Source organism: Pseudomonadota bacterium (genome assembly GCA_039028155.1).
GTDB lineage: Bacteria > Pseudomonadota > Alphaproteobacteria > SP197 > SP197 > JANQGO01.
The window spans coordinates 1-57,671 of sequence record JBCCIS010000031.1 but is presented as its reverse complement, the minus strand read 5'-3'; the positions used below and the strand labels follow the sequence as shown (position 1 = coordinate 57,671).

Below are 57,671 nucleotides of genomic sequence, written 5' to 3'. Positions count from 1 at the left end.
CGGTGCTTGAGCGGCTAACCAATGTCAGCCAGCAGACCGGCGCGCTCGACGAAGCCAGCCGCGCCCATCTGCGCAACATGGACGTCCTGATGAGCCGCCTGCTTGAAGAGACGGTCGCCAGCCGCAACCAGCTTGCCGATGAAATTCGCAGCGAGATCAAGCTGTTGGCGCGCACCATCGCGGCCGCCGGCAACCAGCAGAGAAGTTAGTACATCATGCGGCAAGGTCGTCGCCAAAATCCTCAACGCTCTCCCTCGCCCCTTGAGGGAGAGGGATGCGAAGGCGTAGGCGCGCGGCGCCCCAGCCGAAGCTGGGTGAGCCGGGTGAGAGGTAGCGGCGGATGAAACGGCGATGCCTGTCTATCGTGCACGCTTGGGCGCGTACCCCCTCACGCCGGCCCTCTCCCTTCAGGGGAGAGGGAGACCTGGGCGGTTAGACGATGGCCATGCGAACCCGGCGTGGCGGCACCGCGGCCAGCGATATCTGGCCCGGCTTCGTCGATGCGCTCTCAGCGCTGTTGATGGTGCTGATCTTCGTTCTCGTCGCCTTCATGCTTGCCCAGTTCTTCCTGAACGTCGCGATCACCGGACGCGACGAAGCCCTGGCGCGCCTGGAATCAGAGATCGCCCAACTCTCGGACATGCTCGCGCTGGAGCGCCAGTCCAACGCGGATCTGAGACTGAGTGTCGCCCAGCTTTCGGCCGAACTGCAGACGGCCAACAGCGCGCGCGACCAGTCGGACGCCGCCCTGGCGGCGCTCTACCTGGAACGCGACGGCCTTCTGGCGAGCCTGTCACGCGTTACCGAGCGCGCCGAGCTTGCCGAAGCGGAACTGGCGGACGCGCTGACCGAGATCACGGTCGGCGAAGAAACCCTGGAACTCAAGCTCGCCGAAATCGCCAGCCTGCAGCGCGACATCGCAGCCTTGTCGGAGACTCGTGACAGCCTGGAAGACGAGGTCGCGAAGATGGTCTTGCTGCTGGAGGAGGCGCGTGAGGATCAGGCGCGGACCGCCGAAGCCTTGGAGGAGACCGAAGCCGAGGCCGCGGCCAGCCGCGAACGCATCGAGGCCCTGCTCGCGGAGCTGACCGCCGAACGCGACCGTTCGTCGGCCCTGGAGGCCGATGTCGTCTCGGCCGAGGAACGGACGATCCTGGCGCAGCGAAATCTGGAGGAGCGCGACATCCGTCTCGCTGAACTGACCGCCGCCGTCACCATGACGGAGGAGGAACTGAAGCAGGCCGAATCCATCTCCGAACGGCGCCTCAACCAGATCAGCTTGTTGAACCAGCAGCTCCAGGCGCTGCGCCAGCAGATCGCGGCGCTGAACGAAGCGCTCGACGCTGCCGAGAGCCAAGCCGAGGCGGACGCCGTGCAGATCGCCGACCTGGGCCAGCGGCTGAATGCCGCGCTCGCCGCCAAGGTTCAGGAACTCTCGCAATACCGCAGCGAGTTCTTCGAGAAGCTGATCAACGCGCTCGGCAACCGGCCGGACATCCGTGTCGTCGGCGACCGCTTTGTGCTGCAGTCCGAACTGTTGTTCGACAGCGGCAGCGCGGAGATCGCGCCGGAGGGCGAGGCCGAGCTCGACAAGATCGCCAACCTGATCATCGAGTTGACGCAAGACATCCCCGACGACGTCAAATGGATCCTGCGCGTCGACGGCCACACCGACCGGGTGCCGATTTCGACGGCGCTCTATCCGTCGAACTGGGAACTTTCGACAGCGCGGGCGACTGCCGTCGTGCGTTACCTGATAAGCCGCGGCGTTCCGTCAAACCGGCTCGCCGCGGCCGGCTTCGGTGAGTTCCAGCCGATCGACCCGTCAGACGACGAAATCGCGCTGCGGCGCAACCGCCGCATCGAGTTCAAGCTGACTGAACAGTAGATCTGGTCCGAGTCTATTAAGTAGAGCAGATTCACCTGCCCTGACGAAATCGCGAAGCGATCCCCTCAAGACAGGATCTGCTCTAGGCTTTCGCCGTCACGATCCAGGTGGCCGCGCTCAAATGCAGCGCCTGACCGTCGTGATGGGAGGCCAGCGCGTCGCGGACCTCGTCGATCGCGCGCTCGCGCACCTCGCCCTCGACCTCGTCCAGCAGCCGCGAAACCGGCCCCATGGTCGCGACGAACTCGGTCACGTCGTCCAGGCTGCCGATGTTGCGCACCTTGGTGTCGAACCGCTCGAGGACGATGCCGTTGAAACCGGCGTCGCGCAGAATGTCGGTAACCTTCTCCGCATCGGCGAAAGCAAACGGCCCGGGCTCATCCGGACTCACCGGCTCGGGGGGCGGCAAATGCTTCAGCGCGGCATCGCGCGGTACGCTGACCCACATGTTCTGGTCAAGGCTGCGCCAGCACACGAAACCGAGGCGTCCGCCGGGACGTAAGGCCGCCTTCAGATTGGCGAAGGCATCGACGGGATTGCGGAAGAACATGACACCGAAACGCGAGAACACGACATCCGTCGCTTCCGGCTCAAAGCCGAAGGCCGACGCGTCGGCCATGGCGAAACGCAGATTCCCGAGCGCGGCATCGCCAAGTCGTTCGCCGGCACGCTGCAGCATGGGCGCGGACACGTCGATTGCCAACACGCTGCCCATGGGTCCGACGCGCGAAGCCAGCTCGAACGAGGTATCGCCGCAACCGCAACCGACGTCGACGACGTGGTCGCCGGGCTGGAGCGCAACCGCTTCGATGGCCGCTTTGCCGAACGGCGCCAGCATGGTGTCCAGTTCGTCCTGGCCGGCGGCCCACTTCTCACCGGTTTCACCGCTCCAGTAGTCGACCTGGTCGGCGTTGATATCCGCAACGGTAACCTGCTGATCCATTATCTTCCCCAACATCACGACGTTCGCATTGGCACGGTTGATATGGTGATGCTTCGACCGAAATCATGTCCTTAAAATGACCGCGCGGATACCGGTCGTTTCCGGGGCCCGTTGACCGATGTCAAGATCAAGACAGTTCCGTGACAATTCGGTTTTCTTTGCGCACCGCCGATGCCTTTTGTCGTTGGCGTCCATACATGTCTCGTAGAAGCAGACGGCGCTGCGCGTTCCGCCAGCGCGCGGGTTTGCCATCGCGTGATCCAGGAATGCGTCAATGAAAGCCGAAGAGAAGATTCGCGGCATAGAAGCCGAGATCGAGATGATCCAAAACGAGATCGACCGCAGGCACGCGCGACGGGACTCCGGCACCGACCCCCTGCGCAATCAGGAGAAAATCGACGCCTTGCGCGAAAAGCGGGCCAAACTCAAGGAGCGGGTCGAAAAGCTCAGGAAATAGGCCCGCGATTGCCTCCCGGCGCGCCCGGTGATACCGCTGTTCCGGCGGTCGGCACTTGACCGCTTAGTGGCCGATCAACCGAAACGAGTGACCTGAAATTGCGTATCTTCGCGGCCGGACTAGGCACCGAAACCAACACCTTTGCGCCCTTCCCGACCTCTCGCCAGGGCTTTGAGGCTGGCGAGTACTTCCCACCCGGCGCCCATCCCGACGAGCCCAGTTTCATCGGCGCGCCGCTTTGGGCCGCGCGCCGGCGCGCCACAGAGAACAACTGGGTCGTGATCGAGGGTCTTTGCACGATGGCCGAGCCCGCCGGCATCACCGTTCGCTCGGCCTACGAATCCCTGCGCGATGAGATCCTCGACCAGTTGAAGGCCGCCCTGCCCGTCGACGTGGTCGCCTTTGGCATGCACGGCGCGATGATTGCCGAGGGTTACGACGATTGCGAAGGCGACCTGCTGGCGCGGGCGCGCGCCCTGGCGGGACCGGACGCCGCAATCGGCGCGGAGCTCGATCTTCATTGCCATATCACCGATCAGATGATCGCGGCGGCCGATATCCTGGTCACCTACAAGGAATACCCGCACACCGACAGCACCGCGCGCGCCGAAGAACTGATCGAGCTGCTGACACGGACCGCCAGCGGCGATGTGCGCCCGCACATGTCGCTCCACGACTGCGGCATGATCGGTATCATGCACACGCCGCGCGAACCCATGCGGTCATACGTCGACCGCGCCGCGGCGCTCGAAGGCAAGGACGGCGTCCTCTCCGTCTCCATCGGCCACGGCTTTCCCTGGGGCGATGTCGCCGACATGGGAAGCCGCGTGCTCGTCATTACCGACGACGACGCGGAGAAGGGTGACAATCTCGCCCGCGCGCTGGGTGAGGAACTCTTCGCGATGCGCGACAACACGGCGCCGCGACCGCTTGCCATCGACGATGCCTTGGATGCCGCGCTCAGCGGTGCGGAGAAACCCGTCGTGCTGGCCGACGTATCGGACAACGCAGGAGGCGGCGCGCCGGGCGATTCAACGTTTCTGGTCGATGCGTTGCGCAAGCGAAAAATCGGCAATGCGGCCGTCGGTCCGCTATGGGATCCCATCGCCGTCGCCACCTGTTTCGATGCCGGTGAGGGCGCCACGCTCCCGCTCCGCTTCGGCGGTAAGATGTGCCCGCTATCTGGGCAGCCGGTCGACGCCGACGTCACGATCGGCAAACTGACGCGACAGGCCGTTCAGCACCTGGGCGACACGCCATCGCCGCTGGGCGACTGCGCCGCGATTCACTTCGACGGCATCGCGGTCGTCTTGACCAGCGTGCGGACCCAGGGCTACAGCCCCGAACTCTTTACCCAGGTCGGCATCGATCCGGCGGCCTTAGACATCGTCGTCGTCAAGTCGACCCAGCACTTCTATACGGCTTTCGCGCCGCTTGCCGCCGACGTCATCTATGTCGCGGCACCCGGTGTCGTCGCGCCCGACTTCACCGCCCTCACCTATCACAAGATCGCGCGGCCCAAGTGGCCGTTCGACAATGGTGGCGGTTGATCCCGGCCTACCAGTCGACGCTTGAGAAGTCGGCGGCCTCGGTGAAGAGCCGGCAGTCCGGCGTCGGAAGCGCCGCCGGATCGGGGTCGTCGAAGAATGCCGCGACCAGATCGCTGGCGCAACGGTTGGCTGCGCTCGGCACATGGCCAGCGCCCAGAAACTCGAAGTGGCGGCTGTTTGACAGGTAACCGGCGGTGTCCTCACCCCAATCGGGCGGTGTCACCGGGTCATAGGCGCCACTGATGAGGAGCGCGGGCACGTCGGATTCAACGGGTTCCCATTCCACGGGATCCGACGGCGGCACCGGCCAGTTGTCGCAGATGTCGTTGGTCATGATCGTGCTGCCGGCCATGGCATAAACGCCGTACTTCGCTATCTCCCGCGCGACGACATCGGCGCGGATGCGCGGCCGTTCCTCCCGGCATGTCACCGACAGGAAGGTCCCCTCGTCAAGTGACCAGTCGGCAAAGAACGGATACCAGTAGAACCAACCGAGGCCGGAAAGATCGTACTTGAGCGCGTCGTCGACCAGCGCCGGGACATAGGGGATGGCATCGCCGTAATAGAGGGCGTCATACATATGGAAAATCAAGAGGTCGCCGTCCACGACGGCTTCGGAACCGATAGGCCAACGCGGGTCGTCGACCGCAATGGCCTGTGGTTTGTCGTTCAGTGATTCCAAAAGGTCGGCAAACCGGTCGCCGATGTCGCCATAGGCCTTGGCGCACCAGCTATCGCGCGCGCAATCATCGAAGATGCGCGTGAAGGCGCGGTGGGTCGCCCACGGCGCCTGTTCGTCGGCGCGCACATGGGGCGGATAGACACCGTCCAGGACAACCGAGCGGATGAGATCGCCGTGCCGGCGCAGCATGACCAGCGCCACCCGCGTGCCATAGGACATGCCCCACAGATTAACCTTGTCATAGCCGAGCGCGTCGATGATGACGGCCAGATCATCGGCGTTCGCCGGGGTCGAGAAGCTCGACAGATCGATGCCGTCGGCAATCAGGCGATCGTAGCAACCGGCAATTTCCGCTCGGTCGCGATCAAAGAACGGCACCTCGACTCCGGGCGGCGATGCCGCCGATGCGGCCAGCTGATCCGCCTCGAAACAGTTCAATGCCGGTTCGGCCAGGCCGACGCCACGCTGGTCGTAGAAGATGACGTCGCGGGTTTCGCGCACTGGCTCCGTCATCCCCCACAGATACTCTGTGCTGACCTGCTCTGGATAAGCACTGTGGAAGAACGAGGCACCCGGCCCGCCTTGAATGACGATGACCGGGTCGCCGGCCGGCTCGCTGGCGCGGGCCTTCAAGACGGCGACCGGCAGGTGATAGAAGTGCGCCGGCGCGCCATCGTCGCTGTAGACGGGGACACGAACACGGTAACACGCCGCCGCCTCGCCAGCCGGCACAACAATCCAGCAGGGCACCTTGGTCGCCGTAGCAGCAGCCCCGTTTCCGGCAACGCCGGCCACGAACACCATCACGGCAACGGAAAATGCAAGAACCCAACGCACCATAGTCCACCTTTCGTCGCGCTCACGTGCTATGAGAAAGAAGCACTAACACTAACACCGGACGGGGTGCTTCGACATGCAAAGGGTTGCCTTGGTCACAGGCGGGTCGCGTGGCATCGGTCGCGGCATCGCCATCGCGCTAGACCAGGCGGGCTACAAGGTCGCCGCCAACTATCGCAGCAACGAAGAAGCGGCGGCCTCGCTGGCCGCCGAGACGGGCGTTGCGACCTATGCCTGGGATGTCGCCGACTACGACGCCTGCCAGAAAGGCGTCGAACAGGTCGTCGCCGATCTCGGCCCGGTCGAGATCCTGGTCAACAACGCCGGCATCTCGCCGGACAAGTTCATGCACAAGATGGCACCGGACGTCTGGCGCAAGGTGATCGACACCAATCTGAACGCCGCCTTCAACATGACCCATCAGGTCATCAAGCCGATGCGCGACGCCGGCTTCGGCCGCATCATCAACGTCGCCTCGCTGTCGGCCTTCGCGCCTAACTATGGCGAGACTGCCTATGGCGCCGCCAAGGGTGCCATGGTCAGTTTCACCAAGGCGCTGGCCAAGGAGAGCGCGGCCAAGGGCGTGACGGTCAACGCCATCGCGCCCGGTTACGTCGATACCGACATGATCCGCGTCGCGCCCCAGGAATTCCTGGATGATCTCGTCGAGAACCACATCCTGGTCGGCCGGCTCGGCCGGGTTGAAGACGTCGCCCGCTGCGTGCTGTTCCTGGCCGCTGATGACGCCGACTTCATCACCGGCGCCACCATCGACGTGAACGGCGGTCAGGTGATGCGCTAGCTGCCGACGTCAACCCTGGACTTCGTGAAACCTGGTCGGCTCCTTCGTCTTTGAGAGTGAGCTTAAGAAGATCGAGAAGAGCTCGGATTGCGAGATAATGCCGAGTTTGGCGTAGATGTTCTTGCGGTGGACTTTGACGGTGCCGGGCGAGATGCCCAGGATCTTAGAGATTGAGTCCGAAGAGTGACCACGCAACACAAGGCCGACGACTTCCCGTTCCCTGGGCGAGAGCAGCGAGCGTCCGAAGTTGCGGAACGTGTAGTCGATGTAGCGCTCCAGGATCTCGTGCTCGGGATCCACGGCATCATCGGAAAACCGGCCGCTCAGATCCTGCCAGTGATACTCCGCAGACGCGCGGACGAAAGGTTCGACCTTTCTCAGCCGCGTCATCTCCTTTTCGCTGAACACCGGCCGGTTGCTTGACCGCATCAACGACATCACCGCGCAAACGTCATCAGGCAGCGCGACGACAAACCCGATCTCTTCGGCAAGGCCTGTCTTGATGTAGTAGGAGCGGAAGTACTCGCTTTGATAGAAGCGGTCGGGCGCCAGCTCGCGAAGCCGATAGAGGCCCGGTTCGACCTGCTCTTTCGCCGCCCGAAAGAAAGGATCCAGCATATAGGGACCTTCTTGGTAGAGGGTCACGAAGATGGCGCGCCGCTTGGCGCCGAAGTTGTCGAACAAATCGAGCGGGCGGTCGTCGCCGCGATAGGCGAACATCACGGAGAAATCGAAGGCAACCAGCCGCCCGAGCGCGTCGACCAGCCGATGGGGATAGTCCGGTGTTCTGATCGACCCAATGACCTTGGCGATCTCCTCGTGCCACTCGTGATCAGTTATCTGCAACACGCGCTCCGTGTGATCTCCGCTGGCTCCACCCCTATCCCCTGAAATGGCCTACTCATCGAGATATACCCCCCGGTAGGTATATCCTTCGCTGGTGAAATTTGCGAATTTCTTGGTTCGCGGGGATATAGCGCCGGAATCCCATCCGTCAGCGCAACTTTGGGAGTTCAGGTAGTAGGTTGGAACGCGAACCCCAGGCTGAGATTGACGTCGAGTTTCGCGGCGTCACCAAACGTTTCGACGAAGTCGTGGCGGTGGACGCACTCGATCTGCAAATTCCCAGTGGCGGCTTCTTCAGTTTCCTCGGGCCCTCGGGCTGCGGCAAGACGACGTCGTTGCGCATGATTGCCGGCTTCGATCAGCCGACGGAAGGCGACGTGCTGATAAAGGGCGCGTCCATGGTCGGCGTCCCAGCCTATCGACGGCCCGTCAACATGGTGTTCCAGCATTACGCGCTGTTCCCTCATCTCAACGTGTTCGACAACATCGCTTATGGCCTGCGGCAGGTAACGCCGCGCCCCGGTGACGCGGAGATCACCGCGCGGGTCGACGAGTCGCTCGAACTCGTCCGATTGGCCGGCTATGCCAAGCGCCGTATCTGGGAGCTTTCGGGCGGCCAGCAGCAGCGCGTCGCCTTGGCACGTGCCTTGATCAACCGCCCGACCGTTCTGCTGTTGGACGAACCGCTGGGCGCGCTCGACAGGAAGCTGCGCCGCGAAATGCAGATCGAGCTCCAGACCCTGCAGCGCGATGTCGGCATCACGTTCATCCTGGTCACACACGACCAGGAAGAGGCGCTTTCGATGAGCGACACCATCTGCATCATGCTGGAAGGCCGCATCGTGCAAACCGGGAGCCCGACCGAGCTGTACGACGAACCAATCAACCGTTACGTCGCCGACTTTGTCGGCCGCTCAAACTTCCTACACGGCAAGATCGTCGCGGCAGACAACGGGCGCGCCAGGCTTGAAACGTCGAAAGGCCTCGTCCTGGGCGGACGCCGGCCGAAAGGGTCGGACACAATGCAGCCGGGCACCAGCGCCGTGCTCGCGGTCCGCCCGGAACTGATCCACATGGCCGCGCTGACCGAGAACGCACACCTTGATGGCGATATCACAACGCCGGCCAAGGTCAGGAATCGAATCTATTTGGGCGAGCAGACCGAGTACCTGGTGGACGCCGAAGGTCTGGGCGAGGTGTTGATTAGGTCTCCTAAACACGCCGAGACCCATACCGGCGGCTTTGCCCCGGGAAACGACGTGCTGATCGGTTGGCGGGAGGAGTCCGCTCTGGCGCTACGCGACGCCTGACGGAAACCTGCCGCATGCACCCAAAGACATGGGCACGTCAAACAAACCTTTCACGACCGGGAGAGATAAATGACAAAGGACTACAAAGATAACCTGCCGATCAGTCGGCAGAAGTTCATGGAAGAGCTGCGCCGCTATCAGAAGGGATCGGTGTCGCGCCGGCACTTCCTTGGCGTAACCGGTCTCGGCATGGCGAGTGCCGTCATGGCGGGCGCCGTTCCGGGATTGCGCCCGCGCAAGTCTTGGGCAGCCGAGGATATCGGCGACCGCGTTGTTCTCGCGACCTGGCCGAACTATCACGATCCCTCGAACTTCGAGCAGTTCACCGAACAAACCGGTGCCTATGTGCAGGTGAACGTGTTCGGCTCGAACGAGGAGATGCTGGCCAAGCTTCAGGCCGGTGGCAGTGGCTGGGACGTCTTCGTGCCAACCAACTACACGATCACGACCTATGTCGGTGAGGATCTCATCGAGCCCCTCGATCTGACCATGATCCCGAACTACCAGGCCGATGCGTTCGACGCACGCTTCTCCGATGCCGGCACCGTCGACGGCACGGTCTACGCCGTGCCGAAGAACTGGGGCACGACCGGCTACGTCATCAACACCAGCCATAATGGTGGCAAGGCGCCGGACACCTGGAAGCAGTTCTGGGACATGACGATGGCTGACTTCTCCGGCCGCACGATGGTCCATGACTACCAGCTGACCACGATCGGCAATGCGCTGAAGTACTTTGGCTACTCCTTCAACTCCGTCGATCCGGCAGAGCTGGCAGACGCCGAGAAACTGCTGTTGGAAGCCAAGCCGCACCTTTATGCCATCTCCAGCGACTACCAGCCGCCGCTGCGCAACGGCGACGCCTGGATGTCCATGTGCTGGACCGGCGACGGCAAGCAGCTCAACACCGACATGCCTGAGATGATCTATGTGCTGGGTGCCGAAGGCGGCGAGATCTGGAGCGACTATTACGCCGTGCCTCGCGGTGCCGAACATCGCGCGGCCGGTTACGCCCTGATCAACTACCTGCTGGACCCGGCCGTCAACGCCAAGGAGGTTCTGGCCCACGGCTATCCCGTCGCCGACAGCCGCGCCAATGCGCTGCTGCCGCCGACATTGCTGGAAGACCCGATCCTTTATCCGGCGACCGAGCTGCTTGACGCTCTTGAGTTCGGCGCGGCGGCGACATTGACCGATCCGAACCGCGCGGAATTGCTGGCGCGCTTCAAGTCGGCCTAGACAAACAGGCGGCAAGGCGGGCAAAACCAGATCTGCGATGTCGAGTCGTTGGATCAACAGGTTGCTGCTCTTGCCGGCCACGGCGTGGTTCGTGGTCATGCTCGCCTTGCCGCTGGTTGTCGTCGTCGTCTTCAGTTTCGGTGAACGGGCCGCCGCCGGCGGATACGTTCCCGCGTTCACCTTCGATCAGTACGCCAACCTGCCGGCGCGTTTCGCGGCCTTCAAAAACACGCTGATTCTGGCGCCGCTGGGCACGCTGGCGGCGCTGCTTGTCGCCTATCCGCTTGCCTACTACCTGGCGGTCAAGGCGAACCCCAAGTACAAGACCCTGCTGCTGATCCTGGTCATCATTCCGTTCTGGACCAGTATCCTTATCCGGACCTACGCCTGGATCTTCATCCTTGGTGGACGCGGTCTGCCCCAAGTCCTCGCGTTCTTCGGCCTAGACGGTATCCAGCTCATCAACACGCCGTTCGCGGTCCTGGTCGGTATTGTCTATGGCTACCTGCCGCTCATGGTGTTTCCGATCTATGTCAGTTTGGAGAAGCTGGACAAGCGGCTGCTGGAGGCCTCCAGCGATCTCGGCGCGCCACCCTATCGCACCTTCCGGCAAGTCACTTTGCCGCTCTCCATACCGGGCGTCGCGACCGGCTGCATGCTCGTGTTTATTCTTCTGATGGGCGAGTTCCTGATCCCTGCGCTGCTCGGCGGCGGTAAGGTCTTCTTCATCGGCAATGCGCTGGTCGACCTCTTCCTGCAGTCGCGGAACTGGGCCTTCGGCTCGGCTGTCGCGGCGACGCTGGTGCTGATCATGCTGGTGACCGTCAGTATCTACATGCGCGTGATGATGCGGCGCGGAGGGCAGCAAAAAGATGTCAACCTGTTCTAGAGAATCTCCCGTCCTGACGGTATCGGCACCGGGTGGGGGAGCGGGCCGGCGGTGCTGTTCGAACCGAAAACTGTCTAGCCGCCGATCATGAGGCTCTACGCAACCGCAGTTTATCTGTTCCTCTATGCGCCGATCGCGATCATCGTGATCTTCAGCTTCAATGCCGGGCGCCACGCCAGCGACTTTCAGGGTTTCTCGGCACAGTGGTACGGCAAGGCGCTGAACAATCCGTTCGCCATGGACGCCTTGATCACCAGTCTGATCGTCGCATCGACGTCAGCGGTCTTCGCCAGCCTGTTCGGCACCATGGCCGCGCTCGCACTTCAACGCGTGCAGGGGCGTCTGCGCGTCCTTTACGACGGCATGATCTATGTCGCGATCATGATCCCCGGCATTGTCATCGGCATCGCGACCTTGATCGCGCTTGTCACTGTCTTCGATGCCCTCAATCCGCTCCTTGAAGCGGCATGGCCATTCGAAGGATCGGCCGCGCCACGGCTCAACATGGGGTACGTATCGTTGATTGCCGCGCACACGCTGTTCACCATGGCCTTGGTGATCGTCATCGTCAGGGCACGTGTCGCCGGTATGGACCGTTCACTGATCGAGGCCTCGGCCGACCTTTACGCAACGCCGTGGCGGACATTCCGCCAGGTCACGCTGCCACAGATCTTCCCAGCCATCCTCGCCGGTTTCCTGCTCAGCTTCACGTTCAGCTTCGACGACTTCATCATCGCCTTCTTCGTGGCAGGATCCGAGACCACCCTGCCAATCTATGTGTTTTCGTCGATCCGCCGCGGCGTCACGCCGGAAATCAACGCCATCGGCACCATGGTCCTCGTGGTCTCGCTGACATTGCTGATCGCCGCGCAGCTGCTGCTGCGCAAACGATCCCGTGCCGGTGCCGGATAGGCTATGCCAACGGGCACTCTAATCGGTTGCTGGCAATATCGATTGCGCTGAGCAACGGCAGTGCGCCGCCGGGAGCTATGGCCCTATGCGGAAAGCAGGCGTTGCCGTTGCTCGGTAAAACGCGCCAGGCCACCGGGCGTGCCTATGTCGACAAACGGATGATTGGAGATCGGCACTGCGCGAACATCCAGTCCGGCCCCGATCGCCGCGTTGAAAACATCGGCAATCTGAAGCTCTTTCCCCGAACCAGGGGGTTCGTTCTTGCCCCTTAAGAATTCGTGCAGGAAGGAGGTGAAGGCCGGCGTCCAAACGGCCAGAGGCCAAGCGTGTGTCAGCGTCGTCGACTGCGGCTTGATGACGAATTTTGCGACCTTGTTGTCCGCCGCCATCTCCAACATGTCGACGCCTTGCGGAAAGTCGGTAGGCAAACTGCCGACGACAATGTCGGCGCCCGTCTGTTCCTGCTCAGCCAGGCAAAGCCCGAACGCATCCGGGCTGCCGACCAGAATATCGGGAAAGCCCAGGGCGACCAGCTGGTCGTGCACATAGTCGTAACCCTGGTCTAGGCTGAAGGGGACGCCGAACGGGCGCCCCATCATCAAGTAGGCAATCGACAAACTGAAGCGCGATCCATCGCCCAGGTATCTGGGGATGTCCCATTTGCCGTCCCGCACGACGACGAAGATACGATCAATGCCGTTTCGACGCATGTCATCGAGGACAAACTCGATAACCGGTCGCGGTTTCTGAATGTCCGGATCGTCCGACACATCGACCGGATAAAGCTCTTTGCTAAACGGTAAGCCACCCATCCGGCTTGCCTGTCCAGCAGCCGGAATAAGGCCGACGACTGGCCGGGCCGATGTCACGGTGTGGTCTCCTGATCTCTCTCGTTTCGTTCAACCCACCAACTTCAGACCAACAGCGCTAAGACGGCGGCCATCAGGTTGGCGAGTTTCCTGGCGTTAGAATGACGCATTCGACCGGCGACAAGAACGGCGATTTAGAGGTAGCCCAGAGTAATTTGTCGATGTCAGCCTCTACGAAATCGTAACAAGCGAGTACATGCCATACATCGGCAGTCCTGCTGCGACGTCGACCATGGCGCCTGCTTGTATGGGTATGATCACGCACAACTGAATACTGCGGCAAAAGAACGTTTGGTTGACTGCTTCCGACGAACCGCAGCGGCCACGTCGTGATGTCTCTTTGTCGGCAACGGATCCACAACGTAGACGTTGTTAGGCGCCGCGCATCGCCCCAAGACGTTCGTCCATAATCGCCTCGGCCTCGCCCACGATGCGGCTCACCAACTCGGCCACACTCGGCACGTCGTTGATCAGACCAACGACCTGACCGGCCGACCAGATGCCGGCTTCCATGTCGCCCTCGTCCATCAGCTTGCGGCCTTCGTAGCCCGCGACAAAGGGTGCCAGATCCTCGATGGTCGCGCCGCCGGGCCTCGCCTCCATCTCGGCGACCGTGGTCGCGATGGCGTTCTTGAAGATGCGCGCGGTATTGCGAAGCGGCCGGAAAATGAGCTGCGTGTCGCGTTCGCTCGCCGCGACCGCCGCTTGTTTGACGTTGTCGTGGACCCGCGCCTCCTTTGTCACCATGAACCGCGTGCCCATGTTGATGCCGTCGGCGCCCAAGGCGAGCGCCGCGACGAGACCGCGCGCGTCGCCAAACCCGCCTGATGCGATCATCGGTATCGTCACCTTGTCGGCGGCCGCGGGGATCAGGATCAGGCCCGGGATGTCGTCCTCGCCGGGGTGGCCGGCGCATTCGAACCCGTCGATCGAGACGGCGTCGCAGCCGATCCGCTCGGCTTTAAGCGCGTGGCGCACAGACGTGCATTTGTGGATAACCTTGGCGCCGGCCGCCCGCAGCTTCGGCAGGAAGGGCTCGGGGTTGTTGCCGGCCGTCTCGATCAGCGTAATACCGGCCTCGAGCGCGGCATCCAGATAGTCTTCGTAGGGCACCGGTTTCAAGGTCGGTAGGATGGTGAGATTGACGCCGAAGGGCTTGTCGGTCATGTCGCGGCACCGCGCGATTTCCTTGGTCAGATCCTCTGGTGTCGGCTGTGTCAGCGCGGTCATGAAACCCAGCGCGCCGGCATTGGCGACGGCGCTGACCAGCTCGGCACGTCCGACATGCTGCATGCCGCCGCAGACCAGAGGATGCTCAACACCTACCAGTTTGGTGAAACGCGTGGACAGCACAGCGAACCCCTCCCGAAAGACCGAGCTAGACCGCCGTCACGGCAGTCACCTCATCATCATAAGCACGATCGAACTGCAGCTCGGCCAGTCTGGCATAGATACCGCCCGCCGCGACAAGATCCGCGTGGCGTCCGCTTTCGACAATGCGGCCGTGGTCCATCACAAGAATGCGGTCGGCCTTCAAGACCGTCGCCAGGCGGTGGGCTATGACCAGTGTCGTGCGGCCCGCCATCAGCTCGTCCAGAGCCTGTTGCACGGCCTGTTCACTCTCAGCGTCCAGCGCGCTTGTCGCCTCGTCCAGCAGCAGGATCGGCGCGTCTTTCAAAATTGCGCGCGCAATGGCAATGCGTTGGCGCTGACCGCCCGATAACCGCACGCCACGCTCGCCCAGAAAACTGTCGAAACCATCGGGCAGATCCGCGATGAAATCCAGCGCATGGGCCGCCCGTGCCGCGGCGGCAACATCATCGTTTGTTGCGTCGGGCCTGCCGTAGAGAATGTTGTCGCGCACCGATGCGCCAAAGATGACGGGCTCCTGGGGCACCAACGCCATGCGTTCGCGCAGCACCGCGGGTCGGACGTCGCGCACATCGAGACCGTCGACCAACACCGTCCCAGAGGCGGGATCATAGAACCGCAAAAGCAGCTGGAAGACCGTCGTCTTGCCCGCGCCAGAGGGCCCGACCACCGCCACCGTCTCGCCGGACCCAACGTCAATGGTGACGTCATCGAGCGCCGCCTGATCGGGGCGGGAGGGATAGAAGAACGTGACGCCCTTCATCGCAACCATACCGGGCGACGGGTCGGGCAGCGACAGGGGATCGGCCGGCGGTTCGATATCGCCCCCGGCATTGAGAAGCTCCAGCAGCCGCTCAGCCGCACCGGCCGCGCGCTGGATGTCGCCGTAGACCTCGCTTATCGCGCCGACCGAACCGGCCACGACGACGGCATAGAAGACGAAGGCCGACAACTCGCCGGCGCTGATGCGCCCGGCAAGAACGTCGTGGCCGCCCATCCACAGAACGATGCCGACCCCGCCGAAGACGAACAGGATGACGGTGCCGGTCAGAAGCGCCCGGGCCCGGATCCGCTGGACCGCCGTCTTGAAGGCATCCTCCACCGTCACGGCGAAGCGCTGCCGTTCGAGCGGTTCGCGCGCGAACGACTGAACCGTCGGAATGGCGTTCAGCGTCTCGTCGATCCGCGCGCCGACGTCGGCGATCCGGTCCTGGCTGGCGCGCGACAACCGCCTCACCCTGCGGCCGAAAACAATAATGGGGATCAGGACCAGCGGCACCATCAGGAAGACGATGCCGGTCAGCTTCGGGCTGGTCACCGCCAGCATCAATGTGCCGCCGAAGAACAACATCACGTTCCGAAGTGCCGTCGACAGGCTGGACCCGATGACCTGCTGCAGCAAGGTGGTATCGGTCGTCAGCCGCGACAGCACCTCGCCCGTTCGCGTGGTCTCAAAGAAAGTCGGCGACAGCGCGATGACCCGGTCGTAGACATCGCGCCTTAAGTCGGCGACCGTGCGCTCGCCGACCCAGGAAACCAGGAAAAAGCGGGCATAGCTCGCCCCCGCCAAGACAACGACGGTGATCAGCATGGCGATCAGCGCCTTGTCCAGCAGGCCCTTGTCCTGACCGGCGAATCCCTCGTCGACCAACTGCCTGAGGCCGACGCCCAGGCCCAGCACCGTCACCGCCGCCACGGTCAGCGCGACCAGCGCGCCGGCGACCTGGAGTTTGTAAGGTTTGAGATAGCCCACCAGACGCCCTAAATGGCTGAAATCGCGGCTTTTTGCGCGCTCTTCGGAGCCTGAAGGCAAGTTTTTCGACTGTCGATCGAATCTGGACACGGGCGACCTATAGCAACGCCAAAGGCGGGCAACAAGCGGCCAGAAAATCCGCCGCCGCGCGGGCCTTGCGCCGGGCCGCCGGGTCGCTTATAAGGCGCGCCCTGACCCGGAGAAGGCACGATGAAGAGCGATATTCACCCTGAGTACCACGAGATCAAGGTTGTCATGACCGACGGCACCGAGTTCACGACCCGGTCGACGTGGGGCAAGGAAGGCGACACGATGACGCTCGACATCGATCCGAAGTCCCACCCGGCCTGGACCGGTGGCGGACACCGCCTGGTCGACACCGGCGGTCAGGTCGCCCGCTTCAACAAACGGTTCGGCAATCTGAAGCTGGGCTAGAGCGGATCGCGATAAACTCCGCACGGACGGCAGCGCAGGCTGCCGTTTGTCGTTTCAGCCCTCGAATCCCTTAAGGAAGGCGACGAGATTGTCGCCGAGTTCGGCGCAGACATAGCCGCCCTCCTGGACCAGCAGGCTGGGCAGTTCGTGGACCCGGGCGAAGGCGCCGATCGCCTCGCCGACGCGTCGGAAACCGTCGGTCGTCACCTTGAAGACGCCCAGAGGGTCGTTCTCCTGGGCATCGAAACCGGCGGAAATCAGGATCACGTTGGGATCGAAGCGGCCGATCGCCACGAGAAGGCTCTCGACGCCGGCGACGAAGGCAGCGTCGCCGGTCCCAGGTTTCATGGGCAGATTGAGATTATAGCCCAGGCCGGCACCCGCGCCCCGTTCGTCGGCATAGCCGGCAAACCACGGATAGTAGTTGATGGGATCGGCGTGGATCGACGCGAAGAAAACATCATCGCGCTGATAGAAGATGCCCTGGGTGCCGTTGCCGTGGTGGACGTCGAAATCCAGGATCGCGGCCCGGCCGAAGCGCGGCAGCAGGTGCTCGACAGCGACGGCTACGTTGTTCAGGAAACAAAAACCGCCGGCCATGTCGCGGTAGGCGTGATGACCCGGCGGCCGGCATAACGCAAACGCCACCGTCGCGCCGTCAAGAAGCCGGTCGGCGGCGCTCAGCGCGACATCGGCGGCCGCCTCGGCGGCGTTCCACGTACCGGCACCCAGGGGGCACGCACCGTCTGCCATGTGATAACCGGCTTGGCCGACCACGCCCTCCGGACGCGCGCTCATGTGGCGTCCGGGATAGGCGTTAGCAATGATCTCAGGACCAGCGCCGGGCAGCGCACGCCAGCGCTCGTGACCGTTCATCAGGAAGTCCACGTATTCCGGCGTGTGCACCCGGGTGATTGGCGCCAGGCCGTGGGCTTCGGGCTCGCAAAGCGGAAAGCCCGCCGCCGCGACCGCGTCGCGCAGGATACGACCGCGCTCGGGCACCTCCTGGGCGGCCGCGATCTGGCCGCGCACGACAAAACTCTGGGGATCGTGATCGCGGTGGCGATCGCTGAAGACAATGTCCATGACCGGTTTTCCAGTTGAATTTCGCAACCGTAACGGCGCGTGCGCGTTACCGCTATATCTGTCTCAACATCAGACCCAAAAGGGATAGCAGGATCAGCGCGCACGCGAACGGTAGCGCGTGCCAGAGGAGACGCTGGCCGGGCTCGTGGCTGGTCGAGGGAATGAAAGAGACGATCACCAAGGCTACCCACGCGAGCGCCGTGCCGATCCAAACCATCGGATCTCTGACGCCGCTGGCCAGGAAGACGATGGCAAACGCCGTCATCAGGTCGGCCAACCAGATCTGATCGCCCCAGCGGCCCGCCTTCGTCGTCGTGGTCCGGCGGGCGCCAATGACCGCCACGCTCGCGCCAGCCGCGGCCATCCCGCCGAGGACCACGCCGCGCATCAGGACCTGATCATCTTCGATGCCGGGGACCGCGGCGACGCCAGCACCATAGAGGGCAATGCCGGCCAGCCCGCCCAGAACGGGCACTGCCCATCCTTGGAGCCGTGGCGCGCCGAGCGGCCAGGCCGCGACCAGCGCCAACAGTGCGACAACGGCGATCGCGGCCAGGAAACCGGCACCGATGGGAAAGGCGACAAGGCCGGCCAGCACCAGAAGCGCCAAACAATCGGTGCCGCCGACGGCGACAGCCCGGCGGCGGTGGCGTTGGGCAATCAGCGCGGCGAACGTCGCGACAAGCCACATTGCGAGCAACCCCAACACTGGCGCATAGAGCACCGGCGGATGAAGCGTGGCAAAGCCGTAGCCCATGTCGATCGTCGTCACCAAAAACCCCCAGGCCACGGCCAGCGCGGCGAAGGCACCGGCCGGCCACCCGAAGAACCGCACGGCGGCATCCTGAGGGAACGCCGGATCACGCCGGCCTGCTGCGATCAAGGCGATGAGCGCCAGAAGAAACAACGGCGCAACACCGTAGGTCGCTCGTTGCGGCGGATTGAGACCCGGCAGCAACGCGCCGCGCACAGCCAGCCCCAAGCTGTCAGCAAACCAGGCGTGAAATTCAGGCCAGGCCGCGTCGATGGCGACGACAACAGCGGCCAACAAGGCGTAGACCGACACCATCAGGGCCGATGCGCGCGCGCACCACACTGCGGCGAGTGCAGCCATCAGCGCCACGGCAGCACAGGTGATCACAACGATCGCCATCGGCGCCATAGCGGCGGATCCATAGGCCAGCGGCGCCAGCCAGATCCCAAGAAGCGATACGGCCGCCACCACGGCGGCGTCGGTCATGCTCAATCCCAGAAAGCGTGAAGCAGCGGCGGTCATGGCCAGGCCGGCCGGCACCCAGCGAAAGGCTGAGCTCCATACCGAAAGCGACTGGCGCCACAGATCCTTGTAGCCGTCGCCCAGATCGCCGGCGACGAACCAGAGGTCCAGGACAATCCGGATGCCGATGACTGCCGCCATCATCATGGCCGGCTCGGCAAGGCCCTGGGCATGCAACAGGCGCGGGCCGCGCCACGGATTGGCTCGCGGCGGCCTCGATGGCGCGTTCGCGGTCAGCGCTCGGCTCACAACGTCACCGTCTCTTCTCGCCATCGACGCGTTGCTTGACCCACGAAGCCCCCCTCGCCCTGCAGATTCTAGGTGAACCCAGCCATCCAACAGCTAGGATAGTTATAGCCAATCTGGGAGGAACTATGTCACGACCGGTTGTTATCACCTGTGCGGTTACCGGCGGTGGCGATACCGTCGGCAAGCACCCCGACATTCCCGTCACACCGGAACAGATCGCTACGGCGGTCATCGATTCGTGCAAGGCGGGTGCGGCGGTCTGCCACATTCACGTGCGCGATCCCGAGACCGGCAAGCCGTCCATGCGCAAGGATCTCTACGCCGAGGTCGTCAAGCGGGTGCGAGACAGCGGCAGTCCGGTCGTCATCAACCTGACCACCGGCCCCGGTGGCCGTTTTTTGCCCGACGCGGAGGAACCGGCCAAGAATGTCGACCCGCGCGGTTTCCGCGCGCCGGAAGAACGCGTCGAGCACGTCGAGGAGCTAAAGCCGGAGGTGTGCAGCCTGGACGTCGCCACGATGAATTTCGGCGAAAGCGCCTTCGTCAACGTGCCCCAGCATCTGCGCATCATGGCCGAGCGCATCCGAGGCGCCGGCGCCAAGCCGGAGCTTGAGGTGTTCGACGCCGGCCACGTGCAACTCGCCCGCCAACTGGTCGATGAGGGCCTGATCGACGCACCGCCCATGTTCCAGCTCTGCCTGGGCATTCCCTGGGGCGCGCCGGCCACGCCCGAAGCCATGCACTTGATGCAGGCGGCGCTGCCGGAGGGCGCTCATTGGGCCGCCTTCGGTATCTCGCGCACCCAGATGCCGATGGTCGCCGAAGCGGTCAACCTGGGTGGTCACGTGCGGGTCGGCCTGGAAGACAATCTTTACCTGGAGCGCGGCGTCTTCGCATCGAACCCGCAACTGGTCGAAAAGGCGGCGTCGATCGTCAGTGCGCTCGGCGCCAAGCCAGCCGAGCCCGACGAGGCACGTGAAGTTCTGAAGCTGAACGGCCACGCCGCATGATCAAGGCGGATCTGGCGGGCAAGCGCACGCTTGTCACTGGCGCGGCATCGGGCATCGGCCTGGCGACAGCCGAACTCTTCGCCCAGTGCGGCGCCAAGGTCGCGCTTAATGATCTGCCCGGCAACCCGGCCCTTGACCGCCAGGTTGCACGGCTTTCGGACGCCGGCTGCGACGTGCTGGCGGCGCCGGGCAATGTCGGTGACAGCGCAGGCTGCGAGGCGATGGTAAGCAGTGCGGTGGCTGCTCTGGGTGGCTTGGATCATTTGATCAACAACGCGGGCACGCCGGCGACCAAACAACCGATCCCGCCGAACGACCTCGACGCGTTGGACGATGTCCTCTGGGACAAGCTGCTGACCGTCAATCTGCTGGGACCGTTTCGCTGTTCCCGTGCGGCAGCGCCGGCACTTAAGGAAAGCCACGGGGCGATCGTCAACACGGCGTCGGTCGCCGGTATCATCGGCGCCGGCAGCAGCACGCCTTATGCGACGACCAAGGCCGGCCTGATCAACCTGACGAAGGCCCTGGCGCGCGGTTTGGCCCCGGAGGTCAGGGTCAACGCGGTGGCGCCGGGCCTGCTCGACTCAAACTGGGAATGCGAATGGGACCCCGACGAACGGGCCCAGAAGCGAGCACAGATTCCTCTGCAGCGGATCGGCGAACCCGCCGACTTCGCCGGCGCCATGCTCTACCTGGCGGCTGACGCGCCCTACGTGACCGGCCAAACCCTGGTCGTCGACGGCGGCTACACGCTCTAAGGCGCTAAAGGTCCAGCTTCAGCGTCGGGCTCTTGGCGCGGCTGCAGCACACCATGATGAATTCGCCGCGCTCTTTTTCCTCGTCGTCGAGCACGAAATCACGATGGTCGGCCTCGCCTTCCAGCAAGACCGTGGCACACGTGCCGCATATGCCCTCCTCGCACATGGTCTCGACCTCGATGCCGTTGGCGCGCAGCACGTCGACAATCGATTTATCGGCCGGCACGTCCAGTTCCTGACCGGTCGAAGCGATGATGATCTTAAAGGCATCGTCGTCGCCGAACTCGACATCGGGATCGACATTGAAGAACTCGCGGTGCACGGTGCCCTTGGGCCAGTGTTCGGTCGCCTGCTCACAGGCATGCATGAAGCCGGTGGGACCGCAGTAATAGACATTGGCGCCCTGGCGCACCTCTTTGAGCATGCCGGCGATGTCGAGGCCGTCCGCCGGATTGCCGCCGTCGTGGTGCACCGTGACCGAGGCATTCAGTTCGTCGCTGGCGATCGCGTCCTTGAACGCGGTCTTTTCCGGCGACCGCGTGCAGTAGTGGAGCTCGAAGGACAGGCCGCGCCCGGCAAGGTCGCGCGCCATGGCCAGGAGTGGCGTCACGCCGATGCCGCCGGCCAGCAGAATGTGGTGGTTGGCGTTTTCGTGAATCGGAAAGTTGTTGCGCGGCGCGGTGATCGTCAGCGCGTCGCCTTCCTTCACATCGTCGTGCATGCTGGCGGAACCGCCACGGCCCTCGACCTCGCGCAGCACGGCGATGACATAACGGTCGACATCGCGCGGATCGTTGGAGAGCGAGTACTGGCGAATCAGGCCGTTGGGCAGTTCGACATCGACATGCGAGCCCGCCGTAAACATGGGCAAGAGACGGTCTTCCGGATCGACCAGCTCGAACGAACGGATGTCCTCCGCCTCTTGATTGATCTTGTTGACCTTGACGGTCAGGGTGGTGCCACTCATCGAGAACTCCTGGTATCACGCCTGCTCTAGCACAAGGTCCGGGGACCGCGCCATGGGCGAATTGAAGGCTTCGGGCCCGGCTCGTGATATAGGCATGGCGCCTGACCAACGCGAGCCCGATCTCGAAACACGCACGCAATAACCCTATGACGGCTACGGACATCGCCACACTGCGCATCGAAAATCTGGGGGCCCGTGGCGACGGGTTGGCGCCGTGGCGCGGCGCGACCGTTTATGTTGATGGCGCCCTGCCCGGAGAACTGATCGAGGCGCATGTCACCGGACGGCGCGGTGACGGCTATGCCGCTACAACCGATAAGGTCATCGAACCGTCGCCAGAGCGCCGTCCCACGCCCTGCCCGCAGGCGGCAACCTGTGGTGGCTGCGCCGTGCAGCACACCAGTGACAATCTCTACCGCCGATGGAAACAGGGCCTGCTGACCGAGGCGCTTGGGCGGCGCGGTCTGGATGATGCGGTGGTGGAAGACCTGGCAGTCGCACCGCCGGCCTCGCGGCGCCGGGCGCGCTTGGGCACCAAACACAAGGCGAAGCAATCTATCCTGGGCTTTCGTGCCCGTCACAGCCACCGCGTGGTCCCAATCGACGGCTGCTTGGTCCTGACGCCGCGTTTGATGCAGGCCATGGAAAGGCTGAAGCCGTCGCTGCTTGATCTGGGCGTCCAGGAGCTTGAGCTGACCGAGAGCGACACCGGTGTTGACGTTGTCATGCATGGCGGTGCCCTGCCCGGTCTTGGCGGCCTTCAGCGAATAACCGAGGCAGCCCACGACGGCGACCTCGCCCGTGTCGTCTGGCGTCAGCGCAATAGCGTCACACCGATTCTGAGCCGTCGCGACCCCTGCCTGACGTTCGGCAAGACCACGGTGGATCTGCCGCCCGGTGCATTCGTGCAGCCCACCCTGTGGGGCGAGGAGCGCCTGGCCGATCACGTGGCGGCCTGCGTCGCCGGCGCCGATCATGTTGCCGATCTCTACGCGGGCCTCGGCACATTCGGCCTTAGGCTCGCTGAGCGACACCGGGTGACGGCGGTCGAGGGCGTGACCGCCATGGCCGATGCCATGGTTCAGGCGGCGAATCGATCGGGCCTAGCCGGCCGAATAACTGCCGAGCGCCGCGACCTCGCCCGCGCGCCCCTATCAGCGGCCGAGCTTGACCGGTTCGACGCCGTCGTCTTCGATCCGCCGCGCCAGGGTGCCCGCGAGCAATCCCAACAGCTTGCGGCCAGCCGGGTGCCATGCGTGGTCGCCGTATCCTGCCATCCCGGAAGCTTCAGTCGCGATGCGCGTATTCTCGTTGACGGCGGGTACCGGCTCGACACAATCTGGCCAGTGGACCAGTTCCTCTGGTCCCATCATTTAGAACTGGTTGGCGTCTTCCGGCGCGGCTGACAAACAGCGCCGGAGGTGTGCCAGTTTTGCTGGTGGGTTGGAGGGCGGTGGCGTCTGGAGGGAGAGGACGATCGTGACTGCACCGATTACAAAAGAGGGTTTCGAGCGCCTTCAAGTCGAACTGAAGCGACTGAAGAATGACGAGCGACCCGCGATCGCGCGCGCCCTTGAAGAAGCGATCGGCCATGGCGACCTGAAGGAGAACGCGGAGTATCATGCCGCGAAGGACAAGCAGGGCCTGATCGAGGCCCGGATTCGCCAGGTCGAGGCCATCCTGGGCGACAGCCAGGTGGTCGATCCCAAGGCGCAGGCGGGCGACACAATTGCGTTTGGCGCCCATGTTACGGTCGTCGATCTGGAGACCGAGAAGGAATCGACCTACCAGATCGTTGGGGAGCACGAATCCGATCTGGACCAGGGCCGCATTTCGATCAAAAGCCCGCTGGCGCGGGCGCTTATGGGCAAGGCAGTCGGTGATGACGTGGAGTTCGAAACACCGAAAGGCGCAAGGGAGCTGGAAATCGCCGGCATCTCCTATTAGCTCTGCCGCCATCAACGGAACGGCGCCATGAACGACGTTCCCTACATCGACGACATCATCTTCTTCCTGGGCACGGCCGTTCTTGTGGCGCCCTTGTGCTCGCGCCTCAACGTATCGCCGATCTTGGGCTATCTGGGCGCCGGCGTTCTGATCGGACCGTCGGTCTTCGGCATCGTCCGGGTTGACGAGACGACCCACTGGCTCGCCGAACTGGGTATCGTCTTTCTGCTGTTCATGATCGGCCTGGAGCTCTCGATCGAGCGGCTCAGGGTCATGCGCCGTTACGTGTTTGGCCTTGGCCTGGCGCAAGTCATCGTCTCGACGATCGTCTTCGCCGGCCTGTTTACGATGTTTGGCGCCGGTCCCGATGCCGCCATCATCATCGGGTGGGCCCTGGCGCTTTCGTCGACCGCGTTCGTCTTGCAGATTCTGAGTGAGCGTAACGAGGTTGCGACCCATACCGGGCGCGCTAGTGTCGCAGTGCTGCTGCTGCAGGACCTTGCGGTTGTTCCCATTCTTGTCCTGATTCCTCTCCTCGCGTCCGGCGAACGCGATATCGTCGGCAGCCTCGCCGAAGCAGCGGCAGGTGCGGTCGTCGCCCTGGTCGCGATCTTCATCGTCGGCCGGTTTGTGCTGCGCCGCCTGTTCCGGCTGGTCGCAGCGACCGGCATCCCGGAGGTCTTTGTCGCGGCCACTCTGCTCGCCATCCTGGTGACCGGCGTGGTGACGGACCTGGTCGGCCTTTCCTATGCGCTCGGCGCGTTCCTTGCCGGCCTCTTGATGTCAGGCACAGAGTTCCGCCATCAGATTGCCGCCGACATCCAGCCGTTCCGTGGCCTTCTGCTGGGCCTTTTCTTTATCACCGTCGGTATGGGCGTCGACCTGCGCGGCATGGCCGCCGACATCACGCTGATCCTGCCGCTGACGGTCGCCCTCATCTGCATCAAGGCGGTTATCATCGTCATTCTGGGTCGGCTCTTCGGCATGTCGATGGAGGTTGCCTTCCGGACCGGCATGTATCTCGCCCAGGGTGGCGAATTTGCCTTTGTTATCTTAGGGCTAGCCGCATCAAAAGGCCTGGTTGGTCTCGAAATCACCAACGTTCTGATCGGCGCTGTCGTGCTTTCCATGGCGGCGACGCCGTTCTTGATCACGCTTTCCCATCGCGGCGTGCGTTTGGTGATGGAACAGTCCGACGATGGCATCCGCGCGTTGCGCAAGGACGCGGCGGTACTGGACCACCATGTCATCATCGGCGGTTACGGCCGTGTCGGACAGACCGTGGCGGCGGCGCTTAAACAACGCGGCATCCCGTTCATCGCGGTCGACATGGACGGCAACAACGTGGCGCTCGGCAACCGGCGCGGCGATCCCGTCTACTTCGGCGACCTGACGCGCCCCAGCGTCATGGGAGCCGCCGGCGCGCAGCGCGCGCGCGCTTTGGTCATTGCGCTCGACGGTCTCAGCACGGCTGAACGACTCATGCAGACTGTCAGGGAACACTTCGCACACCTTCACGTCATCGCCCGGACGCGCGACAGAGAACAGGCGCGCAAACTGGAGAACGCCGGCGCCCGCGCCGCCGTGCCTGACACGCTGGAGGGAAGTCTCCATATCGCCGCCCACCTGCTGCGCGACCTCGGCGAGGATGGTGAGGAGATCGATCGCTTGATGACGGCGCTCAGGCGCGACAACTATGATCTTCTTGACCGGCTTATCAGCCATCCACCGTCACGTCGCGACGCTGCTGAGTAGCAGCATCGGGCCGGACTAAGGCTAGTCGGCTGCCTTGCGGCGCAGGTGCTCGCGATGCAAAACGTAGAGCCCGGCGCCGACAATCAAGACGACGCCGATCATGGCAATCTCATCCGGCAGCGTGCCGAAGACAACGAACGCCGCCACGGTCGTGAACAGGATGTGGGTGTAGGATAGCGGCGCCAGGAGCGATGCCTCGCCGATGGAAAACGCCCGGATGTGGAAGAGGTGGGCGGCGATGCCGATGGCGCTGATGCCCAGCAGCAGGAGCCACTGGTCCAGGGTCGGCCATTGCCAGACCCAGGGCATGGCGAAGGCGCCCAAAAGCGCCATCGCGGCAACGGAGTAAAACAGGCTGGTTGCCCAGCTGTCGTCGCGCCCGACCATGCGCGTGAGGATGACATAGATCGCCGACATGACGGCGTCGATCAGCGGCAGGAAGTACATCCAGTGACGGCCTTCCATGCCGGGCTGGATGATCAAGAGGGCACCGATGAATCCCACCGCACAGGCCGACCAGCGCCGTATGCCGACGGCTTCGCGCAGCAGGACGGCGGCGATCGCGGTGGCGAACATCGGCCAGACGAAGACGATCGTCACCGCGTCGGCCAACGGCACCTTGTAGAGGGAGAAGAAGAACGCCAAGCCGGCGATGACCAGGCATAGCGAGCGCGCCGCCTGTTTGCCGAGGTGGCGGGTTCGAACGATCGCGGCGGGCGATGTTCTGAAGATGACCGGCAGGATCGCCACCGTGATCACCGCACGAACCCACAGCACCTGGATCGGGCTCATATCCTCGAACGCGATGAGCTGCTTGGCCAACAGCTCCATCACGGTGAAGAACCCGCTGGCGATCAGCATGAAGCCGATCGCGCGCGCGTTATCGGTCAGCACGATACCGACGGGTCACGCGCAAACGAAATCAGATCACGTAGTGTATCAGGAGGGACGGTTGGCGAAGCTGTTCGACGACGAACGATCCCGCGAGCTCGTCTTGCTGACATAGGCGATCGCGCAATGCTCCGCGCAATAGGGTTTGCCGGGCATGCAGGGCTTGCCACAGAAGTGGAAATCCGCGTCGCCTGGATCGCCGAATGGCCACCGGCACATGTTGGGGCCCAGATCGACAACATCGTTGACGCGCTGGGGTTCCTGCTTGGGCGTCGGCGCCTTCTTCTTGGGCGCGGCAGCTTCTTCCTTCTTGCCGGCAATCGGTGACGGCCGCGGCTTCAAACCCAGGCGATGCGACTTGCCGACGACGGCGTTCTTGGAGACATTGAGCGCGCGGCCGATCTCGGCGGTGCTCAAACCCTCGTTCCAAAGCCGTTTAAGTTCTTCAATCTGTTCGTCGGTCCAAGCCATGAGAGGTCTCCGAATGCGAGCGGATTAGCGGGATCGCGCCCTTTGGGGCGGCGTCCAACGCTGCCGCGGGGGTATGTCGGTTGGCCGCGCACCATGGGCGCGCGCCTTCGTGAGGTCAATATGGTTCTGAGGCCTCATACGTCAAACCCCTCGCCGATCGAAACGGAAGGGCGGCTTTGACAAGTCCGTCAAGGCCGCGGATGAGGGAAAAAATGACTTAAGTCAAAGACTTAGGGCGCGTGACCTGGCCAGGACCGCCTAGGAGATCGTTGCTGACAACCGATCGCGCAGCGGCTCGGTGGTCGACGCACGCCATGCCGGCAGCACCACCGTGATGGCCGTACCCTCGCCGCGGCGACTGACAATCTTCAGTTCGCCGCCATGCAACTCGACCAGGGAACGGCTCAACGGCAGGCCGAGGCCCGTGCCCTCGTGGCGCCGCGAGAGCGATCCGTCGACCTGACGGAACGGTTCCAGCGCCAAGGTTATCTCGTCTTCGGTCATGCCGATGCCGTCATCGATCACCGACAGCAGGATCTCGCCATCGGGGTCCAGCTCGGCGCGCAGCACGATGGTGCCCATTTGCGAGGTGAACTTGACCGCGTTCGAAAGCAGGTTCAGCAGCACCTGCTTGATCTTGCGGCCGTCGACCAGAAGGGCCGGATAGTTGTCGGGCACATCGACATCAAGCGTGACGCCGTTCTCGTCGATACGGGCCTGCATCAGGCGTGCGACGCCATAGGTCAGTTCCTCGATACCGACGATGTCCTCGGACAGTTCCATCTGACCGGCCTCGACCTTCGACAGATCCAGGATGTCATTGATAACCGCCAACAGGTGCTCGCCGCTGTCGTGGATGTCGACCATGTAGTCGGCGTAACGGGGGTCGCCCAGCTTGCCAAACAACTCGTTCATCATCAGGTCGGAGAAACCGATAATGGCGTTAAGCGGCGTTCTGAGCTCGTGGCTCATATTGGCGACAAACTCACTCTTTGCGCGGTTGGCCGATTCAGCCTCATCGCGTGCCGTGCGCATTTCGTCTTCGTGACGCAGGCGATCGGTGATGTCGCGCAGAACGACGACCCAGCGCGCGATGTGCGTTTCGGGCATGCGCGATGCGGCGACCTCGACATCGATCGGCTCGCCGTCCTGGTCATCAAGGCGCAGCAAGCGTGCCTGGGCAAGCGACGCGGCGCTTGCCGCATCGTCCAGGAACCGGCGAATGCTGTCGTTGGTGTCCACGCCGATCTGATGCGCGACTTCCAGGACATCGGTGATCGGCCGGCCAATCACGTCGTTGGTCTCGCCGACGCCGATTAGATCGACAAAGGCCTTGTTGACATAGGTCACACGCTCTTGCTCGGTCAGCATGACCGGGTCCGGCAGCATGCGCACAAGCTGCTCGAAGCGTTGCTCGCTCTGGCGCCGGCCTTCTTCGGCGTCGCGCAGCCGGCTGATATCTTCGATCGCGCAAATGACTCGCGACCACGTACCGGCATGGGAGTCCGGCAGCACGCTGACCGCTCTGACGGCAAAGTCTCGGCCTTCCATCGTCTGGTCGAACGCCTCGATCTCGGCACGCGTGCCGCCGCGCGCCATGACCGACACCATGTTGGCGTGGATCGGCGCCCAGCGGATGCGCCAATCGCTCTGACGCGCCGCCTCGACGACACTGGTCGCGTTAACGCCGCCATAAAGATCGACCGTCACCTGGTTGACGTCGATGACCCGGATCAGCTCGCTGAGTTCCTCGACCACTTCCGGATGCTCGTCCAGATAGGCACCGATATCGGTGATGCCGAACTCGCGCAGTTCGTCGATGCGCGATTTGACCAGCGAGAAGTCCTCTTCCCAAATGCTGATCGGGGTCTGGTCGAACAGGTCGCGATAGCGCGCCTGGCTCGACTGCAACGCCGCCTCCGTGCGTTTGCGCACGGTGATATCCTCGAACGTCGTAATAACCCGCGACCACGTGCCGGCATGGGCATCGGGCAGCAGTGTCACCGACTTGATGTCGAACGTGGTGTCGTCGAACGCGGTTTCCTGCAGCTCGGTCAGATAACGATGGTGACCGTTCAACAGGTGGCCAATCTCGCGGGCATACCGCGTCGCCCATTCGTAGCTTGCCTTCTGACGGTCCAGGTAAGCGACCAGGCTTTCCTGGTCCGGCGCGCCGAACATGTCCAGCATCGCCTGGTTCACCGCAACGACGCGCGCCATGCCGCTGATGCGCTTCGCCTCGTCGGGCCGTTCCAGAAGGTAGGCTTCGATGTTGTGGACACCCGACTCGACCAAGGCGTCGATCGCCAGCTTCACCAGCGAATAGTCCTCTTCAAGGATGCCGACGGGCGTCTCGTCGAACAGCGAACGGTAGCGGTCTTCGCTGGCCTGACGCTCGACCATGGCCTGGTGGTTTTCCGTGACATCCAGAACACAGGACGTGACGCACTCCCAGGTCGACTTGAACTCGTCGGCGACGAACGAAACGGAGCGAATGCGCAGCGGCATGCCGTCAAAGGCAAGGTCCTCGTAGTCCACCACAGGACGGCTGTCGCCCGCGGCGAGACGCGCCAGTTCTTGTTTATGGAACCGTCGCCAAAACATGCGCCGTTCTGGCCGTTCGACCTCTTCGATGAACGCCTGCCGATCCATCGATCCGGCCTTGTAGATATCAAGGACCGCCTGATTGACGTCGACGACCTCGATCAGATCGATGGCCTTGTCGAGATCGTCGGGGTGTTTATCGAAATGATCGTCGAAGTCCACCACGCCGTCGGCCCGCAACTGATCGATGAAGATCTTGGTCGCCGAGTAATTCTCCTGCCAGATGCCGGCAGGCGCGGAGGTGAAGAGATTGCGGAAGCGCTGCTCGCTTGCTCTCAGCGCTTGCTCGGCATCCTTACGCCGCGTGATGTCGAAACTGGAACCGACCAACCCATTGAACCGGCCGCTATCATCGAAGCGTTGGCGAATGCTCTCGAAGAGCCAGCAGTAGACGCCGTCATGACGGCGCAACCGGTACTCCATGCTGAGCGGCTCATGCTCTTCCATGGCGCGGCGCCACGCCTTGCCGTAGGCCGCCTTGTCGTCCGGGTGCAGCGCGGAGATCCACGCCTGCTCAAGGTCCTCATTGGACGCGATGCCCAGGTAGCAGCGCCACGCGTTGTTGCCGTAGGTCGTCGTGCCGTCCGCGTCAGCCATCCAGAGCATGGTGGCGGCGTTACGCGTGACATCGGAGATAAGGCTCTCATGATCGGACTGGCGGCGCAGCAAGTGCCACGCGCCGATGCCGGCCGCCAATCCCAAAAGCAGCCCGGCCAGACCTGGTATCAGCCAGTTCGACCACAGTTCGACCATCGGGTATCCGCTGCTGCTCCTCTGCCGTTCACCGGCTCGGTCAAGTCACGTAACCGGGGGCCCATTTGCGGTGACCCCAACGTGACCAAGTATACATTCCTACGCACGAACAAGTTTCTCATAAGATCTACTTATGATTGCGCGAAAGAATGTTGACGATATCGACCGGCAAGCAAGGTTTGCAATGACGGGCGTCACGCCATAGTACGAAGAGCCATGGACGCAAACGCAGACACAATGCCGATAAACGCGCTGATTCGCTTGATTTCGGCCGGTGACGAAGCGGCCTCGGCGATCGGCGCGCCGGATCGCGAATGGTTGACCTATGGCGCCCTTCGCGCTCAGACGGCGAACACCGTTTCGACCCTCAATCGGCTCGGAGTCGGCCGCAATGACAGGGTCGCCATTGTCCTACCCAATGGGCCGGAGATGGCCGTGGCCTTCGTCGCCATAGCCGCCGGTGCCACGACCGCGCCGCTGAACCCGGCCTATCGCGGCGACGAGTTCCGGTTCTACCTGGAGGATCTGGGCGCCAAGGCGCTGGTCGTCGAGCGCGGCAGCACATCCGAAGCCGTCCAGGCCGCGCGTGATCTAGCTATTCCCGTGTTCGAGCTGGACGCCAGTGCGGGGGAGCCGGCCGGTTCGTTCACACTGGCGGGTGAGCCGGTTGCTGCCGCGCCCGATCAGATCGGTTTTGCCGAACCGGACGACACGGCACTGGTGCTGCACACATCCGGCACGACGTCGCGGCCGAAGATCGTGCCGCTTAGCCACACCAATATCTGCAGCTCGGCCCGGCACATCGCGGCGACGCTGGCCCTGTCACCCGGCGACCGCTGCCTCAACGTCATGCCGCTGTTTCACATTCACGGCCTTATCGCCGCTGTGCTGTCGACGTTGAGCGCCGGTGCGTCGATCTCATGCACGCCCGGCTTCAATGCGCTCAAGTTCTTTCCGTGGCTCGAAGCGGTCGCGCCCACATGGTACACCGCCGTGCCGACCATGCATCAGGCGATCCTGTCGCGCGCGGGCCGCAACCAGGGGATCGTCAAGGCGAACCCGTTGCGTCTTATCCGCTCGTCCTCGTCCTCGCTGCCGCCACAAGTGATGGCGGAGCTGGAAGCGACGTTCGCTGCGCCGGTGATCGAAGCGTACGGCATGACCGAAGCCGCCCATCAAATGGCGAGCAATCCGTTGCCTCCGGCTCAGCGCAAGCCCGGCACGGTCGGCCGTGCCGCCGGGCCTGAGGTCGCAATCATGGACGAGGCTGGCGCGCTTCTGGATCAGGGCGGTATCGGCGAGGTCGTCATCCGCGGACCCAATGTCACCGGCGGCTACGAGAACAACCCCAAGGCCAACGCCGAGGCGTTCTCCGGCGGTTGGTTTCATACCGGCGACCAGGGACAGATCGACGCCGATGGCTACCTGCGTCTGACCGGACGGTTGAAGGAGATCATCAATCGCGGCGGCGAGAAGATCTCGCCGCGCGAGGTCGATGAGGTGCTGATGGACCACCCGGCCGTCGAACAAGTCGTTACCTTCGCGCAACCCCATGACAAACTAGGCGAGGACGTTGCCGCGGCCATTGTCTTGCGTGATGGCGAAGACGTGGACACCCAAGCGATACGTGACTTTGCGCGCAAACGCCTCGCCGATTTCAAGGTGCCGCGCACGGTGATCTTTCTGGATGAAATCCCCAAGGGCGCGACCGGTAAGCTGCAGCGTATCGGTCTAGCGGACAAACTGGGGTTGGCATGACCGGGATCGCGATCTACGGCGCCGGCGCCATCGGCGGGCTGATGGGCGCACGCCTGGCCAAGACCGATGTCGAACTCTCCTTGATCGCGCGGGGTCCGCATCTGGCGGCCATCCAGGCCGATGGGCTGACCCTGATCGAAGCGGATGGCGCGCGCGAGACCGTCACCGTCAACGCCACCGACAACCCAGCCGAACTCGGCGTCCAGGACTTTGTCATCGTGACGCTGAAGGCCCACTCCGTGCCCGCCGTTGTCGACGCCATGCAGCCGCTACTGGGGCCCGAAACCGCCGTCGTCATGGCCATCAACGGGTTCCCGTGGTGGTACTTCTACGAACTCGATGGGCCGTGGCGAGATCGGCGCGTGGAGAGTGTCGACCCTGGCGGGCGCCTGTGGGACGGCATCGGACCGGAACGCGCCATCGGTTGCGCGGTCTATCCCGCCAGCGATGTACCCGAGCCCGGCGTCATTCGTCATATCAGCGGCGACAGGTTTTCACTCGGCGAACCGTCAGGCGAACGCAGCGAGCGTATCGGGCTGTTGTCGACGATCCTGCGCGATGCCGGCTTCAAGTCCCCAATCAAAGCGCGGCTGCGCGACGAGATCTGGATCAAGCTGTGGGGCAACCTGTGTTTCAACCCGATCAGCGCTTTGACCCACGCGACACTCGACATCATTTGCACCGACCCGGGGACCCGGGCGGTTAGCCGCGCCATGATGCTAGAAGCCCAGGCGATCGGTGAAACGCTGGGTGCACGGTTTGCGATTGATGTGGAAAAACGCATCGACGGCGGCGCCGCCGTCGGCGCACACCGCACCAGCATGTTGCAGGACCTGGAAATGGGCCGGCCGATGGAGATAGACGCCCTGGTCACCGTCGTCCAGGAACTGGGTATCATGACCGGGATCGAGACCCCCGCCATCGACACAATCTTGGCGCTTATTCAGCAGCGCGGACGCATGGCCGGGGTCTACAGCTAGATTGAGGGGTCAAACGCCGGTCGTTTATTTGTGATGCCACCGACCAGCGTGAGCGCATAACATGGAGCGGGTGAGGGGAATCGAACCCCCGTCTCGAGCTTGGGAAGCTTGCGTTCTACCATTGAACTACACCCGCCTCCGCATGATCTAATTACGATGGTCGCAGGAGGCGATCAAGGCATCCACGACGTGTTGAGCTGCCATGTACCAAGAAACCACGCGCGATATCACCATCACGGTCGAACCGATCTATCTGGAAGATCAGTCCGATCCCTTGCAGAACCACTTCGTCTGGGCCTATCAGGTGTCGATCACGAACGAGGGGCCCGAGACGGTTCAGCTCTTGACTCGTCACTGGAAGATCACCGACAGCGCGGGCCGGACCCAGGAGGTGCGCGGCCCCGGCGTGGTCGGCGAACAGCCGGTGCTGAAGCCCGGTGAGAGCTACGAATACGCCAGTGGCACGCCGCTTAGCACCCCATCGGGGATCATGGTCGGCACCCATCAAATGCAGTGTTCCGGCGGCGAAACCTTTGATGTCGCCATTCCAGCGTTTTCCCTGGACAGCCCGCACCAGCCGGCATCGCTTAACTGATCCGCTTGCCGCCCACCGGCGTGTGGGCTAGAAGGCCGCGCCCGATAACGCCTTGCCGTAGCAGGCGGGGTGTCGGCGAAAGGATGATGTTGTGACAGGCGATAAGGCAAAACCCGCCCGCCCAAGCCGCGAAGAGGCTGAGGAGGCGGTCCGAACGTTGATAGCGTGGGCCGGTGACGACCCGACGCGCGAAGGACTGCTCGACACGCCAAAGCGCGTGGTTAAGGCCTATGAAGAGTGGTTCACCGGCTACGGTCGGAACCCCACCGATGTTCTGGGCCGGACCTTCGGCGAGACCGACGGCTATGACGAGATGGTGTCGCTGCGCAATGTGCGTTTCGAATCCCATTGCGAACATCACTTGGCGCCGATCATCGGACGCATCCACGTCGGCTATATGCCGCGCAACCGCGTCATCGGCATTTCCAAGATCGCGCGCCTGATCGAGGTCTACGCCAAACGCATGCAGATCCAGGAGCGGCTGACGGCGCAGATTGCCGATACGCTGAACAACACGCTGGAGCCGAAGGGCGTGGCGGTTGTCGTCGAAGCGACCCATCACTGCATGACAACGCGCGGTGTGCATAAGTCGGGTGTCGTTATGGTGACCAGCCGTATGCTGGGCGATTTCCGCACCAAGGCGGCGACGCGGCGCGAGTTCCTGTCCTATATCGGCAATCCCGTGACGTCCGAGCTGTCTTAGGCCGGCATTCGGGCCGGCCGATCGCGGCCTTGCCAGTTCCGGCCGTGACCGCCACGATGACGCCGCCTTGATCATGAACATGGGAACACCTCTAAGGTGATCGACTTCCGGCCCATTCTCCAGGTCGTCGGCATCCTCCTGACGACCCTGGCGCTGGCTATGTTTGTGCCCGCGCTGGCCGATCTGGCTGCCGACAACCCCGATTGGCAGGTGTTTCTGGGCGCCGGCTTCTTGACGCTCTTTATCGGCATGGGCCTGTTCTTGACCAACCGGTCCGGCGCGACGGGCCTGACCGTGCGCCAGGCATTCCTGCTGACGACGTTGAGCTGGATCATCCTGGCCGCGTTTGCCGCCCTTCCCTTCACCTTCGCCGAGCTCGGTCTCGATTACGGCGATTCGTTCTTCGAGGCCGTCGCCGGCCTGACCACCACCGGTGCGACGGTGGTGACCAATCTGCATGAGGTACCGCCGGGTATCATCGTGTGGCGCGCCCTGCTCCAGTGGTTGGGCGGTATCGGTATCATCGTCATGGCCGTCGCACTTCTGCCGATGCTGCGCATCGCCGGCATGCAGCTTTTTCAGACGGAGTCATCCGACCAGGAGAAGATCCTGCCGCGCACCGCGCGCATTTCGTTCTCGATCTCCGTCATCTACCTGGTCTTCACGATCTCATGCTTCGTCGCCTACTGGGCCACCGGCATGCGGCCTTTCGAAGCGTTGATGCATGCCATGACGACCGTGTCGACGGCGGGTTTCTCGACCCACGATTCATCGATCGGCGTCTTCGACAGCACCGGCATCGAAATCGTCGCCATCATCTTCATGCTGCTCGGCACGATGCCGTTCGTCATCTATATCCAGATGGTTCGCGGTCGTTTCGTGCCCTTGTGGCGTGACCTGCAGGTCCGATGGTTCTTTGCCATTGCCCTCACCGCGATGGCGCTATTGATCATCTGGCGCCTGGTGACCAGTGATGACGCGTTCTGGATCGTTGTTCGCGAGGTCGCGTTCAACGTCACCGCCATAGCAACGACGACGGGATACGCCTCCGACGACTTCAGCGCATGGGGCGGTTTCGCCATCGCTGTTTTCTTCGTGCTGTTTTTCCTGGGCGGCTGTACCGGCTCGACGTCCGGGGGCATCAAGATGTTTCGCGTGCACGTGCTTGCCGCCAACATCTATTCGCAGCTCAAGCGGCTGACCCAACCCCACGGCGTGTTCGTCGCACACTTCAACAAGGTGCAGATTTCCGATACGGTCTCGCAATCGGTGACCACGTTCTTCGTCATCTATATCGCCGCATTCTTCGTGTTGACGGTCGGCCTTGCCGCCCACGATCTGGACTTCTTGACCAGCATCTCGGGCGCAGCGGCGGCACTGGGCAACGTTGGCCCCGGGCTGGGCCCCGTCATCGGTCCGGCAGGAAACTACGCCAGCCTGCCCGACAGCGCGAAATTCCTATTGTGTGCCGGCATGCTGCTCGGCCGTCTCGAACTCTTCACCGTTCTAGTCCTTCTCACCCCCCGTTTCTGGCGCGAGTAACATCATCATGGCCCCGACCTATACACCCCGCGAATTGATCGACCGACTGATCGCATTCGACACGACCAGCCGTCATTCCAATCTCGAGCTGATCGAGTTTGTCGCCGACTACCTGAAGCGGCATGGCATCACGTCGTCGCTCAGCTACGACCGCGACGGCGGCAAGGCGAACCTGTTCGCCACCGTCGGACCGACCGGCGATGGCGGTGTCGTGCTGTCGGGCCATACCGACGTCGTTCCTGTCGATGGCCAGGACTGGTCAACCGACCCGTTTAAGGTCGTCGAACGAGATGGAAAGCTCTATGGCCGTGGCACCTCCGACATGAAGAGCTTCGTCGCCATCGTGCTGGCGCTGGTGCCTGACTTCTTGGCGCAGCCCTTGTCGCGTCCTGTTCACTTCGCCTTTTCCTATGACGAGGAAGTGGGCTGTCTGGGCGTGCACGGCCTGATCAAGGACATCCGCGCCCAGGGCGTGCGCCCCGAAGCGGCGATCATCGGTGAGCCGACCAGCATGGAAGTGGTCGACGCCCACAAGGGCATCGCCGGTTTCCGCACGCGGTTTCGCGGCGTCGCCGCCCATTCCAGCGCAACCCATATCGGTATCAGCGCGACGCACGCGGCCGGCCGCTTCATCACCTTCCTGGACGACCTATTCGAGGAAATGCAGGGCCGCGCGCGACCCGACCTGGGCTTCGTACCGCCCTATACGACGATCCAGGTTGGCATTGTCGAGGGTGGCACCGCCAGCAACATCATCGCCCAGGACTGCCTGGTCGACTGGCACTTCCGCGCCATGCCGACCGACGACCCGCAGGACCTTACCGATCGCGCCATGGCGTATCTGGACAGCCAGCGCGACCGGATGCAAGCGCACCAAAGTGCCGCCGACATCACGACAGAACAGCGCGCCAGTGTGCCGCCGCTGAAACCGGATGACGCTTCGCCGGCCACCAGCTTGGCGCTCGCGCTGACCGGCAGCAACGCGGTCGCCAAGGCAAGCTTCGCGACCGAGGCCGGCATCTTCCAGGAAGACGGCATCGCCGCAGTGGTGTGCGGACCCGGCGACATCGCCCAGGCCCATCAACCCGACGAGTTCATCAGCCTGGACCAGGTCGAGGCAGGTACCGCCTTCGTCAAACGGCTTATCGAACGCCTCCGGCCGTAACGCACCGTCGCCGATCCACAACAAACGATCGCACTAGAAATCCAGCCAGTCCGCCCTAAAGGGCGGCGTCGCTTTCGCCTTGCCGAGTGTGATCGGCTCGTCGAGCTTGATGTGTGTCGTCGTCCGCCATGTGTTACGGTCGTTGACCAGGAACACCAGGTCAATCCGCTCCCACCCGCTGTCGGAACGCTTTGACGCGCAGTCAGGATCGGGAGTGATGTCGAGCACAAACTTGCCGCCATGTACCCGGGCGCGTCCACAGGTGACGTTCCCGATTTTGACAGTCACCCAAACAGTGCCTTGAGGTGCCGCGCCCCTGACCGTCACCGTGCCGTAATAGCGCCGGGCCACGAGCTGTTCTTCATCCTCGTCGGGTGAGAAGCTTGTAATAGCAATCGGCAGGAAATCGAGATCGTAGATGTTGTTGGGGATAACGATTCTGAGATTCTGGATGATGGTTTCAAAACTGCCGACATTCGGGTTGTGGTGCGTGGTGAAACGGCCGACCTGTTGACCGTGCCACGTGAAGATGAACGTCACCGGACCGCCGTCATTGCCATCATCGATGCACGCGTGATCCGATGACACCGACATTGTGTAGTGACCGTCCGCGTCCGTCGTCGTGCGCCCGCATTGGGCCATTGTCATCAGGTCAGGCCCGGCGATCACCATGATCGGTTGACCGGCCGCCGGCTGACCGTTCAAGGTGAGCTTGCCGTCAAACGTCAGTTTGGAAAAGACGGCGTGCGATGGCGACACCGGCAAACCCGATGCAACGGATACCGACAGCACCAGCGTGACAAGCGTTGCGATACGCCGTAGCACCACCGGCCGGATGCCGCGACATGGCCGCCGGAGAAGAATCACCGCATCTGAAACGCGCGCTCTCAAGGGCTTGGCCTTGCTCTACCTAACGCTCTCATCGAACGTTAGCGTCAACCCACCCAGCCGGCCAGCCCAGACCTTCGCGACAGAACCTGAGGTCTAAACTAGAAAGACCGACAGGTTGGCGCGCATTTCCTGCTCCAGGCGTTCGTCCAGCGCCCGGGTCATCGACGCCACCATGTCGTAGAGCGTCTGTTCGCGCTGGTTCAGCGTGTAGTTCTCAGGCACGGTCCGCTTGGCCGCGGCCCGGGCCTGGACAAAACCGGAGCGCAAGGGATCGCCCAGGATCTCGATCTTGACCGTCATCAGGCCTTCGTAGCGTTCCGATTGGTCGGTGGTGAAGATGCCCTGGACACCCTTGGTCAGATCCAAAGGCGTTTCGACAAACTTGTTCTCGATGATCGAGACGCGCGCAACTCCGGGACCGCCGGCCGCGACAAGCCGGTCGCTCGCCCAGTTCGACATCGCGGCCAGTGGTGAGATGGGCAGACTGGCGCGAATGTCGCGCTGCGGCGGTTCGACCGTGCCGGTCGCCGCGCTCTCGATGACCTCGATCCGGCTGACATCCAGACGCAGGGGCGACTTATGCTGAAACGTGATGTCGGGATAGACCGGTAGCGAAACCGGGGTGTTGCATGCAGTCAGGACCAATCCGCTACCCAAGATAAGCAAGACTTCACGTCGTCTCATAAGCCATCCCGTTGTTGTTCTACGCGCTGCGAGGCGGCCGCTTCGACATCGGCCAAGGTAAACTTCTGACTGCGGTTGCAGAATTGGCAGGTGACGTCGATGACGCCATCATCGACCAGTTCTTCAAGCTCGCTTGACGGCATGGACTGCAGCACCGCCATGGCGCGGTCATCGGAGCAGGTGCAACCGAAACGCACGGCGCGGCGGTCATAGACCCTGACACCGTCTTCGTGAAACAGGCGATAGAGCAACGTGTTGGCGTCAAGCCCCGGGTCGGTCAGCTCCTCGCCGGTCGCCGTCGACAGCAGCACGACGGCCTTCCTCCAGTCGTCCTCGCGGTCGGCCGACGTGATCGGAATGTCGCCAGGGCCGAGCTCAGCAAGGCGCTGCATGGTGAGCGCGCCTGCCCGCCAGCCTTCATCGTGCCGCGCGACCGCCAGCTTGATCGCGGAATCCACCTGATCCGACTGCTGGAAATAGAGGTGGGCGCTGTCGGCAAGCGTGGCGCCGTCCAGGCTGACGATGCCCTGATAGAGCTCCATGTCGGCACCCTGATCGACCGTCAGCACCAGCACGCCGGAACCCAGCAGATGGGGCACCGAGTTGTTCGACTCCAGGCCCGCCGACTCGACCTCGGCGATACGCTCGCGGTCAAAGCTCGCATAGCCACGCATGCGCCCGTCGCTCATGAAGTCCACGGCCAGCAGCCGAATCGGACCGTCACCCCGGGTCTCCGCCGTCATGCGTCCGTCGAACTTGAGACCGCTGCCGAGCGCCGCGGCCAACGCCATCAATTCGCCCAGCATGACCGAGACCGGCTCGGGATAGGCGTGCTGGCACAAGACACGGTTCACCGACTCGCCCAGGCGAACCAGGCGACCGCTTAGTCCCAGATTGACGATCTGAAACGGCTGGATCAGATCGTCGGCGGGTGTGTTCAGGTCAAACACCATTTCAAGATGGCCTTCTGCGCGTGCAGGCGGTTTTCGGCCTCATCAAAGATCACCGACTGCGGCCCGTCCGCAACCTCGCTGGTGACCTCATTGCCTCGATAAACCGGCATGCAGTGCAGGAATATGGCATCCTTGTCGGCCATTGCCATGGTTCGCCCGTCAATTCGATAGGGTTCCAGCAGATTGGTCTCGATCGCCTCGGACTCCGCGCGCTCGTCGCTCATCGACTTCCAGGTGTCGGTGACCACACAATCAGCGGCTGTCACGGCCTCCTCGACCGTGTCGACGATATGCACGTCGCCCTGATGCTGTTCCGCCCATTCCAGAACCTCTTGCTCCGGGCGATAGCGCTCCGGACACGCGATGTTGAGCCGGAAGTTGAAACGCACGGCCGCATGGATCCACGAGCACGCCATGTTGTTGCCGTCACCAGCCCAGGCGATCGTCTTGCCGGCGATCGGGCCGCGATGTTCCTCAACCGTCTGGATGTCGGCCATCAGCTGACAGGGATGGGTCCGGTCGGTCAGACCGTTGATCACAGGCACCGTGCCGGCGTCCGCCAAGTCTAGCATTCGCTGATGGCTGACAGTCCTGATCATGATGGCGTCGACATAGCGTGACAGCACGCCGGCGGTATCGCCGACCGTCTCGCCGCGCCCGAGCTGCATATCGGCCGGCGACAGGTTGATCGTCTCGCCACCCAGCTGGCGCATGCCCAGATCGAACGACACACGGGTGCGCGTCGACGGCTTTTCGAAGATGGTCGCCAAGACTCTGTGCTTCAGGATCGGTTCGCGGTCGCCGCGTTTCCACGCGGCTTTCAGCGCATGCGCGTCATCCATGATGGCGCGCAGCGTCGGCGCGTCCAGAGCATCCAGATCCAGGAAATGCTTGGTCGCGCTCATGGCTCAAGCGCGACGCACGCGTCCTCCAGCGCCGTGATCGCCTCGTCGATATGACTGTCGTCGATCACCAGAGGCGGCAGGAAGCGCATGACATTGTCGCCCGCCGGCACCACCAGCACGTGACGGTCGCGCATGGCAGCGACAAGGTCGCCCGCCGGCACCACCGCCTTGATGCCCAGCATCATGCCGAGGCCGCGGACCTCCTCCAGGACGTCCGGATGCGTGGCGATGGTCTGCTCGATGCGTTTGCGCAGAGTCTTGGCGCGCTGTTCGACGCCGGCCATGAAGCCCGGCTCCTCCATCACGTCCAGCACCGCGTTGCCGACCGCCGTCGCCAGCGGATTGCCGCCGAAGGTCGAGCCGTGGGTACCCGGCACCATGCCTGATGCGGCCTTCTCGGTCGCCAGACAGGCGCCGATCGGCATGCCGCCGCCCAGCGCCTTGGCGACCGCCATGATATCGGGCGTTACGCCCGACCATTCATAGGCGAACAGCTTGCCGGTGCGCCCCATGCCACACTGGATCTCGTCATAGATGACGAGCAGGCCGAACTCGTCGGCCGCCGCGCGGATCGCCTTCAGGAACGCCGGATCGACCGGATAGATGCCGCCCTCGCCCAAGACAGGTTCAATCATGATGGCGGCGGTCTCGCCCGTGATGGCGGCGCGCAGCGCGTTCGAATCATGCAGCGGTACCTGATCGAAACCGTCGGCCGCCGGGCCGAAACCTTCCAGGTGCTTGGCCTGGCCGCCGGCCGCGATGGTAGCGAGCGTGCGGCCGTGGAAAGCGCCGGTGAACGTGATGGTGCGGAATTTCTCTGGATGCCCATTGGCGAAGTGATAGCGGCGCGCGGTCTTCAGCGCGCACTCGATCGCCTCGGCGCCGGAATTGCCGAAGAAAACGGTGTCCGCGAAACTGTCGGCGACCAGGCGCTGGGCCAGGCGTTCCTGGCCCTCAATTCGGTAGAGGTTCGACGTGTGCCACAGGCGCTCGGCCTGCCCCTTCAGCGCCTCGACCAGATGCGGATGGGCGTGACCCAAGCTGGTCACGGCAATGCCGCAGCCGAAATCGAGATAGCGCTCGCCATCGGCGGTAAAGAGATAGGGTCCTTCGCCCCGCTCGAAAACCAGGTCGGCGCGGGCGTATGTCGGCATCACGGATGCGGTCACCGCAGCCTCTCCTTCATCGCTCAGCTATCGAAAAATGACAAAACCCGGCGCAATTCCGACGCCGGGGCCTTGGCTAGTATCGCGCCCGCCGGGGCCTGTCAATCGACGGAGACGGCCCTTTCAGCGGCACCCGTCAGGACTTCAGCCGCCAGCCGGTCGCCAACAGGCGGTAACAGAGCAGCGCCAGCACCAGATTGGTGCTGATCAGGACCAGGGCACCGGTCAGAAGCGGGGCGTCGGCGCGGTCGATGAAGCCGTAGCGGAAACCGTCGATGGCGTAGAAGAACGGGTTTACCGCGGCGATGCCGCGTAACACGTCCGGCAGCCGGTCGATCGAATAGAAGGTGCCCGAGAGGAACGTCAGTGGCGTCACGACGAAGTTGGTCAGCGCGGCGATCTGATCGAACTTCTCCGCCCAGATGCCGACCAGAAGGCCGATCAGGCCCATCATCATGGAGCCGGCGACGCCATAGAACAGCACGGCCCACAGATGTACCGGCACGACGTTGACGAAGAACTGCATGGCGACCAGGGTCACCAGACCGACGACAAGGCCGCGCGTGACGGCGCCCAGGCCGAAACCAACCAGAAGCTCGAAGGCTGAGAGCGGCGGCATCAGCGTATCGATGATGTTGCCCTGGACCTTGGCGATGATCAGCGACGACGAGGTATTGGCGAAGGCGTTCTGCAGGATCGCCATCATGGCGAGACCCGGCGCCAGGAACATCAGGAAGGGCACGCCCTCCATTAGATCGACAGCGCGACCCAGCGCCAGCGAGAAGACGGCCAGAAACAGCATGCTGGTGACCACCGGCGCCAGAAGCGTCTGGCCCGGCACTTTCATGAAGCGTCGGACCTCACGCAGGTAAAGCGTAAGAAGCCCTAGGCCGTTTATGGTCTGGGCAGCTTGGTGGTCTGCCTGATGCATCGCGATGTTCCCGCGGCCGCCTGCGCGCTTGCGCAAGCCCTGCCGGCGGTCGCACCATAGCGCCAACGGCTGAAGACCGGCAACCGGAGCACCATGTCGCCCCTGCGTTTTGTTCTCATCTGCGGCGCGCTGATGGCCGTTGTTGCCGCGTGTGCCCCCACGGTGGCGCCAACGGGTCCCAAAATCGTCGAACCGGCAATCGCCAGCGACGCGCTGGTGATGGCGGATGGGAGCCAGCGCGCGTTTCAGGCCTGGCTGCCGGCGGGCGAGCCCTCCGCGGTGGTCCTGGCGCTGCACGGTTTTAACGATTACGCCAACGCGTTCGCCGCACCGGGCGAGGCATGGGCGGCGCACGGCATCGCCACCTTCGCCTATGACCAGCGCGGTTTTGGCCGCGACAGCGAGCCCGGCATCTGGCACGGCGAGGCGGCGATGGTCGAAGACGCGCTCGCCGCGCTCCGACTGCTGCAGCAGCGCTATCCCGGCATCCCCGTCTATCTGTTGGGCGAGAGCATGGGCGGCGCGGTGGCGACACTGGCCGCCGGCCACAATCCGGCGCCCACGGTCGACGGCCTGATCCTGGTGGCGCCGGCGGTCTGGGCGCGCAGTACCATGCCGGTCAGCTACCGCGTCGGGCTATGGCTCGGCGCGCATCTGGCGCCGTCGATGACGCTGCGTGGCTCGAACTTGGAGATCTGGCCGTCCGACAACATCGAGATGCTGCGCGCGTTCTCGGCCGATCCGCTGGTCATCAAGGAAACCCGGATCGACGCCGTCTATGGTCTGGTCAACCTGATGGACGCGGCGCTAGCGCGGCCCGGCGGTATCGTCCTGCCGACCCTGGTGGTCTATGGCGCCAACGACCAGATCGTGCCGGCCGACCCCGTTGGCATGTTCGTGGCGGGCCTGCCACCGGGAAGCCGGGTCGCGGTCTACGAGGATGGCTATCACATGCTGCTGCGTGACCTGGAGGCCCGCGTCGTCATCGACGATATCGCCGCCTGGATCGCGGCACCTGAGGCGCCCCTGCCCTCCGACGCGGAAGTCCTGGCCGCGACATTCTTCATCGCGCCGCCGGAACCGCCGGCGACACCGCGTTTTCTCACAACCCGGCCCGACCCGCCGCGACGCGGGTCTTAGGGCATGTGTCGCGCCGTTGGCATCACCGACCCGCTCCCCCTCCCGGCCACCCCGTGGATACTGCCATGGATGGCCTCGGCGAAAATGCCTCTCGGCGTTATGCGCCGGAGTAAGTGGAGCAGGCTGGTGCCGGACTGCGCGAGCAGTTCCCACACCAAAAGACCCCATGCGGGACTGTTTCAAACTGCGCGCGATCTGCTCTAGGATCGCCACAACCACGCCGTAGCGGGAGCCCCATGAGCGTTGCCCCTGAAGCCGGTCGCTGGCAATTCTGGATCGACCGGGGCGGCACGTTCACCGACGTTGTCGCCCGGCGCCCAGACGGCGACCTGATCACCCACAAACTGCTGTCGGAGAACCCGGAGCGTTATGCCGACGCGGCCCTGCAGGGCATCCGCGACATCCTGGGCGTTGACGCCGCCGACGCGATCCCGACCGACGCCATCGACGCGGTCAAGATGGGTACGACCGTCGCGACCAACGCGCTGCTCGAGCGAAAGGGCGACCGGACACTGCTCGCCATCACCCGTGGCTTCCACGATGCCTTGCGCATCGCCTATCAGAACCGGCCCGACATTTTCGCGCGCCACATCATTCTGCCGGATCTGCTCTACGAGCAGGTGGTCGAGATCGACGAGCGTGTCGACGCCCAGGGCGATACCGTCAAATCGCTGGACGAGGACGCCGCGCGCGCCGGCCTGCAGCAGGCCTATGACGACGGCATTCGCGCCATCGCCATTGTCCTGATGCACGGTTACAGGCATGCGGCTCACGAGAGAAGAGTGGCGGAGATCGCGCAAGAGATCGGCTTCACACAGATCTCGACGTCGCATGCCACGACGCCGCTGATGAAACTTGTCAGCCGCGGCGACACGACCGTGGTCGATGCTTATCTCTCGCCCATTCTGCGGCGCTACATCGACACGGTCTCGTCGGAGCTGGGCGATACACGCCTGCTCTTCATGCAGTCTAATGGCGGCCTGGTTGACGCCTTCCGTTTCCAGGGCAAGGACGCGATCCTGTCCGGGCCCGCAGGCGGCGTGGTCGGCGCGGTTCGGACCAGCGAGATGGCAGGTTTCGAGCGCATTATCGGTTTCGACATGGGCGGTACATCGACCGATGTCTCCCACTACAACGGCGTCTTCGAGCGTACCAGCGACACCGAGATCGCCGGCGTGCGCATGCGCGCGCCGATGATGATGATCAAAACGGTCGCCGCAGGTGGCGGCTCGATCCTGCATTTCGACGGACAACGGTTGCGCGTGGGGCCCCAATCGGCCGGTGCCGACCCCGGCCCGGCCTGTTACCGGCGCGGTGGCCCGCTCGCGATCACCGACGCCAACGTCATGACCGGTAAGATCCTGCCTGACCTCTTCCCGCATGTGTTTGGACCAGACGCCGATCAGCCGCTTGACGCCGATGCGGTCACGCGTGCCTTCGAAAACCTGACGGCCGAGATCAATGCGGCCTCGTCGGACACCAAGACGCCGCAAGAGGTCGCCGACGGTTTCCTGATGATCGCGGTCGAGAACATGGCCCGCGCGATCAAGGAAATCTCCGTGCAGCGTGGTTACGCGATTTCCGATTACGCGCTCTGCTGTTTTGGCGGCGCGGCGGGCCAACACGCCTGCCTGGTCGCCGACGCACTCGGCATGACGCGGGTCTTCCTGCACCCCTTCGCCGGCGTATTGTCGGCCTACGGCATGGGTCTGGCCGAACTGCGCGTCATCCATCAGGCGCCCGTCAACGACAGTCTGGACGAAGCCTTGATGCCGCAACTGGCCGAAACCATCGGCGAGTTGGAGCAACAGGGGCGAGACGAACTGGAAAGCCAGGGTGTCGCACCCGCCGACATCGACGTCGCCGCGACCTTGGAGGTCCGCTACCACGGCACCGACAGCACGCTCGAAATCGCCTACGGCGATCTGGCGGCGATCAAGGAAGGCTTCGAGACCGCGCATCGCCAGCGTTACGGCTTTGCGGCGCCCGACAAACCGCTGATCGTCGAATCGCTCGCCGTCGAAACGATTGGCCAGGGCTCGGATGTCCACGAGGCGACCACGCCAGGCGCCGCGAGTGACCAGCCGGACGCCGCGCTGCGCACATCGATGTTCACGGCGGGCGCCGCCCACGACACGCCGGTCTACCGGCGCGACGATCTGAGGCCCGGCCATCGCATCGCGGGTCCCGCCATCGTCGCGGAGGCCAACAGCACGACCGTGGTCGAGCCCGGCTGGACGCTCGAGGTAACGGACCACGATCACCTGGTCATCAACCGGACGGAGGCGCGGCCGGTCCAGCACGCGATCGGCACCGAGGCCGATCCGATCATGCTGGAGGTCTTCAACAACCTCTTCATGTCGATCGCCGAACAGATGGGCCGAACGCTGGAGAACACCGCGTTTTCCGTCAACATGAAGGAGCGGCTGGACTTCTCCTGCGCGATCTTCGACGGCGACGGCGAGCTGATCGCCAACGCGCCGCACATGCCGGTGCATCTGGGCTCCATGGGCGAAACCGTGCGCACGATCAATCGGTTACGCCGTGGCTCGATGAAACCCGGCGATGTCTTTGCCCACAACGCGCCCTACAACGGCGGCACCCACCTGCCCGATGTCACCATCGTGACGCCGGTGTTCGATGACGACGGCACGACCGTCTTGTTCTTCGTCGCCTCGCGCGGCCATCACGCCGATATCGGCGGTCTAACGCCGGGCTCCATGCCGCCCGACAGCCAGACAGTCGAGGAAGAGGGCATTCTGTTCGACGATGTCGAGATCGTCGCAGAGGGACGCTTTCTGGAAGACGAGATCCGGCGACTGCTGGCCTCCGGCCCCTACCCGACCCGCAACGCCGATCAGAACATTGCCGATCTGAAGGCCCAGATCGCGTCGTGCGAGAAGGGTGTGCAGGAGCTGCACCGCATGGTCGCTCAGTTTTCGCTGCCGGTGGTCCAAGCCTATATGGGCCACGTGCAGGACAACGCGGAAGAATGCGTCAGGCGCGTCATCGATGTCCTCAAAGACGGGCACTTCCGCTACGACCTCGACAACGGCAGCGCCATCGAGGTGACAATTACCATCGACAGCCAGGCCCGAAGCGCACGGATCGACTTTGCCGGCACCTCACCCCAGTTGACCAGCAACTTCAACGCGCCCAGCGCGGTCGCCATGGCAGCGGTGCTTTACGTGTTCCGCAGTCTGGTGGACGACGATATCCCGCTCAACGCCGGCTGCCTGAAGCCGGTCGAGATCGTGATCCCACCGCGCTCCATGCTGTCACCCGAGTATCCGGCGGCCGTCGTCGCCGGCAATGTCGAGACGTCGCAGTGCATCGTCGACACGATCTATGGCGCGCTGGGCGCCATGGCCGGCTCGCAAGGCACCATGAACAACCTGACCTTCGGCAACGCGCGCTATCAGTACTACGAGACGATCTGCGGCGGTTCGGGCGCAGGACCCGACTTCGACGGCACCGATGCCGTCCACACCCACATGACGAACTCACGGCTGACCGATCCGGAAGTGCTGGAGTGGCGATTTCCCGTCCTGCTGGACGACTTCGGTATCCGTCACGGCAGCGGCGGCGCGGGCGCGCGCAGGGGCGGCAACGGCGCCAGGCGGCGGCTGATTTTCCGCGAGGCGATGACGGCCGCCATCCTGTCCAACCATCGCCGCATCGCGCCGTTTGGCTTTGCCGGTGGCACAGACGCGTCGACCGGCATCAACCGGGTCGAGCGGGCCGACGGCACGGTTGAGCCGCTTGAGGGCGCCGATCAGGCGGAGCTTGAACCAGGCGACGCCCTGGTAATCGAGACACCGGGCGGTGGCGGCTACGGAGCGCCATGAACGACACGCCGTCGATCCGCAAGGTCCTCATCGCGCTTGCGGCGCTGATCCTGGCGACGGCCATTCTGAACATTGCGAACGGCGCGCTTTTCACGCTGGTGGGCATCCGGCTCGCCCACGAGCTTTCGACCGGTCTGGTCGGCCTTATCACGTCCGGCCACTTTCTCGGCCTGTTGGTGGGTTCCATGACCGCGACCGGGATCATCATCCGGGTCGGCCACATCCGCGCCTTCACCGTGTTCGCGGCCGTCGCAGCCTGCGCTATCTTGTTGATGGGGTTGATCTTCTCGGTCCCCACCTGGTTCGTCTTCCGGTTCATCATCGGCTACTGCATGGCTGGTCTCTTCATGGTGCTGGAGAGCTGGTTCAACGACCGGGCGACCAACGAGACGCGCGGCCGCATCTTCGCATCCTACCTGGTCGCGACATCAGGCGCGTTCGCCGTCGGGCCGCTGTTGATCAATCTGGGCGACCCGATGGCCTACGGCCTGTTCGCCGTGACGGCGATCCTGTTCAACCTCTGTCTCTTACCGATCGCGTTGACCCGCGAAGGCAACCCCAAGATCGCCAAGGAAAGCCGGTTATCGCTGAAGGAACTGGTCGCGATTTCGCCGCTCGGCGTGTTCGGCTGTTTCGCCGCCGGCCTCGCCAACAGCTCGGTTCACGGCCTGGGCGCCGTCTACGGCGATCTGATCGACCTGGATCCGGCGGAGGTTTCCTTCATCTTCAGCGCACTGATCGCCGGCGGTCTGGTGATGCAGTTGCCCATGGGCTGGCTGTCCGACCGCTTCGACCGGCGCACGGCACTAATGACCCTGACAATCTCCGCCGTCATCGCGGCAGGTCTGATCATCGCCTTTGGCGCCCACTCGTTCTCTGCGTTAATCGTCTTAATCTTCATCTACGGCGGCGTTTCCGGCCCGATCTATGGCCTCTCCGTCGCCCAGACCAACGACTATGTCGACCGCGACCAGTTCGTCGCCGCCAGCAGCGGCCTGTTGATCGTCTATTCGATGGGCGCCATCGCCGGACCGAACATCGCGTCCTGGGTGATGGATCTGCTCGGCCCTTGGGGCCTTTGGCTCTACGTTGGAATTGTCCTGCTGTGCCTAAGCGGGCTGGTCATTTACCGCAAGAAACGGCGCGCGCCGCTGCCGGTCAAGGACCAGGGCGCTTATGTGCCCGGCGCCGTCGAATCCCTGGCTACAGCCGAGATCGATCCGCGCGCCGCCCCCGCCCGGCAGCCGGCTAAGGAACCGGGAACATCATAAGAACACTCTATCAAACCCTTGATTTTTAATGGCTGAACGGGCTGGTGCATATTGGCAACACCGGTGGCCGTTACAACACGGTCACAGGTGGTTCAAGTGGACTTGATGCGCCGGGCCATGCTATCCGACCACTCGTCTGCCAGTAGATTTCTGCTGGCGGCGAGGGGTCGCGTGGCGTTTGGGGCGCCGTGAAGCGTGGGTCCATAAGAAGTGCGTCCGTGGTTGTCAGGGCAGTTGTCTTGGGCTTTTCAGGTTTCTCGGCACGACTACTACGACTTGCGATCCCATTCGGTTGCGCCATCACGCTCGTCTTGGGAATGGCAGCTTGCGCGACGCCGCCGGAAGACCCGGTCGCGCGCCAGGCATTCGAAGAAACCAACGATCCGCTGGAGCCGCTGAACCGGTACATCTTCGACGTCAACCTGGCGATCGACGAACTGGTTCTGACGCCGATTTCGACGATGTATGTCGAGGGTATCCCGGAACCCTACCGCAACGGCGTCAGGAACTTCCTACAGAACCTCAGCATGCCGGTCACCATCCTGAACAGCGCACTTCAAGGTGATGGTGAAAACACGGTCGATGCCTCGGTCTCGTTCTTCATCAACACGACTGCCGGCCTCGGCGGCATCTTCGATATACCCGGCAACTTCGACGAGGAGCCGCGCCGCGAGGACTTTGGCCAGACGCTGGCTGTCTGGGGTGCCGAACCGGGGCCCTATCTGGTTCTGCCGCTGATCGGTCCATCGGATGTGCGCGATACCGTCGGATTGGGCGTCGACATCGCGACCGACCCGACGACCTATATCTTCTCGCCGACGTTCAATTACGTGACCACGGGTGTCACCGCGGTTCAGTTCCGCGCCGATCAGCGCGTCGAATACGAGAATTTGAAACGCACCTCGGTTGACTTCTACGCGACACTGCGCTCTCTCTACCGTCAGATTCGCCAGCAACAGATCAACAATGGCGATCTGGATGCATCGACGCTGGATTACGAACTGTCGGGCGTCGACGATTTCGATACCACTGACGATAGCGACTCTGCGGAATCACAGTGATTGAACGCCGACACATTCTCAGGTCGGGACTTGCCCTGGTCGCCCTGACCGCCGCGCCGTCCGTGGCGCTCGCCGATCAGGTCGAGGACGCCGAAGCGTTCATCGAGGAACGCGGCAACAAGCTGTTGGACATCCTCGGCATGGCGCCGGGCGATGCGCGCCGCGATGCTTTCCGTGATTGGTTGAACGGCTCCTTCAATCTGAACCTGATTGGCAAACTGGCACTGGGTCCGTTTCTGCAGCAGGCGACACCCGACCAGCTCGAGGCCTATACCAAGGCGTTCAGCGACTACATCGTTGTGACCTATGAGTCACGTTTCGACACGTTTACCGGTTACAACCTCCAGGTCCTGCGCGGCCGGCCGGCTGGCAGCAAGGACAGCATCGTCCAGACGCTGATTTCCTATGGCAACGATACCTTCAACGTCGACTTCCGCGTTCGTCAGGAAGCAAGCGACGATCTGGACGTCATCGATGTCATGGTGCAGAACGTGTCGATGCTGAAGACCCAGCAGGACGAGTTCCGCTCGGTCATTCAGCGCAGCGGTCTTGATGGCCTGATCGACGGCCTAAAGGAACAGACCGCCGAAATCGAAGCGCAAGCCCAAAGCTAAGATCCACCCCGTCGGACGCATTGCCTTGGGCGTCTCTATGGGCGCCGCGCGTCGATATGCAGGTGCAGCACGCCACGAGCTTCCAGCGCTTCGGCACGCAAAGAACTTAACCTGATCCGCACGTCGAAATAGTCCTCGCCCAGAACCTCGCGCACGTGGCGGCCGTCATCGCTGGTCGCAAAGGCATGTTCGCGCCGCGCCACGCCGGCCGAGTTGGCGGTGTGATCCCTGATGGCAACGTCAACGAAACCGGCATCGGCAAGCGCCGCTTCATAGGCGGGCCGGCCCTCATAGTGAAAGCTCAAGCCGAACGTCTTCAACATGTCCACCCAGGCCACGAACAGCACGGCGGCTTCACCATCGGCTTCGCCATCCAGGAAGTCGGCGCATAAGAAGCGGCCGCCGGGTTTCAGCACGCGGAAGACGTCGGCGAACAAGGCCGGCTTGTCGGCGACGTGGCAGATCACGTCCTTGGTGAAAACGATGTCGACGGCACCGTCGGGCACCGGCAGCGGACCTGGCGCCGTATGCACGAAACGCACGCGCCCGCCCAGGCCGGCCTCCTCGGCCGCGGCTGTGGCGCGTTTAACTGAGTCGGCTTCGATGTCGACGCCGGTTACGTGCTTGGCGCCAAACTCACCGGCCAGCATTAATGCCGCGCCGCCGATACCGCAGCCAAGATCCAGAACATCAAGGCCGGTGATGTCGATACCTTCCAGGATCTCCGTCACCTCTGGCGCGGCACCTGGCGACAGAAAACCTTTGCCGTAAACCATCTGCATGCCGGCGATCACGCGATCGCTGTACTGACTTTGAACCGACATCCCTATCCACCCCCGACACCGCGCATGACTCCGTCCCGAGACACGCTAAGCTATGACCGACTTAAGGGAGGCTCATACCATGGTCATGTCACGTCCGGAAATCGTCGGCACCTTCGGCGTTGTTACCTCGACGCACTGGCAGGCGAGCGCGGCGGGCATGGCGATGCTGGAGAAGGGCGGCAACGCGTTCGATGCGGCCGTCGCCGTCGGCTGTGTGCTTCACATTGTCGAGCCCGAACAGAACGGGCCGGGCGGCGACTGCCCACTCATCCTGTGGAGCGCCGCAAAGCAGAAGGTCGAGGTGATCTGCGGTCAGGGTGTGGCGCCCCAGGCGATCACCAGCGGCGCGCTGCGCGATATGGGCCTCGACGTCATGCCCGGGGTCGGCCACTTGCCAACGGTCGTACCCGGCAGCTTCGGCGCCTGGATGCGCCTGCTGCACGACTACGGATCGCTGACCGTGCGCGACGTGCTGGAGCCGGCGATAACCGCCGCGCGCGACGGTTTCCTGATGAAACCCAACGTCGCCAGCGTTATCGCCCGGTCCAGCGGTTTCATGAAGGAGCACTGGCCGAGTTCCGCCGAAGTTTACCTGATCGACGGTGAAGCGCCCGAGGCCGGCGGCCTCTATCACCTGCCCGCACAGGGCGACACCTATGCCCGCATCGTCGAGGAGGCGGAAGCCGCCGGCAGCGACCGCGAAGCCCAGGTCGAAGCGGCGCGGCGCGCCTGGTACGAGGGTTTCGTTGCCGAAGCGATCGACAGCTTTATGCGCGAACCGGTGATGGATACCTCCGGCGAGAGCCACAGCGGCTACATGACCGGCGATGATCTGGCGTCTTGGCGCGCCGAGGTCGAAGAGCCGATCACGTACGACTACGGCGACTACACGGTCTGCAAGGCCGGACCCTGGGCGCAGAGCCCGATCTTTCTGCAGCAACTGGCGCTGCTGAAAGACTATGACCTTCAGGCCATGGATCCCTCCGGACCCGAGTTCATTCATACGGTCCAGGAGTGCGCCAAACTCGCCATCGCCGACCGCGAAGCATTCTATGGCGATCCGAAGTTCGTCGACGTGCCGCTCGCCGAGCTCCTCTCCGATGACTACAACGCCCAGCGGCGCAAGCTGGTCGGTGACGATGCACGCCTGGATCTGCCGCCGGGTCTGATCGATGGCTATGGCGGCGAGGTACGGCTGAGGGCGCACGGCTCAACCAATGTCGCACACAGCCAGATGACGATGGAGGGTGAAGAAGGTGACAGTAAGAACCCGAACTGGGCCGAGTTCATTGCCGAGAACCACGGCGACACCTGTCATTTCGACATCATCGACCGCTGGGGCAACATGATCTCCGGAACGCCGAGCGGCGGTTGGTTATCCGGCTCGCCGGTGGTGCCGGGTATCGGTTTCCCAGTCTCCGTGCGCGGCCAGATGTTCTGGCTCGACGATGACCATCCCAACGGGCTGGCGCCCGGCAAGCGCCCGCGCACGACGCTGACGCCGACGCTTGCCCTGCACATGGACGAACCCTATCTGGTGTTCGGCACGCCCGGCGGCGACCAGCAGGACCAGTGGGCGCTGCACGCCTTCCTGCGCCATGTGCACCATGGCATGAACCTGCAAGAGGCCTGCGACGCCCCATCGTTCTACACCGACCATCTGCCGAGCTCGTTCTATCCGCGTGAATGGTTGCCCGGTCACCTGGCGGTCGAGAGCGACCTGCCGTGCGCGACGATGGCGGAGCTCGACCGGCGCGGCCACAAGCTGGAGATTTTTGGCAAGTGGGGCCACTACAACTCGATCACCATGGCATCGAAGCGCGGCAAGACGCTGCGCGCCGGGGCCAGCCCGCGACGCCAACAGTGTTACGCGATCGGCAGATAACTGCCGCGCGCGCGTAGGAAACGGCGTAGGCCGCCGTTGAACAACATGGCCGCGCATTCCTCCACTTGGCTGCCGGCGGCGTTGGCGCTGGCTCTCGCCCTCATGTCGGCGGGGCTTGCTCGGGCCGACACGCTTGAACACGGCGGCACTGAACGCGCCTTTGACGTCTACGTGCCGGACGGCATCGCCACGCCCGCGCCGGCGGTCGTCCTGCTCCATGGCGGCGGCGGGTCGGGCCGGCAGTTGCGCCGTCACACCGACTTCAACGAACTGGCCGACGAAAACGGCTTTGTCGTGATCTATCCCGACGGTGTCGACGGCCATTGGAACGATGGCCGCGACGATCCCTGGCTCGCCGAGCAGGCGGCAGCGCGACATGACGATGTCGGGTTCATCACCGCCATCCTGGACCGGCTTATCGCCGACGGGTTGGTCGACGCACACCGCATCGGTGTCGGCGGCATCTCGAACGGCGGCATGATGACGCTGCGCCTGGCCTGCGAGGCACCTGAACGGTTCATAGGCTTTGCGGTGGTTGCCGCCAACATCGCGGCCGGCCAGGAGTGTCCAGGCGGTGAACCAGCGCCGGTGCTGTTCATCCATGGCAGCAACGACAGCTTGGTGCCTTACGACGGTGGCCCGATCGGACTGCCCGGCGGAAACGCACGGGGTACCGCCTGGTCGGTGCCCGATAGCCTGGCTGACTGGGCGGCGCGCAACCGATGCACCGGGCGCGTCTTGAGCGCCCATATCAACGAGCGGCCCCTGGACGGCACCACGGTCGACATTGTCGACTACACCGGCTGTAAGGCGCCGCTACGCCACATCCTGATCAACGGCGGCGGCCATACCTGGCCCGGCACGGGCGCTCGGCTGATCAACCTGATCACCGGACGCTCCAGCCGCGAAATCGACGGCAACGTCGCCATCTGGGCGTTCTTTGACGCACAGCCCTGAGGGTTGTCTTCATACGCTTGACCTGTCTACTGGTGCACACCTTAGGCATCGCCTCTCGAGTCGAATCCACATCAGGAGGCGAGACATGAAACGATCGGTGTTCTTGTTGCTCGACCATGCCGAACGGTCGAACGATCCCGTCAGCGAGCTCTATGGATTTGTCCTGGATCACGCCGAGCGCGCGGATTCACTGGGATACGACAGCCTGTGGCTTGCCGAACACCACTACGGCACATTGGGTACGGTGCCCAATCCTGCCGTCTTGCTGTCGGCCATCGCGGCGAGAACGAAGCGTCTGCGAGTTGGCCCCTCGGTGGCAATCTTGCCGTATCGCCAGGCGGTCTTCGCAGCCGAAGACTACGCCATGGTCGACATCATAGCGGAGGGACGACTCAACATGGGCGTTGGAGCCGGGTCTCAACGTGATGAGATCGAGGGCCTTGGCATCGACTTCGACAGCCGCTGGGATGCATATAGACAGAATCTATCGACGCTCCGCGGGCTGTGGGCCAATGCGTCGCTCAACGTTTCGCCCCGCCAACAACCTCTGCCACCGTTCTACGTCGCCACGATGAATGAGACGAACGCGCGCGACGCCGGACACAATGGAGATGGTGTTCTGACCTTGCTGACGCCTGGGGCGCGATCGCTTGATGCCCTTGCGCGTCTTATTGCCGCGCATCAGGAGGGCCTGAGCAATGCCGGCTATCACCAGGACACCGCCGATGTCGTCGTCGTGCAGTTCGCACAGGTCGGCACGAACGATGAAGCCGTGTGCCGCCAATCCGTCGCTGCGCTCCAACAACTGCTGACCGTAATGTCAGGAGATGGCCGGCAGGCCCAAGAGGCATTCGATGCTATGCGGGCAGGTTCAACCGGCTGTTTCGGTACACCGACCAAGGCGCAAGCCACTATCGAGGACTTGGCCGCGTTCGGAGTAAGGCATGTGGCATTTGTGACCCGTTTTGGCGATCTAAACGCGGACATGGCCCACGAAACACTACGCTTGCTTGCACCCAAACACGGTGAGCAGCATGATCAGCTAAGCATGGCGGGCTAGGGCCGCACGAACCCATGATAACGGTTGGACAATTGGCACGGCAGTTCGGCTTATCCCGATCCACCTTGCTTTACTATGACCGCGCAGGTTTATTGCAGCCGACAGCGCGCTCTCCCGTCGGCTATCGTCTCTACGATCGCAACGATATCGAACGGCTGAAAACCATTCGCGCCTACCGCGATCTGGGTCTCGGCGTTGATGACATAAAGGACCTGCTCAGCACGGACGACGACGATGACCAGCAGATTCTGCATCACCGTTTGATCGAGCTCGACAAGGAGATTGCCGGGCTAAGGATTCAACAACGCGTGCTCCTCGGCATGCTTCGCAGTGAGGGCTCGGCTGCCGCAGACAGCGTTATCGACAAGGAAAAGTGGATTGCAATCCTGCGGTCGAGTGGTCTGAACGATGACGACATGGAGCGCTGGCATCGACAGTTCGAGCACGACGCACCCGCTGCTCATCACGCGTTCCTGTTGTGGCTCGGCATCGGCGAAGACGAGGCCCTGGCAATCCGCACGCATTCAAGCGGCTGACCGAACACCCCAGCAACCACGCTTCGATGGATCCTGGACCACAACCGAAGGGGTGGTGCCGTACGCACGGTCACGTTAGGGTCGTTGTCGGGTCGAGGCGCGACAGATCTGGACCACACGACTAAGGGGGACAGCATGGCGGAATGTCACACCACGATTGGTCACTATCTCGGCCAACGCCTGCGCGACATCGGTATCGAGCACTACTTCGCGGTTCCCGGCGACTACAACCTGATCCTGCTGGATGAGCTGTTGAAGGTCGACGGCCTCGAGATGATCGGCTGCTGCAACGAGCTGAACGCTGGTTACGCCGCTGATGGCTATGCGCGCGAGCGCAACGGCCCTTCTGCCCTGGTCGTGACGTTCAGTGTCGGCGGACTGAGCGCGGTCAACGCGGTCGCCGGCGCCTATGCCGAAGACATGCCGCTGATCGCGATCTCTGGCGGCCCCAACACCAACTCAGAAGCCGAGTACGAGTACCTGCATCACTCGTTGGGCGAGCTCGACTACAAGTACCAGCGCGAGATTTTCTCGCGCGTCACGGTCGAGAGCGTCATCGTGACCGACCCCATGCACGCGCCAATTCAGATCGACCGGGCCATCGAGACTGCGCTGAAGCTGCGCAAGCCCGTCTATATCGAGATTGCATGCAACATTGCCGGCGCCTTCACGTCGGAACCGCCGCAACGCACGTTCTCACCACACATCCCGAGCGATCCGGCCGCGCTGGAGGCCGCGGTCGAGCATGCGGCACGTTTGCTGAACGACGCCGAAAAGCCGGTCCTGCTCGCCGGTGTCAAGATGCGTCCGTCGGGCGCCATCGAGGCGACGCGCAAGCTCCTGGACGCCGCGTGTTATCCCGCGGCCAGCATGCCCAATGCCAAATCCATGATCGAGGAGGATCACGACGGCTACATGGGCATCTATTGGGGGCCCGTGAGCGACCCCGGATGCAGCGAGATCGTCGAGTCCGCAGATGTCTGCCTGGCCATCGGGCCGGTCTTCACCGACTACACGACGACCGGCCACCGCGCCGCGCTCAACATGGATCACGTCATCCGGGTCGACCCGATGTGCGTTCGCTTTCCCAACATGGTCTACAGCCGGGTCGCCATGGCGGAGTTCCTGGAGGCGCTGACGCCGAAGCTGAACAAAAACGACAGCGCCCTCGTCAACTATCGCCGCATCGCCGATGCGCCGAAACCGCGCGCCGGCGATGCGTCCGACAGCGGCCTTACCGTGCGTTTCCTGTTCGATCGCGTGCGCGACCTCATCACCAGTGACAGCACATTGTTGGTCGAGACCGGCGATTCCTGGTTCAACGGCATGGACGTGCCGCTGCCCGGCGGTGCCCGGTTCGAGATCCAGATGCAGTATGGTTCGATCGGCTGGTCGGTGGGCGCGACGCTCGGCTACGCCATCTCAAACCCCGAAAAGCGCCTGGTGGCCTGCATCGGCGACGGCTCGTTCCAGCTGACCGCGCAGGAAGTCTCAACCATGATCCGCTATGGCATGAAGCCGATCATCTTCCTGATCAACAACGGCGGCTACACCATCGAGGTCGAGATCCACGACGGCCCCTATAACGTCATCAACAACTGGAACTACACGGGCCTGATCGACGTCTTCAACAGCGACAGCGGCAAGGGCTG

Annotated in this window: 50 protein-coding genes and 1 tRNA gene (1 of these 51 running past the window's edge); 31 read left to right on the top strand and 20 right to left on the bottom strand. The window is 63.4% G+C overall.

What is annotated here, in order from left to right; genetic code table 11:
* Together AAF563_16310 and AAF563_16305 are read left to right on the top strand one after the other, a co-directional pair.
* Positions 1–209, top strand: partial view of a flagellar motor protein MotA gene (locus tag AAF563_16310; protein ID MEM7122845.1) — the end only. It extends 934 nt beyond the left edge of the window; 209 of the gene's 1,143 nt are visible here — the last part of the coding sequence; its start codon lies off the left edge, out of view; it ends in the stop codon at positions 207–209.
* Positions 210–439: 230 nt separating this feature from the next.
* Positions 440–1,888 carry a peptidoglycan -binding protein gene (locus AAF563_16305; protein ID MEM7122844.1) on the top strand — a complete coding sequence of 483 codons (1,449 nt, stop codon included), beginning with the start codon at positions 440–442 and terminating at the stop codon, positions 1,886–1,888.
* 82 nt (positions 1,889–1,970) lie between these two features.
* Here AAF563_16305 and AAF563_16300 read toward each other — a convergent pair whose 3' ends face one another.
* Positions 1,971–2,831 (bottom strand): class I SAM-dependent methyltransferase, encoded by an 861-nt coding sequence (locus tag AAF563_16300; GenBank protein MEM7122843.1) that lies wholly within the window; start codon positions 2,829–2,831, stop codon positions 1,971–1,973.
* Positions 2,832–3,105: 274 nt separating this feature from the next.
* Here AAF563_16300 and AAF563_16295 point away from each other — a divergent pair, with 274 nt between their 5' ends.
* The gene (locus AAF563_16295; GenBank protein MEM7122842.1) at positions 3,106–3,288 is read left to right on the top strand and encodes a hypothetical protein; all 183 of its coding nucleotides are present in this window, start codon (positions 3,106–3,108) and stop codon (positions 3,286–3,288) included.
* A 98-nt stretch (positions 3,289–3,386) separates the two neighbouring features.
* Positions 3,387–4,838 carry a M81 family metallopeptidase gene (locus AAF563_16290; protein ID MEM7122841.1) on the top strand — a complete coding sequence of 484 codons (1,452 nt, stop codon included), beginning with the start codon at positions 3,387–3,389 and terminating at the stop codon, positions 4,836–4,838.
* 7 nt (positions 4,839–4,845) lie between these two features.
* On the opposite strand, the gene AAF563_16285 is transcribed toward AAF563_16290, so the two are convergent.
* A complete protein-coding gene (locus AAF563_16285; GenBank protein MEM7122840.1) occupies positions 4,846–6,360 on the bottom strand; it encodes an alpha/beta hydrolase in 1,515 nt (504 codons plus the stop codon).
* Positions 6,361–6,433: 73 nt separating this feature from the next.
* Here AAF563_16285 and AAF563_16280 point away from each other — a divergent pair, with 73 nt between their 5' ends.
* Positions 6,434–7,159: a 3-oxoacyl-ACP reductase gene (locus tag AAF563_16280; protein ID MEM7122839.1), complete on the top strand. Its 726-nt coding sequence runs from the start codon at positions 6,434–6,436 to the stop codon at positions 7,157–7,159.
* 9 nt (positions 7,160–7,168) lie between these two features.
* Here AAF563_16280 and AAF563_16275 read toward each other — a convergent pair whose 3' ends face one another.
* Positions 7,169–8,008, bottom strand: coding sequence for a helix-turn-helix transcriptional regulator (locus AAF563_16275; protein ID MEM7122838.1), 840 nt, complete (start codon positions 8,006–8,008; stop codon positions 7,169–7,171).
* Between the two features lie 176 nt (positions 8,009–8,184).
* Here AAF563_16275 and AAF563_16270 point away from each other — a divergent pair, with 176 nt between their 5' ends.
* The 4 genes from AAF563_16270 to AAF563_16255 all read left to right on the top strand — a co-directional run bounded on the left by AAF563_16270 (position 8,185) and on the right by AAF563_16255 (position 12,355).
* Positions 8,185–9,315, top strand: a complete 1,131-nt coding sequence (locus tag AAF563_16270) for an ABC transporter ATP-binding protein (GenBank protein ID MEM7122837.1) — start codon at positions 8,185–8,187, stop codon at positions 9,313–9,315.
* A 69-nt stretch (positions 9,316–9,384) separates the two neighbouring features.
* Entirely contained in the window at positions 9,385–10,554 is a 1,170-nt protein-coding gene (locus tag AAF563_16265) for a spermidine/putrescine ABC transporter substrate-binding protein (protein MEM7122836.1), read from the top strand.
* A gap of 37 nt (positions 10,555–10,591) precedes the next feature.
* Entirely contained in the window at positions 10,592–11,443 is an 852-nt protein-coding gene (locus AAF563_16260; GenBank protein MEM7122835.1) for an ABC transporter permease, read from the top strand.
* An 87-nt stretch (positions 11,444–11,530) separates the two neighbouring features.
* The gene (locus AAF563_16255) at positions 11,531–12,355 is read left to right on the top strand and encodes an ABC transporter permease (GenBank protein MEM7122834.1); all 825 of its coding nucleotides are present in this window, start codon (positions 11,531–11,533) and stop codon (positions 12,353–12,355) included.
* Between the two features lie 83 nt (positions 12,356–12,438).
* Here the strand turns inward: AAF563_16255 and AAF563_16250 are convergent, their stop codons facing one another.
* From AAF563_16250 to AAF563_16240, 3 genes are all read right to left on the bottom strand, one after another.
* Positions 12,439–13,224: a sugar phosphate nucleotidyltransferase gene (locus AAF563_16250; GenBank protein ID MEM7122833.1), complete on the bottom strand. Its 786-nt coding sequence runs from the start codon at positions 13,222–13,224 to the stop codon at positions 12,439–12,441.
* A gap of 372 nt (positions 13,225–13,596) precedes the next feature.
* Complete coding sequence (locus AAF563_16245) at positions 13,597–14,577, bottom strand: nitronate monooxygenase family protein (GenBank protein ID MEM7122832.1); 981 nt, start codon at positions 14,575–14,577, stop codon at positions 13,597–13,599.
* Between the two features lie 25 nt (positions 14,578–14,602).
* On the bottom strand, positions 14,603–16,408 hold the full coding sequence (locus AAF563_16240) for an ABC transporter transmembrane domain-containing protein (GenBank protein MEM7122831.1): 1,806 nt from the start codon (positions 16,406–16,408) through the stop codon (positions 14,603–14,605).
* A gap of 150 nt (positions 16,409–16,558) precedes the next feature.
* On the opposite strand from AAF563_16240, the gene rpmE reads away from it, so the two are divergent.
* Positions 16,559–16,783 (top strand): 50S ribosomal protein L31, encoded by a 225-nt coding sequence (rpmE, locus tag AAF563_16235; protein ID MEM7122830.1) that lies wholly within the window; start codon positions 16,559–16,561, stop codon positions 16,781–16,783.
* A gap of 54 nt (positions 16,784–16,837) precedes the next feature.
* Here rpmE and AAF563_16230 read toward each other — a convergent pair whose 3' ends face one another.
* Both AAF563_16230 and AAF563_16225 read right to left on the bottom strand, forming a co-directional pair.
* Positions 16,838–17,869, bottom strand: a complete 1,032-nt coding sequence (locus AAF563_16230) for a histone deacetylase family protein (GenBank protein MEM7122829.1) — start codon at positions 17,867–17,869, stop codon at positions 16,838–16,840.
* 52 nt (positions 17,870–17,921) lie between these two features.
* Positions 17,922–19,394, bottom strand: a complete 1,473-nt coding sequence (locus tag AAF563_16225; GenBank protein ID MEM7122828.1) for a hypothetical protein — start codon at positions 19,392–19,394, stop codon at positions 17,922–17,924.
* Between the two features lie 125 nt (positions 19,395–19,519).
* Between AAF563_16225 and AAF563_16220 the strand changes: the two genes are divergently transcribed.
* Both AAF563_16220 and AAF563_16215 read left to right on the top strand, forming a co-directional pair.
* Positions 19,520–20,404, top strand: coding sequence for a 3-keto-5-aminohexanoate cleavage protein (locus tag AAF563_16220; GenBank protein MEM7122827.1), 885 nt, complete (start codon positions 19,520–19,522; stop codon positions 20,402–20,404).
* Positions 20,401–21,162: an SDR family oxidoreductase gene (locus AAF563_16215; protein MEM7122826.1), complete on the top strand. Its 762-nt coding sequence runs from the start codon at positions 20,401–20,403 to the stop codon at positions 21,160–21,162. The genes AAF563_16220 and AAF563_16215 overlap by 4 nt, the downstream gene beginning before the upstream one ends.
* A 4-nt stretch (positions 21,163–21,166) precedes the next feature.
* Here AAF563_16215 and AAF563_16210 read toward each other — a convergent pair whose 3' ends face one another.
* Complete coding sequence (locus tag AAF563_16210; protein MEM7122825.1) at positions 21,167–22,129, bottom strand: PDR/VanB family oxidoreductase; 963 nt, start codon at positions 22,127–22,129, stop codon at positions 21,167–21,169.
* Between the two features lie 146 nt (positions 22,130–22,275).
* On the opposite strand from AAF563_16210, the gene AAF563_16205 reads away from it, so the two are divergent.
* The 3 genes from AAF563_16205 to AAF563_16195 all read left to right on the top strand — a co-directional run bounded on the left by AAF563_16205 (position 22,276) and on the right by AAF563_16195 (position 25,831).
* A complete protein-coding gene (locus AAF563_16205; GenBank protein ID MEM7122824.1) occupies positions 22,276–23,535 on the top strand; it encodes a hypothetical protein in 1,260 nt (419 codons plus the stop codon).
* Positions 23,536–23,605: 70 nt separating this feature from the next.
* Positions 23,606–24,076 (top strand): transcription elongation factor GreA, encoded by a 471-nt coding sequence (gene greA, locus AAF563_16200; protein ID MEM7122823.1) that lies wholly within the window; start codon positions 23,606–23,608, stop codon positions 24,074–24,076.
* A gap of 27 nt (positions 24,077–24,103) precedes the next feature.
* Positions 24,104–25,831 (top strand): monovalent cation:proton antiporter-2 (CPA2) family protein, encoded by a 1,728-nt coding sequence (locus tag AAF563_16195; GenBank protein MEM7122822.1) that lies wholly within the window; start codon positions 24,104–24,106, stop codon positions 25,829–25,831.
* Between the two features lie 21 nt (positions 25,832–25,852).
* On the opposite strand, the gene AAF563_16190 is transcribed toward AAF563_16195, so the two are convergent.
* The 3 genes from AAF563_16190 to AAF563_16180 form a co-directional block, all read right to left on the bottom strand.
* Positions 25,853–26,725 (bottom strand): DMT family transporter, encoded by an 873-nt coding sequence (locus AAF563_16190; GenBank protein ID MEM7122821.1) that lies wholly within the window; start codon positions 26,723–26,725, stop codon positions 25,853–25,855.
* A 45-nt stretch (positions 26,726–26,770) separates the two neighbouring features.
* Complete coding sequence (locus AAF563_16185) at positions 26,771–27,193, bottom strand: GcrA family cell cycle regulator (GenBank protein ID MEM7122820.1); 423 nt, start codon at positions 27,191–27,193, stop codon at positions 26,771–26,773.
* A 258-nt stretch (positions 27,194–27,451) separates the two neighbouring features.
* Positions 27,452–30,550 (bottom strand): PAS domain S-box protein, encoded by a 3,099-nt coding sequence (locus AAF563_16180; GenBank protein ID MEM7122819.1) that lies wholly within the window; start codon positions 30,548–30,550, stop codon positions 27,452–27,454.
* Between the two features lie 216 nt (positions 30,551–30,766).
* On the opposite strand from AAF563_16180, the gene AAF563_16175 reads away from it, so the two are divergent.
* Positions 30,767–32,308 (top strand): acyl--CoA ligase, encoded by a 1,542-nt coding sequence (locus AAF563_16175; GenBank protein ID MEM7122818.1) that lies wholly within the window; start codon positions 30,767–30,769, stop codon positions 32,306–32,308.
* Positions 32,305–33,288, top strand: coding sequence for a 2-dehydropantoate 2-reductase (locus AAF563_16170; GenBank protein ID MEM7122817.1), 984 nt, complete (start codon positions 32,305–32,307; stop codon positions 33,286–33,288). Before AAF563_16175 ends, AAF563_16170 begins: the two co-directional genes overlap by 4 nt.
* Before the next feature lie 62 nt (positions 33,289–33,350).
* Here the strand turns inward: AAF563_16170 and AAF563_16165 are convergent.
* Positions 33,351–33,424, bottom strand: a tRNA-Gly gene (locus AAF563_16165).
* Positions 33,425–33,490: 66 nt separating this feature from the next.
* Here AAF563_16165 and apaG point away from each other — a divergent pair.
* From apaG to argE, 4 genes are all read left to right on the top strand, one after another.
* Positions 33,491–33,883: a Co2+/Mg2+ efflux protein ApaG gene (gene apaG / locus AAF563_16160; GenBank protein ID MEM7122816.1), complete on the top strand. Its 393-nt coding sequence runs from the start codon at positions 33,491–33,493 to the stop codon at positions 33,881–33,883.
* A gap of 91 nt (positions 33,884–33,974) precedes the next feature.
* Positions 33,975–34,586 (top strand): GTP cyclohydrolase I FolE, encoded by a 612-nt coding sequence (folE, locus tag AAF563_16155; GenBank protein MEM7122815.1) that lies wholly within the window; start codon positions 33,975–33,977, stop codon positions 34,584–34,586.
* 96 nt (positions 34,587–34,682) lie between these two features.
* The gene (locus tag AAF563_16150) at positions 34,683–36,128 is read left to right on the top strand and encodes a TrkH family potassium uptake protein (protein MEM7122814.1); all 1,446 of its coding nucleotides are present in this window, start codon (positions 34,683–34,685) and stop codon (positions 36,126–36,128) included.
* Between the two features lie 7 nt (positions 36,129–36,135).
* Positions 36,136–37,293, top strand: coding sequence for an acetylornithine deacetylase (gene argE / locus AAF563_16145; protein ID MEM7122813.1), 1,158 nt, complete (start codon positions 36,136–36,138; stop codon positions 37,291–37,293).
* A gap of 33 nt (positions 37,294–37,326) precedes the next feature.
* Here the strand turns inward: argE and AAF563_16140 are convergent, their stop codons facing one another.
* The 6 genes from AAF563_16140 to AAF563_16115 all read right to left on the bottom strand — a co-directional run bounded on the left by AAF563_16140 (position 37,327) and on the right by AAF563_16115 (position 42,823).
* Positions 37,327–38,121 carry a hypothetical protein gene (locus tag AAF563_16140; GenBank protein ID MEM7122812.1) on the bottom strand — a complete coding sequence of 265 codons (795 nt, stop codon included), beginning with the start codon at positions 38,119–38,121 and terminating at the stop codon, positions 37,327–37,329.
* Between the two features lie 156 nt (positions 38,122–38,277).
* Positions 38,278–38,868: a hypothetical protein gene (locus AAF563_16135; GenBank protein MEM7122811.1), complete on the bottom strand. Its 591-nt coding sequence runs from the start codon at positions 38,866–38,868 to the stop codon at positions 38,278–38,280.
* The gene (locus AAF563_16130; protein ID MEM7122810.1) at positions 38,865–39,821 is read right to left on the bottom strand and encodes an Hsp33 family molecular chaperone HslO; all 957 of its coding nucleotides are present in this window, start codon (positions 39,819–39,821) and stop codon (positions 38,865–38,867) included. The genes AAF563_16135 and AAF563_16130 overlap by 4 nt, the downstream gene beginning before the upstream one ends.
* Positions 39,806–40,726 (bottom strand): ornithine carbamoyltransferase, encoded by a 921-nt coding sequence (gene argF / locus AAF563_16125; protein ID MEM7122809.1) that lies wholly within the window; start codon positions 40,724–40,726, stop codon positions 39,806–39,808. The genes AAF563_16130 and argF overlap by 16 nt, the downstream gene beginning before the upstream one ends.
* A complete protein-coding gene (locus AAF563_16120; GenBank protein ID MEM7122808.1) occupies positions 40,723–41,880 on the bottom strand; it encodes an aspartate aminotransferase family protein in 1,158 nt (385 codons plus the stop codon). Before AAF563_16120 ends, argF begins: the two co-directional genes overlap by 4 nt.
* Before the next feature lie 148 nt (positions 41,881–42,028).
* On the bottom strand, positions 42,029–42,823 hold the full coding sequence (locus AAF563_16115) for an ABC transporter permease (GenBank protein MEM7122807.1): 795 nt from the start codon (positions 42,821–42,823) through the stop codon (positions 42,029–42,031).
* A 93-nt stretch (positions 42,824–42,916) separates the two neighbouring features.
* On the opposite strand from AAF563_16115, the gene AAF563_16110 reads away from it, so the two are divergent.
* The 5 genes from AAF563_16110 to AAF563_16090 all read left to right on the top strand — a co-directional run bounded on the left by AAF563_16110 (position 42,917) and on the right by AAF563_16090 (position 50,757).
* Positions 42,917–43,963, top strand: coding sequence for a lysophospholipase (locus AAF563_16110; GenBank protein MEM7122806.1), 1,047 nt, complete (start codon positions 42,917–42,919; stop codon positions 43,961–43,963).
* Between the two features lie 236 nt (positions 43,964–44,199).
* Positions 44,200–47,811: a hydantoinase B/oxoprolinase family protein gene (locus AAF563_16105; protein ID MEM7122805.1), complete on the top strand. Its 3,612-nt coding sequence runs from the start codon at positions 44,200–44,202 to the stop codon at positions 47,809–47,811.
* Positions 47,808–49,082, top strand: coding sequence for an MFS transporter (locus AAF563_16100; protein MEM7122804.1), 1,275 nt, complete (start codon positions 47,808–47,810; stop codon positions 49,080–49,082). Before AAF563_16105 ends, AAF563_16100 begins: the two co-directional genes overlap by 4 nt.
* A gap of 317 nt (positions 49,083–49,399) precedes the next feature.
* Complete coding sequence (locus AAF563_16095) at positions 49,400–50,143, top strand: VacJ family lipoprotein (protein ID MEM7122803.1); 744 nt, start codon at positions 49,400–49,402, stop codon at positions 50,141–50,143.
* Positions 50,140–50,757 carry an ABC transporter substrate-binding protein gene (locus AAF563_16090; protein ID MEM7122802.1) on the top strand — a complete coding sequence of 206 codons (618 nt, stop codon included), beginning with the start codon at positions 50,140–50,142 and terminating at the stop codon, positions 50,755–50,757. The genes AAF563_16095 and AAF563_16090 overlap by 4 nt, the downstream gene beginning before the upstream one ends.
* Before the next feature lie 35 nt (positions 50,758–50,792).
* Here the strand turns inward: AAF563_16090 and AAF563_16085 are convergent, their stop codons facing one another.
* Positions 50,793–51,581: a methyltransferase domain-containing protein gene (locus tag AAF563_16085; GenBank protein ID MEM7122801.1), complete on the bottom strand. Its 789-nt coding sequence runs from the start codon at positions 51,579–51,581 to the stop codon at positions 50,793–50,795.
* A 79-nt stretch (positions 51,582–51,660) separates the two neighbouring features.
* Between AAF563_16085 and AAF563_16080 the strand changes: the two genes are divergently transcribed.
* The 5 genes from AAF563_16080 to AAF563_16060 all read left to right on the top strand — a co-directional run.
* Entirely contained in the window at positions 51,661–53,466 is a 1,806-nt protein-coding gene (locus AAF563_16080) for a gamma-glutamyltransferase family protein (GenBank protein MEM7122800.1), read from the top strand.
* 45 nt (positions 53,467–53,511) lie between these two features.
* Complete coding sequence (locus AAF563_16075) at positions 53,512–54,423, top strand: PHB depolymerase family esterase (GenBank protein MEM7122799.1); 912 nt, start codon at positions 53,512–53,514, stop codon at positions 54,421–54,423.
* Between the two features lie 97 nt (positions 54,424–54,520).
* On the top strand, positions 54,521–55,483 hold the full coding sequence (locus AAF563_16070; GenBank protein MEM7122798.1) for an LLM class flavin-dependent oxidoreductase: 963 nt from the start codon (positions 54,521–54,523) through the stop codon (positions 55,481–55,483).
* A 32-nt stretch (positions 55,484–55,515) separates the two neighbouring features.
* Positions 55,516–56,019: a MerR family transcriptional regulator gene (locus AAF563_16065; GenBank protein ID MEM7122797.1), complete on the top strand. Its 504-nt coding sequence runs from the start codon at positions 55,516–55,518 to the stop codon at positions 56,017–56,019.
* Between the two features lie 135 nt (positions 56,020–56,154).
* The coding region (locus AAF563_16060; GenBank protein ID MEM7122796.1) for a thiamine pyrophosphate-binding protein at positions 56,155–57,671 on the top strand (1,517 nt) is incomplete at its 3' end.

What these genes read in the sequence shown, in the direction of transcription:
- AAF563_16305 (MEM7122844.1), top strand. Translation starts at nt 440, where the DNA reads ATGGCCATGCGAACCCGGCGTGGCGGCACCGCGGCCAGCGATATCTGG.
- AAF563_16300 (MEM7122843.1), bottom strand. Translation starts at nt 2,831, where the DNA reads ATGGATCAGCAGGTTACCGTTGCGGATATCAACGCCGACCAGGTCGAC.
- AAF563_16295 (MEM7122842.1), top strand. Translation starts at nt 3,106, where the DNA reads ATGAAAGCCGAAGAGAAGATTCGCGGCATAGAAGCCGAGATCGAGATG.
- AAF563_16285 (MEM7122840.1), bottom strand. Translation starts at nt 6,360, where the DNA reads ATGGTGCGTTGGGTTCTTGCATTTTCCGTTGCCGTGATGGTGTTCGTG.
- AAF563_16280 (MEM7122839.1), top strand. Translation starts at nt 6,434, where the DNA reads ATGCAAAGGGTTGCCTTGGTCACAGGCGGGTCGCGTGGCATCGGTCGC.
- AAF563_16265 (MEM7122836.1), top strand. Translation starts at nt 9,385, where the DNA reads ATGACAAAGGACTACAAAGATAACCTGCCGATCAGTCGGCAGAAGTTC.
- AAF563_16260 (MEM7122835.1), top strand. Translation starts at nt 10,592, where the DNA reads ATGTCGAGTCGTTGGATCAACAGGTTGCTGCTCTTGCCGGCCACGGCG.
- AAF563_16255 (MEM7122834.1), top strand. Translation starts at nt 11,531, where the DNA reads ATGAGGCTCTACGCAACCGCAGTTTATCTGTTCCTCTATGCGCCGATC.
- rpmE (MEM7122830.1), top strand. Translation starts at nt 16,559, where the DNA reads ATGAAGAGCGATATTCACCCTGAGTACCACGAGATCAAGGTTGTCATG.
- AAF563_16230 (MEM7122829.1), bottom strand. Translation starts at nt 17,869, where the DNA reads ATGGACATTGTCTTCAGCGATCGCCACCGCGATCACGATCCCCAGAGT.
- AAF563_16220 (MEM7122827.1), top strand. Translation starts at nt 19,520, where the DNA reads ATGTCACGACCGGTTGTTATCACCTGTGCGGTTACCGGCGGTGGCGAT.
- AAF563_16215 (MEM7122826.1), top strand. Translation starts at nt 20,401, where the DNA reads ATGATCAAGGCGGATCTGGCGGGCAAGCGCACGCTTGTCACTGGCGCG.
- AAF563_16210 (MEM7122825.1), bottom strand. Translation starts at nt 22,129, where the DNA reads ATGAGTGGCACCACCCTGACCGTCAAGGTCAACAAGATCAATCAAGAG.
- AAF563_16205 (MEM7122824.1), top strand. Translation starts at nt 22,276, where the DNA reads ATGACGGCTACGGACATCGCCACACTGCGCATCGAAAATCTGGGGGCC.
- AAF563_16195 (MEM7122822.1), top strand. Translation starts at nt 24,104, where the DNA reads ATGAACGACGTTCCCTACATCGACGACATCATCTTCTTCCTGGGCACG.
- AAF563_16185 (MEM7122820.1), bottom strand. Translation starts at nt 27,193, where the DNA reads ATGGCTTGGACCGACGAACAGATTGAAGAACTTAAACGGCTTTGGAAC.
- AAF563_16180 (MEM7122819.1), bottom strand. Translation starts at nt 30,550, where the DNA reads ATGGTCGAACTGTGGTCGAACTGGCTGATACCAGGTCTGGCCGGGCTG.
- AAF563_16175 (MEM7122818.1), top strand. Translation starts at nt 30,767, where the DNA reads ATGGACGCAAACGCAGACACAATGCCGATAAACGCGCTGATTCGCTTG.
- AAF563_16170 (MEM7122817.1), top strand. Translation starts at nt 32,305, where the DNA reads ATGACCGGGATCGCGATCTACGGCGCCGGCGCCATCGGCGGGCTGATG.
- apaG (MEM7122816.1), top strand. Translation starts at nt 33,491, where the DNA reads ATGTACCAAGAAACCACGCGCGATATCACCATCACGGTCGAACCGATC.
- argE (MEM7122813.1), top strand. Translation starts at nt 36,136, where the DNA reads ATGGCCCCGACCTATACACCCCGCGAATTGATCGACCGACTGATCGCA.
- AAF563_16135 (MEM7122811.1), bottom strand. Translation starts at nt 38,868, where the DNA reads ATGAGACGACGTGAAGTCTTGCTTATCTTGGGTAGCGGATTGGTCCTG.
- AAF563_16130 (MEM7122810.1), bottom strand. Translation starts at nt 39,821, where the DNA reads ATGGTGTTTGACCTGAACACACCCGCCGACGATCTGATCCAGCCGTTT.
- argF (MEM7122809.1), bottom strand. Translation starts at nt 40,726, where the DNA reads ATGAGCGCGACCAAGCATTTCCTGGATCTGGATGCTCTGGACGCGCCG.
- AAF563_16120 (MEM7122808.1), bottom strand. Translation starts at nt 41,880, where the DNA reads ATGCCGACATACGCCCGCGCCGACCTGGTTTTCGAGCGGGGCGAAGGA.
- AAF563_16115 (MEM7122807.1), bottom strand. Translation starts at nt 42,823, where the DNA reads ATGCATCAGGCAGACCACCAAGCTGCCCAGACCATAAACGGCCTAGGG.
- AAF563_16110 (MEM7122806.1), top strand. Translation starts at nt 42,917, where the DNA reads ATGTCGCCCCTGCGTTTTGTTCTCATCTGCGGCGCGCTGATGGCCGTT.
- AAF563_16105 (MEM7122805.1), top strand. Translation starts at nt 44,200, where the DNA reads ATGAGCGTTGCCCCTGAAGCCGGTCGCTGGCAATTCTGGATCGACCGG.
- AAF563_16100 (MEM7122804.1), top strand. Translation starts at nt 47,808, where the DNA reads ATGAACGACACGCCGTCGATCCGCAAGGTCCTCATCGCGCTTGCGGCG.
- AAF563_16095 (MEM7122803.1), top strand. Translation starts at nt 49,400, where the DNA reads ATGGCAGCTTGCGCGACGCCGCCGGAAGACCCGGTCGCGCGCCAGGCA.
- AAF563_16085 (MEM7122801.1), bottom strand. Translation starts at nt 51,581, where the DNA reads ATGTCGGTTCAAAGTCAGTACAGCGATCGCGTGATCGCCGGCATGCAG.
- AAF563_16080 (MEM7122800.1), top strand. Translation starts at nt 51,661, where the DNA reads ATGGTCATGTCACGTCCGGAAATCGTCGGCACCTTCGGCGTTGTTACC.
- AAF563_16075 (MEM7122799.1), top strand. Translation starts at nt 53,512, where the DNA reads ATGGCCGCGCATTCCTCCACTTGGCTGCCGGCGGCGTTGGCGCTGGCT.